The 55098-nt window shown below is 56.8% G+C and carries 60 protein-coding genes, 4 tRNA genes and 1 pseudogene (2 of these 65 cut by a window edge); 29 read left to right on the top strand and 36 right to left on the bottom strand.

The genetic code is table 11. The features are described from left to right. Window positions 1–401 carry the 5' portion of a lipoprotein YedD gene (gene yedD, locus AAE045_RS11335; protein WP_455547808.1) on the bottom strand. The gene continues 13 nt to the left of window position 1, outside the view, so only the first 401 of its 414 coding nucleotides appear in the window; it begins with the start codon at window positions 399–401; its stop codon lies off the left edge, out of view. A gap of 79 nt (window positions 402–480) precedes the next feature. After that, window positions 481–792, bottom strand: coding sequence for a flagellar hook-basal body complex protein FliE (gene fliE, locus AAE045_RS11340; protein WP_455424964.1), 312 nt, complete (start codon window positions 790–792; stop codon window positions 481–483). A 229-nt stretch (window positions 793–1021) separates the two neighbouring features. Here fliE and fliF point away from each other — a divergent pair, with 229 nt between their 5' ends. The 14 genes from fliF to rcsA all read left to right on the top strand — a co-directional run bounded on the left by fliF (window position 1022) and on the right by rcsA (window position 12574). Continuing rightward, entirely contained in the window at window positions 1022–2716 is a 1695-nt protein-coding gene (gene fliF / locus AAE045_RS11345) for a flagellar basal-body MS-ring/collar protein FliF (protein ID WP_455547809.1), read from the top strand. Then, complete coding sequence (gene fliG / locus AAE045_RS11350) at window positions 2713–3705, top strand: flagellar motor switch protein FliG (protein WP_455424966.1); 993 nt, start codon at window positions 2713–2715, stop codon at window positions 3703–3705. The genes fliF and fliG overlap by 4 nt, the downstream gene beginning before the upstream one ends. After that, complete coding sequence (gene fliH / locus AAE045_RS11355) at window positions 3698–4399, top strand: flagellar assembly protein FliH (RefSeq protein WP_455547810.1); 702 nt, start codon at window positions 3698–3700, stop codon at window positions 4397–4399. The genes fliG and fliH overlap by 8 nt, the downstream gene beginning before the upstream one ends. Beyond that, the gene (gene fliI, locus AAE045_RS11360; protein WP_455547811.1) at window positions 4399–5757 is read left to right on the top strand and encodes a flagellar protein export ATPase FliI; all 1359 of its coding nucleotides are present in this window, start codon (window positions 4399–4401) and stop codon (window positions 5755–5757) included. Before fliH ends, fliI begins: the two co-directional genes overlap by 1 nt. 12 nt (window positions 5758–5769) lie before the next feature. Beyond that, a complete protein-coding gene (gene fliJ / locus AAE045_RS11365; RefSeq protein ID WP_455547812.1) occupies window positions 5770–6213 on the top strand; it encodes a flagellar export protein FliJ in 444 nt (147 codons plus the stop codon). Continuing rightward, a complete protein-coding gene (locus AAE045_RS11370) occupies window positions 6210–7454 on the top strand; it encodes a flagellar hook-length control protein FliK (RefSeq protein ID WP_455547813.1) in 1245 nt (414 codons plus the stop codon). Before fliJ ends, AAE045_RS11370 begins: the two co-directional genes overlap by 4 nt. Before the next feature lie 125 nt (window positions 7455–7579). Beyond that, on the top strand, window positions 7580–8047 hold the full coding sequence (gene fliL / locus AAE045_RS11375) for a flagellar basal body-associated protein FliL (RefSeq protein ID WP_455547814.1): 468 nt from the start codon (window positions 7580–7582) through the stop codon (window positions 8045–8047). 4 nt (window positions 8048–8051) lie between these two features. Beyond that, window positions 8052–9056: a flagellar motor switch protein FliM gene (gene fliM, locus AAE045_RS11380; protein WP_455424972.1), complete on the top strand. Its 1005-nt coding sequence runs from the start codon at window positions 8052–8054 to the stop codon at window positions 9054–9056. Then, window positions 9053–9463 (top strand): flagellar motor switch protein FliN, encoded by a 411-nt coding sequence (gene fliN / locus AAE045_RS11385; protein ID WP_455547815.1) that lies wholly within the window; start codon window positions 9053–9055, stop codon window positions 9461–9463. The genes fliM and fliN overlap by 4 nt, the downstream gene beginning before the upstream one ends. Before the next feature lie 4 nt (window positions 9464–9467). Next, the gene (fliO, locus tag AAE045_RS11390; RefSeq protein ID WP_455547816.1) at window positions 9468–9842 is read left to right on the top strand and encodes a flagellar biosynthetic protein FliO; all 375 of its coding nucleotides are present in this window, start codon (window positions 9468–9470) and stop codon (window positions 9840–9842) included. Beyond that, on the top strand, window positions 9842–10591 hold the full coding sequence (gene fliP / locus AAE045_RS11395) for a flagellar type III secretion system pore protein FliP (protein ID WP_455547817.1): 750 nt from the start codon (window positions 9842–9844) through the stop codon (window positions 10589–10591). Before fliO ends, fliP begins: the two co-directional genes overlap by 1 nt. Window positions 10592–10599: 8 nt before the next feature. Beyond that, window positions 10600–10869 (top strand): flagellar biosynthetic protein FliQ, encoded by a 270-nt coding sequence (gene fliQ, locus AAE045_RS11400; protein ID WP_455424976.1) that lies wholly within the window; start codon window positions 10600–10602, stop codon window positions 10867–10869. Further along, on the top strand, window positions 10866–11651 hold the full coding sequence (gene fliR / locus AAE045_RS11405; protein ID WP_455547818.1) for a flagellar biosynthetic protein FliR: 786 nt from the start codon (window positions 10866–10868) through the stop codon (window positions 11649–11651). Before fliQ ends, fliR begins: the two co-directional genes overlap by 4 nt. A 299-nt stretch (window positions 11652–11950) precedes the next feature. After that, window positions 11951–12574 carry a transcriptional regulator RcsA gene (gene rcsA / locus AAE045_RS11410; RefSeq protein ID WP_455547819.1) on the top strand — a complete coding sequence of 208 codons (624 nt, stop codon included), beginning with the start codon at window positions 11951–11953 and terminating at the stop codon, window positions 12572–12574. A gap of 132 nt (window positions 12575–12706) precedes the next feature. On the opposite strand, the gene dsrB is transcribed toward rcsA, so the two are convergent. Beyond that, complete coding sequence (dsrB, locus tag AAE045_RS11415) at window positions 12707–12895, bottom strand: protein DsrB (protein WP_455547820.1); 189 nt, start codon at window positions 12893–12895, stop codon at window positions 12707–12709. Between the two features lie 131 nt (window positions 12896–13026). Here dsrB and yodD point away from each other — a divergent pair, with 131 nt between their 5' ends. Continuing rightward, complete coding sequence (yodD, locus tag AAE045_RS11420) at window positions 13027–13260, top strand: YodD family protein (protein ID WP_455424979.1); 234 nt, start codon at window positions 13027–13029, stop codon at window positions 13258–13260. 191 nt (window positions 13261–13451) lie between these two features. Then, the gene (locus AAE045_RS11425) at window positions 13452–14270 is read left to right on the top strand and encodes a mannosyl-3-phosphoglycerate phosphatase-related protein (protein ID WP_455547821.1); all 819 of its coding nucleotides are present in this window, start codon (window positions 13452–13454) and stop codon (window positions 14268–14270) included. Between the two features lies 1 nt (window position 14271). Here the strand turns inward: AAE045_RS11425 and dgcQ are convergent, their stop codons facing one another. Then, window positions 14272–15957: a cellulose biosynthesis regulator diguanylate cyclase DgcQ gene (dgcQ, locus tag AAE045_RS11430; protein ID WP_455547822.1), complete on the bottom strand. Its 1686-nt coding sequence runs from the start codon at window positions 15955–15957 to the stop codon at window positions 14272–14274. 154 nt (window positions 15958–16111) lie between these two features. On the opposite strand from dgcQ, the gene AAE045_RS11435 reads away from it, so the two are divergent. Then, a complete protein-coding gene (locus AAE045_RS11435) occupies window positions 16112–16501 on the top strand; it encodes a helix-turn-helix domain-containing protein (protein WP_455547823.1) in 390 nt (129 codons plus the stop codon). Window positions 16502–16683: 182 nt separating this feature from the next. On the opposite strand, the gene AAE045_RS11440 is transcribed toward AAE045_RS11435, so the two are convergent. Continuing rightward, complete coding sequence (locus AAE045_RS11440) at window positions 16684–16863, bottom strand: YodC family protein (RefSeq protein WP_455424983.1); 180 nt, start codon at window positions 16861–16863, stop codon at window positions 16684–16686. 92 nt (window positions 16864–16955) lie between these two features. Next, entirely contained in the window at window positions 16956–17876 is a 921-nt protein-coding gene (locus AAE045_RS11445; RefSeq protein ID WP_455547824.1) for a DUF808 domain-containing protein, read from the bottom strand. 168 nt (window positions 17877–18044) lie between these two features. On the opposite strand from AAE045_RS11445, the gene yedA reads away from it, so the two are divergent. Then, complete coding sequence (gene yedA / locus AAE045_RS11450) at window positions 18045–18962, top strand: drug/metabolite exporter YedA (RefSeq protein ID WP_455547825.1); 918 nt, start codon at window positions 18045–18047, stop codon at window positions 18960–18962. A 28-nt stretch (window positions 18963–18990) separates the two neighbouring features. Here yedA and AAE045_RS11455 read toward each other — a convergent pair whose 3' ends face one another. The 4 genes from AAE045_RS11455 to drpB all read right to left on the bottom strand — a co-directional run bounded on the left by AAE045_RS11455 (window position 18991) and on the right by drpB (window position 22034). Then, window positions 18991–19464, bottom strand: coding sequence for a very short patch repair endonuclease (locus AAE045_RS11455; RefSeq protein ID WP_455547826.1), 474 nt, complete (start codon window positions 19462–19464; stop codon window positions 18991–18993). A gap of 13 nt (window positions 19465–19477) precedes the next feature. Further along, the gene (locus tag AAE045_RS11460) at window positions 19478–20887 is read right to left on the bottom strand and encodes a DNA cytosine methyltransferase (protein ID WP_455547827.1); all 1410 of its coding nucleotides are present in this window, start codon (window positions 20885–20887) and stop codon (window positions 19478–19480) included. Window positions 20888–20973: 86 nt separating this feature from the next. After that, the gene (locus AAE045_RS11465) at window positions 20974–21669 is read right to left on the bottom strand and encodes a phosphohydrolase (RefSeq protein WP_455547828.1); all 696 of its coding nucleotides are present in this window, start codon (window positions 21667–21669) and stop codon (window positions 20974–20976) included. Window positions 21670–21761: 92 nt separating this feature from the next. Then, window positions 21762–22034, bottom strand: a complete 273-nt coding sequence (gene drpB / locus AAE045_RS11470) for a cell division protein DrpB (protein ID WP_455548057.1) — start codon at window positions 22032–22034, stop codon at window positions 21762–21764. Between the two features lie 490 nt (window positions 22035–22524). On the opposite strand from drpB, the gene ompC reads away from it, so the two are divergent. The 3 genes from ompC to AAE045_RS11485 all read left to right on the top strand — a co-directional run bounded on the left by ompC (window position 22525) and on the right by AAE045_RS11485 (window position 24868). Further along, window positions 22525–23652, top strand: a complete 1128-nt coding sequence (gene ompC / locus AAE045_RS11475) for a porin OmpC (RefSeq protein WP_455547829.1) — start codon at window positions 22525–22527, stop codon at window positions 23650–23652. 242 nt (window positions 23653–23894) lie between these two features. Further along, a complete protein-coding gene (gene mtfA / locus AAE045_RS11480) occupies window positions 23895–24692 on the top strand; it encodes a DgsA anti-repressor MtfA (protein WP_455547830.1) in 798 nt (265 codons plus the stop codon). Window positions 24693–24792: 100 nt separating this feature from the next. Next, window positions 24793–24868: transfer RNA gene (locus tag AAE045_RS11485), tRNA-Asn, on the top strand. 114 nt (window positions 24869–24982) lie between these two features. On the opposite strand, the gene cbl is transcribed toward AAE045_RS11485, so the two are convergent. The 6 genes from cbl to AAE045_RS11515 all read right to left on the bottom strand — a co-directional run bounded on the left by cbl (window position 24983) and on the right by AAE045_RS11515 (window position 30594). Then, window positions 24983–25927 carry an HTH-type transcriptional regulator Cbl gene (gene cbl / locus AAE045_RS11490; RefSeq protein WP_455547831.1) on the bottom strand — a complete coding sequence of 315 codons (945 nt, stop codon included), beginning with the start codon at window positions 25925–25927 and terminating at the stop codon, window positions 24983–24985. Window positions 25928–26032: 105 nt separating this feature from the next. Beyond that, window positions 26033–26950: a nitrogen assimilation transcriptional regulator gene (gene nac, locus AAE045_RS11495; protein WP_455424990.1), complete on the bottom strand. Its 918-nt coding sequence runs from the start codon at window positions 26948–26950 to the stop codon at window positions 26033–26035. Window positions 26951–27173: 223 nt separating this feature from the next. Then, window positions 27174–27680 carry a protein disulfide oxidoreductase gene (locus AAE045_RS11500; protein WP_455547832.1) on the bottom strand — a complete coding sequence of 169 codons (507 nt, stop codon included), beginning with the start codon at window positions 27678–27680 and terminating at the stop codon, window positions 27174–27176. After that, a complete protein-coding gene (locus AAE045_RS11505) occupies window positions 27670–28296 on the bottom strand; it encodes a DsbA family protein (RefSeq protein ID WP_455547833.1) in 627 nt (208 codons plus the stop codon). The genes AAE045_RS11500 and AAE045_RS11505 overlap by 11 nt, the downstream gene beginning before the upstream one ends. Next, entirely contained in the window at window positions 28293–30179 is a 1887-nt protein-coding gene (locus AAE045_RS11510; RefSeq protein ID WP_455547834.1) for a protein-disulfide reductase DsbD family protein, read from the bottom strand. Before AAE045_RS11510 ends, AAE045_RS11505 begins: the two co-directional genes overlap by 4 nt. A gap of 49 nt (window positions 30180–30228) precedes the next feature. Further along, complete coding sequence (locus AAE045_RS11515) at window positions 30229–30594, bottom strand: copper resistance protein (RefSeq protein WP_455547835.1); 366 nt, start codon at window positions 30592–30594, stop codon at window positions 30229–30231. A gap of 183 nt (window positions 30595–30777) precedes the next feature. Between AAE045_RS11515 and AAE045_RS11520 the strand changes: the two genes are divergently transcribed. Further along, window positions 30778–30853: transfer RNA gene (locus AAE045_RS11520), tRNA-Asn, on the top strand. Window positions 30854–31007: 154 nt separating this feature from the next. On the opposite strand, the gene AAE045_RS11525 is transcribed toward AAE045_RS11520, so the two are convergent. The 3 genes and pseudogenes from AAE045_RS11525 to ldtA all read right to left on the bottom strand — a co-directional run bounded on the left by AAE045_RS11525 (window position 31008) and on the right by ldtA (window position 32636). Beyond that, the gene (locus AAE045_RS11525; RefSeq protein WP_455547836.1) at window positions 31008–31340 is read right to left on the bottom strand and encodes a type II toxin-antitoxin system PemK/MazF family toxin; all 333 of its coding nucleotides are present in this window, start codon (window positions 31338–31340) and stop codon (window positions 31008–31010) included. Continuing rightward, window positions 31341–31508 (bottom strand): annotated as a pseudogene (locus AAE045_RS11530) (AbrB/MazE/SpoVT family DNA-binding domain-containing protein); the annotation flags it as partial. It abuts the gene before it with no gap. Between the two features lie 192 nt (window positions 31509–31700). Continuing rightward, entirely contained in the window at window positions 31701–32636 is a 936-nt protein-coding gene (gene ldtA, locus AAE045_RS11535) for a L,D-transpeptidase (RefSeq protein WP_455547837.1), read from the bottom strand. A 201-nt stretch (window positions 32637–32837) separates the two neighbouring features. Between ldtA and AAE045_RS11540 the strand changes: the two genes are divergently transcribed. Further along, on the top strand, window positions 32838–34292 hold the full coding sequence (locus tag AAE045_RS11540; protein ID WP_455547838.1) for an AMP nucleosidase: 1455 nt from the start codon (window positions 32838–32840) through the stop codon (window positions 34290–34292). A gap of 170 nt (window positions 34293–34462) precedes the next feature. Continuing rightward, window positions 34463–34538: transfer RNA gene (locus AAE045_RS11545), tRNA-Asn, on the top strand. A 111-nt stretch (window positions 34539–34649) separates the two neighbouring features. Here the strand turns inward: AAE045_RS11545 and nfsB are convergent. Beyond that, window positions 34650–35303, bottom strand: coding sequence for an oxygen-insensitive NAD(P)H nitroreductase (gene nfsB / locus AAE045_RS11550; RefSeq protein ID WP_455547839.1), 654 nt, complete (start codon window positions 35301–35303; stop codon window positions 34650–34652). 130 nt (window positions 35304–35433) lie between these two features. On the opposite strand from nfsB, the gene AAE045_RS11555 reads away from it, so the two are divergent. Next, window positions 35434–36345, top strand: coding sequence for a LysR family transcriptional regulator (locus tag AAE045_RS11555; protein WP_455547840.1), 912 nt, complete (start codon window positions 35434–35436; stop codon window positions 36343–36345). 4 nt (window positions 36346–36349) lie between these two features. Here the strand turns inward: AAE045_RS11555 and AAE045_RS11560 are convergent, their stop codons facing one another. Continuing rightward, on the bottom strand, window positions 36350–37807 hold the full coding sequence (locus AAE045_RS11560; protein WP_455547841.1) for an EmmdR/YeeO family multidrug/toxin efflux MATE transporter: 1458 nt from the start codon (window positions 37805–37807) through the stop codon (window positions 36350–36352). 192 nt (window positions 37808–37999) lie between these two features. On the opposite strand from AAE045_RS11560, the gene AAE045_RS11565 reads away from it, so the two are divergent. Then, a tRNA-Asn gene (locus AAE045_RS11565) sits at window positions 38000–38075 on the top strand. A gap of 47 nt (window positions 38076–38122) precedes the next feature. Here AAE045_RS11565 and AAE045_RS11570 read toward each other — a convergent pair. The 3 genes from AAE045_RS11570 to fusA all read right to left on the bottom strand — a co-directional run bounded on the left by AAE045_RS11570 (window position 38123) and on the right by fusA (window position 41104). Beyond that, window positions 38123–38425: a transcriptional regulator gene (locus tag AAE045_RS11570; RefSeq protein ID WP_455547842.1), complete on the bottom strand. Its 303-nt coding sequence runs from the start codon at window positions 38423–38425 to the stop codon at window positions 38123–38125. A 1-nt stretch (window position 38426) separates the two neighbouring features. Then, window positions 38427–38783, bottom strand: a complete 357-nt coding sequence (locus AAE045_RS11575; RefSeq protein WP_455547843.1) for a type II toxin-antitoxin system RelE/ParE family toxin — start codon at window positions 38781–38783, stop codon at window positions 38427–38429. A 221-nt stretch (window positions 38784–39004) separates the two neighbouring features. After that, on the bottom strand, window positions 39005–41104 hold the full coding sequence (gene fusA / locus AAE045_RS11580) for an elongation factor G (RefSeq protein ID WP_455547844.1): 2100 nt from the start codon (window positions 41102–41104) through the stop codon (window positions 39005–39007). Between the two features lie 190 nt (window positions 41105–41294). Here fusA and AAE045_RS11585 point away from each other — a divergent pair, with 190 nt between their 5' ends. Continuing rightward, entirely contained in the window at window positions 41295–41600 is a 306-nt protein-coding gene (locus AAE045_RS11585) for an ArsR/SmtB family transcription factor (protein ID WP_455425009.1), read from the top strand. Between the two features lie 5 nt (window positions 41601–41605). Here the strand turns inward: AAE045_RS11585 and AAE045_RS11590 are convergent, their stop codons facing one another. From AAE045_RS11590 to dacD, 10 genes are all read right to left on the bottom strand, one after another. Further along, window positions 41606–41905, bottom strand: a complete 300-nt coding sequence (locus AAE045_RS11590) for a type II toxin-antitoxin system RelE/ParE family toxin (protein WP_455547845.1) — start codon at window positions 41903–41905, stop codon at window positions 41606–41608. After that, window positions 41902–42186: a damage-inducible protein J gene (locus AAE045_RS11595; protein WP_455547846.1), complete on the bottom strand. Its 285-nt coding sequence runs from the start codon at window positions 42184–42186 to the stop codon at window positions 41902–41904. Before AAE045_RS11595 ends, AAE045_RS11590 begins: the two co-directional genes overlap by 4 nt. Before the next feature lie 70 nt (window positions 42187–42256). After that, entirely contained in the window at window positions 42257–43312 is a 1056-nt protein-coding gene (cobT, locus tag AAE045_RS11600; RefSeq protein ID WP_455547847.1) for a nicotinate-nucleotide--dimethylbenzimidazole phosphoribosyltransferase, read from the bottom strand. A gap of 30 nt (window positions 43313–43342) precedes the next feature. After that, a complete protein-coding gene (gene cobS / locus AAE045_RS11605) occupies window positions 43343–44083 on the bottom strand; it encodes an adenosylcobinamide-GDP ribazoletransferase (RefSeq protein WP_455548058.1) in 741 nt (246 codons plus the stop codon). Beyond that, complete coding sequence (gene cobU, locus AAE045_RS11610) at window positions 44083–44625, bottom strand: bifunctional adenosylcobinamide kinase/adenosylcobinamide-phosphate guanylyltransferase (RefSeq protein ID WP_455547848.1); 543 nt, start codon at window positions 44623–44625, stop codon at window positions 44083–44085. The genes cobS and cobU overlap by 1 nt, the downstream gene beginning before the upstream one ends. Next, window positions 44616–46145 carry a cobyric acid synthase gene (locus tag AAE045_RS11615; RefSeq protein ID WP_455547849.1) on the bottom strand — a complete coding sequence of 510 codons (1530 nt, stop codon included), beginning with the start codon at window positions 46143–46145 and terminating at the stop codon, window positions 44616–44618. The genes cobU and AAE045_RS11615 overlap by 10 nt, the downstream gene beginning before the upstream one ends. Window positions 46146–46229: 84 nt before the next feature. Beyond that, on the bottom strand, window positions 46230–46550 hold the full coding sequence (locus AAE045_RS11620; protein ID WP_455425016.1) for a pole-localizer TmaR family protein: 321 nt from the start codon (window positions 46548–46550) through the stop codon (window positions 46230–46232). Between the two features lie 168 nt (window positions 46551–46718). Continuing rightward, window positions 46719–47777, bottom strand: coding sequence for an FUSC family protein (locus AAE045_RS11625; RefSeq protein ID WP_455547850.1), 1059 nt, complete (start codon window positions 47775–47777; stop codon window positions 46719–46721). Between the two features lie 129 nt (window positions 47778–47906). Then, a complete protein-coding gene (gene sbmC, locus AAE045_RS11630) occupies window positions 47907–48377 on the bottom strand; it encodes a DNA gyrase inhibitor SbmC (protein ID WP_455547851.1) in 471 nt (156 codons plus the stop codon). 166 nt (window positions 48378–48543) lie between these two features. Beyond that, on the bottom strand, window positions 48544–49710 hold the full coding sequence (gene dacD / locus AAE045_RS11635; RefSeq protein WP_455547852.1) for a serine-type D-Ala-D-Ala carboxypeptidase DacD: 1167 nt from the start codon (window positions 49708–49710) through the stop codon (window positions 48544–48546). A gap of 239 nt (window positions 49711–49949) precedes the next feature. Between dacD and AAE045_RS11640 the strand changes: the two genes are divergently transcribed. Both AAE045_RS11640 and sbcB read left to right on the top strand, forming a co-directional pair. Further along, window positions 49950–51101: an acyltransferase family protein gene (locus tag AAE045_RS11640; protein ID WP_455547853.1), complete on the top strand. Its 1152-nt coding sequence runs from the start codon at window positions 49950–49952 to the stop codon at window positions 51099–51101. A gap of 64 nt (window positions 51102–51165) precedes the next feature. Next, window positions 51166–52605, top strand: coding sequence for an exodeoxyribonuclease I (gene sbcB / locus AAE045_RS11645; protein WP_455548059.1), 1440 nt, complete (start codon window positions 51166–51168; stop codon window positions 52603–52605). A 45-nt stretch (window positions 52606–52650) separates the two neighbouring features. Here sbcB and AAE045_RS11650 read toward each other — a convergent pair whose 3' ends face one another. Together AAE045_RS11650 and gabT are read right to left on the bottom strand one after the other, a co-directional pair. After that, window positions 52651–54015 carry an APC family permease gene (locus AAE045_RS11650; RefSeq protein ID WP_455547854.1) on the bottom strand — a complete coding sequence of 455 codons (1365 nt, stop codon included), beginning with the start codon at window positions 54013–54015 and terminating at the stop codon, window positions 52651–52653. A gap of 206 nt (window positions 54016–54221) precedes the next feature. After that, window positions 54222–55098 carry the 3' portion of a 4-aminobutyrate--2-oxoglutarate transaminase gene (gene gabT / locus AAE045_RS11655; protein WP_455547855.1) on the bottom strand. It continues 422 nt past the right edge of the window, so only the last 877 of its 1299 coding nucleotides appear in the window; its start codon lies off the right edge, out of view — the gene reads right to left on this strand; its stop codon occupies window positions 54222–54224.

Consider the following 55098-nt stretch of genomic DNA (forward strand, 5'->3'; position numbering starts at 1 on the left):
GGTGCCAGCGGATGCTTTTCCAGGTAATCCGCGCACTCCTGCGTCAGGCGGTCAACGCGTTTTAGCGTCATGCCCGCATACTCCAGGCGATCGCCTTCACGTTCGATATTATAGATTTCACGTTTGGCGGTGACGTTATACAGCGTGTCGGAACGCAGCGTCAGCTTGCCCGGCACGGCAATCACCCGTTGCCACTGGCGGCAGTCCAGCGTGTCGCCTTCCGGGGTGACGATCAGCGAGGCGATTGCCTCCGGGCTGACCATCTCACTCTGCGGCCCTTCCGACTGCCAGTAGCCCGCATACCCTGCCGGGGCCGGCGTTTTCACAACTTCACGATAATCATCAACCTGCACGCAACCACTGAGGGCGAGCAGCGCTACAAAAATGGCAACCTTCTTCATCGTCTGTCCTGACTGCGGAGAAAAAAGAATTTTGGCATTAAAGCCCTTTGCCTGCCAGCGTTTCTCCCCCGCCAGGCGGTTATACCTGCATATTCATCACTTCTGAATAAGCGGAAACCAGCTTGTTGCGCACCTGAATGCCCATCTGCATGGAAACGGAGGATTTTTGCAGATCGACCATCACATCGTTTAGCGCCACGCCCGGCGTGCCCAGCGCAAATTTTTCCGCCTGGGTTCTTGCCGCCGCCTGCGTATCGCTGATGCGCCCTAGCGCGGCCTGTAATTCCCCGGCGAAGCTCACCTTCGGCTCATAGCTCTGCACCTGATTGCCCGCGGAAAGCGCGGTTGCCTGCAGCTGCTGAATAACGCCTTCGATCCCCTGAATTGCCATTTTTCTGCCCCAGTTTTGTTGAACGCGGCAAGATTACCACCTTGTCAATAGGACAAAGGCGTTAAATAGACGTAAAAAACCGACCTAATTCAGCCATCGAAATTTCCCGAAAAGAAAATAATGACCTCGCCATCTATCTGGAACTTTTGTCGTGTTTGTCGACCCGGGAGCTCGTTTTGTCCACTCTTTATACGAATTTTTCTCTCTTCGCTAAGCCGCGAGGTACGCAATGACCGCTGCGGCACAGACACAAACACCTCCCGGTAAAGCTCAGGAGTGGATCGCGCGGCTGCGTGAAAACCCAAAGATCCCATTAATCGTCGCGGGTGCGGCCGCCATCGCGATTATCGTGGCCCTGGCGCTGTGGGCAAAACAGCCTGACTATAAAGTGTTGTACAGCAACCTGGCCGACCAGGACGGCGGCGCGATTGTCACCCAGCTGACCCAGATGAATATCCCCTATCGCTTCTCCGACAACGGCAGCGCGATAGAAGTCCCGGCGGACAAAGTATACGACCTGCGCCTGCGCCTGGCCCAGCAGGGGCTGCCAAAAGGCGGCGCGGTGGGCTTTGAGCTGCTGGATCAGGAAAAATTCGGCATCAGCCAGTTCAGCGAGCAGGTTAACTACCAGCGCGCGCTGGAGGGGGAGCTTGCCCGCACCATCGAGACGCTCGGCCCGGTGAAGAACGCCCGCGTTCACCTCGCCATGCCGAAGCCTTCTTTATTCGTCCGTGAGCAGAAAGCCCCCTCCGCCTCCGTTACCCTGAGCCTGCAGCCCGGCCGCGCCCTTGATGAAGGGCAAATCAGCGCCGTGGTCCATATGGTCTCCAGCGCCGTGGCGGGCCTGCCGCCGGGTAACGTGACGCTTGTGGATCAGGGCGGTCATCTGCTGACCCAGTCCAACACCGCCGGGCGCGACCTCAACGACGCGCAGCTGAAATACGCCGCCGACGTTGAAAACCGCTACCAGCGCCGTATTGAATCCATCCTCGGGCCGATTGTCGGCAACGGCAACGTTCACGCCCAGGTCACCGCGCAGATCGACTTCTCTAATAAAGAGCAGACCGAAGAGCAGTACCGCCCGAACAGCGACCCGAGCCAGACGGCGGTGCGCTCGCGCCAGCTGAACCAGAGCGAGCAGGTCAACGGCCGCGCGCCTGGCGGCGTGCCCGGCGCCCTGTCCAACCAGCCTGCGCCACCGAACAACGCCCCGATCACCACGCCTGCGCAGCAGAATCAGGCTAACGGGCAGCAGGCGGCAAACGGCGGGCAGACGCAGACAACTTCTACCTCCGGGCAGAGCGGCTCCAGCAACACCCAGCGCGATGAAACCACCAACTACGAAGTTGATCGCACCATCCGCCATACCAAACTGAACACCGGCGATATCGAACGCCTGTCGGTTGCGGTGGTGGTGAACTATCGCCAGCTAAAAGACGGCAAGCCGCTGCCGCTGACCAACGACCAGATCAAACAGATTGAGGACCTGACGCGCGAAGCGATGGGCTATTCGCAGAAGCGTGGCGATACGCTGAACGTGGTGAATTCACCGTTTACCGCAAGCGATGAGACAGGTGGCGAACTGCCGTTCTGGCAGCAGCAGGCCTTCTTCGACATGCTGATGTCCGCAGGCCGCTGGTTAATCGTGCTGATTGTCGCCTGGCTGCTGTGGCGCAAAGGCATCCGACCGCAGCTGCAGCGTAAGGCGGAGCTGCAGAAGGCGCAGACTGAAGCCCTGAAGCAGCGTGAGGAAGAAGAAGATGCCGTCTCCGTTCGCCTGAGCAAAGACGAACAGCAGATGCAGCGTAAAGCCAACCAGCGCCTGAGCGCCGAAGTGATGAGCCAGCGTATCCGCGACATGTCCGATAACGATCCGCGCGTCGTTGCGCTGGTTATCCGCCAATGGATGAGTACCGAACTATGAGTATTACCGGCACCGAAAAGAGCGCCATTCTGCTGATGACGATTGGCGAAGACCGCGCCGCCGAGGTGTTCAAGCACCTCAGCCCGCGTGAAGTGCAGCACGTCAGCGCGGCGATGGCCAACATCCGCCAGATTTCCAACAAGCAGTTAACCGACGTGCTGGCAGAGTTTGAGCAGGAGGCGGAACAGTTCGCCGCCCTCTCCGTCAACGCCAACGACTACCTGCGTTCGGTGCTGGTCAAAGCGCTGGGCGAAGAGCGCGCCTCCAGCCTGCTGGAAGATATTCTCGAAACCCGCGAAACCACCTCGGGCATGGAGACGCTCAACTTTATGGAGCCGCAGAGCGCGGCGGATCTGATTCGCGACGAGCATCCGCAGATCATCGCCACGATTCTGGTGCACCTCAAGCGCGGCCAGGCGGCGGATATCCTGGCGCTGTTCGACGAGCGCCTGCGCAACGACGTCATGCTGCGTATCGCCACCTTCGGCGGCGTGCAGCCTGCGGCGCTGGCGGAGCTGACCGAAGTGCTCAACAACCTGCTCGACGGCCAGAACCTCAAGCGCAGCAAAATGGGCGGCGTGAGAACGGCGGCGGAAATCATCAACCTGATGAAAACCCAGCAGGAAGAAGCGGTTATTACCGCGGTGCGCGACTTCGACGGCGAGCTGGCGCAGAAAATCATCGACGAGATGTTCCTGTTCGAAAACCTGGTGGAGGTGGACGACCGCAGCATCCAGCGCCTGCTGCAGGAAGTGGAGTCCGAATCCCTGCTGGTCGCCCTGAAGGGTGCCGAACAGCCGCTGCGCGAGAAGTTCCTGCGCAACATGTCCCAGCGTGCGGCGGACATTCTGCGCGACGACCTCTCCAACCGTGGCCCGGTACGCCTGTCGCAGGTGGAGAACGAACAGAAGGCGATCCTGCTTATCGTGCGCCGCCTGGCGGAAACCGGCGAGATGGTGATTGGCACCAGCGAGGATACCTATGTCTGATTCGCTGCCGTGGAAAACCTGGCTGCCGGACGATCTGGCCCCCCCTGCCGCCCCGGAGTTTGAACGCATAACGCTGCCGGATGGCGAACAGGCGGACGAGGCGCAGCAGGAGAGCGAGCCGGATTTGCAGCATGCGCTGGCCATGATGCAGGCGCAGGCTCGCGAACAGGGCCACCAGGCCGGTTTCAGCGACGGTCGCCAGGCCGGGATTGAAGAAGGCCGCAAAGCTGGTTTTCAGCAGGGGCTGGAGCAGGGCCTGGCGGAGGCCAGACAGCAGCAGGCTCCGGTTCACGCCCGCATGCAGCAGCTGGTCAGCGAGTTCCAGTACACGCTGGATGCGCTGGACAGCGTTATCGCCTCACGCCTGATGCAGATGGCGCTGGAGGCGGCTCGCCAGGTGATTGGCCACACGCAGGGCGTTGATAACTCAGCGCTGATTAAACAGATTCAGGGCCTGCTGCAGCAGGAGCCTATTTTCAGCGGCAAGCCGCAGCTGCGCGTTCACCCGGACGATTTACAGCGCGTCGAAGAGATGCTTGGCGCAACGTTAAGCCTGCACGGCTGGCGGCTGCGCGGGGATCCGAGCCTGCATCAGGGCGGCTGTAAAGTCTCCGCTGACGAAGGCGATCTCGACGCCAGCGTGGCAACGCGCTGGCAGGAACTTTGCCGCCTCGCCGCGCCGGGTGTGCTGTGATGACCGCCCGGCTTACCCGCTGGCTCAACGCGCTGGATAGCTTTGAGGAGCGCATGTCCCAGCTCCCCTCCGTGCGCCGCTATGGGCGTCTGACCCGAGCTACCGGCCTGGTGCTCGAAGCCACCGGGCTACAGCTGCCCCTCGGGGCGACCTGCATCATCGAGCAGCACAGCCGCGAGGTCGAGGCCGAAGTCGTCGGATTCAACGGCGACAAACTTTTCCTGATGCCGCTGGAAGATGTGGAAGGCATTTTGCCCGGCGCGCGCGTTTACGCCCGATCCACCAGCGAAAGCGGCCTGCACAGCGGCAAACAGCTGCCTCTTGGCCCGGCGCTGCTGGGACGAGTGCTCGACGGCAGCGGACGCCCGCTGGACAGCCTGCCCGCACCGGAAACGACCACCCTGGGCGCGCTCGGCGCCGCGCCCTTTAACCCGCTCCAGCGCACTCCAATCGAAGACGTGCTGGACGTCGGCGTTCGCCCGATCAACGCCCTGCTCACCGTCGGACGCGGACAGCGCATGGGCCTGTTTGCGGGCTCCGGCGTCGGTAAGAGCGTGCTGCTGGGGATGATGGCGCGCTACACCAAAGCCGACGTTATCGTCGTCGGGCTGATTGGCGAGCGCGGGCGCGAGGTAAAAGACTTTATCGAAAACATTCTTGGCCCGGAGGGCCGCGCCCGCTCGGTAGTGATTGCCGCCCCTGCGGACGTTTCCCCGCTATTGCGTATGCAGGGCGCGGCGTATGCCACCCGCATCGCCGAAGACTTCCGCGACCGGGGCCAGCACGTGCTGCTGATTATGGACTCCCTCACCCGCTACGCCATGGCGCAGCGTGAGATTGCGCTGGCCATCGGCGAACCGCCGGCCACCAAAGGGTATCCACCTTCGGTATTTGCGAAACTGCCTGCGCTGGTCGAGCGCGCCGGGAACGGCATCCACGGCGGCGGCTCAATTACCGCGTTCTATACGGTACTGACCGAAGGGGATGACCAGCAGGATCCCATCGCCGACTCCGCGCGCGCGATCCTCGACGGCCACATCGTGCTTTCGCGCCGCCTTGCCGAGGCCGGGCACTATCCGGCTATTGATATCGAAGCTTCGATAAGCCGCGCCATGACCGCGCTTATCAGCGATGAGCACTACGCACGAGTCAGGCAGTTCAAGCAGTTGTTATCCAGCTTCCAGCGCAACCGCGATCTCGTGAGCGTTGGGGCATACGCCAAAGGCAGCGACCCGATGCTCGATAAAGCTATCGTGCTGTGGCCACAGCTGGAAGCCTTTTTACAACAGGGAATTTTTGAGCGCAGCGGGTGGGACGACGCCTGCACGGCGCTCGATCTTATCTTCCCGACGGTGTGATGAGAGGTAACCATGAACCAGAATACGGCGCTGGACACCCTGCGCGAGCTTGCGGAAAAAGACGTTGAAAACGCGGCGGTACGGTTAGGCGAAATGCGCAGGGGATTTCAGCAGGCGGAAGAGCAGCTCAACATGCTGATCGGCTACCAGTTTGAGTACCGCAACAGCCTGAACGACAGCATGAGCCAGGGCATTGCCAGCACGCGCTGGCAGAACTACCAGCAGTTTATCCAGACGCTGGAGAAGGCCATCGACCAGCATCGCCAGCAGCTGACGCAGTGGACCAGCAGGGTCGAGCAGGCGCTGAACTTCTGGCAGGAAAAGCAGCAGCGCCTGCAGGCCTGGCAGGCGCTGCGGGATCGCAGGACGGCGGAGAGGCTGCTGGCGGAAAACAAGCTCGATCAGAAACTGATGGATGAATACGCCCAGCGGGCAACGATGAGGAAAAGCCAATGATCAAACTGCCCCTGGTGACCACCGCCGCCGATACCGACGCGGGCCTGACGAGCACGACCTTCGGTAAAAGCAGCAAAGAGACGAAAGGCCTGAGCGACGATTTCCTGAGCCTGTTCGGCAAAGCCCTGCCGGGCCAGCTGACGCTGGAGGACGGCAAAACCCTTTCTTTAAGCGCCGCGCTGAAGAAAGTAACCGGCAAAGACGCAGCAGCAGATGATGCCGGGGCGGATAAAACAACGCTTGCCGATCTGCTGGACAAGCTGGATGCGGACCGGCCCGAAGCGCTGACTGCCCTGCTGGCGAACTCCGGCAAGGAACTCGCGCAGGACAAAACAACCGAGACGGATACCGCCGCTGACGGCAGTCATAAATTAAGTCCGGCGGATATGCAGGCCCTGAGCGCGCTGTTCGCCATGCTGCCGCAGCAGGATCCGGCTGCGCCCGCGACGGCATTAGTAGCGGCCAGTGCCGGAAAGAATAGCGATGAAACCTCAGCGCTGAGCGCCCTGCTGGGCGGCAGCTCCGCGCAGGCCAAAACCACGCCTGGTAAAGCGGAAGACAGCCTGACCGCGCCGGACGGTACAGAAGACAACAAGTTTGCGGTTAAAACGCCAGCGCCAGCGGCCCAACAGGCTGTTGATGACGCTGCGCTGCCTGCTGCCACCGTCGATAAAGAGAGCCGGGACAGCGCCATCAGCAATAACACCGCCCCAACCGTAACCGCCACGCCTGCGCTAAGCAGCGCCACCGTCAGCACGCCGGTAAGCACGCAAATCGCCACGCCGGTTGCGCCGCAGATCAGCGCCCAGCTTGGCAGCCAGGAGTGGCAGCAGGCGGTAAGCCAGCAGGTGACCCTGTTTACCCGCCAGGGCCAGCAGAGCGCCGAACTGCGCCTGCACCCTGAGGACCTGGGGCAGATCCAGATCACCCTGAAGCTCGATGACAACCAGGCGCAGCTGCAAATGACATCACCGCACGGCCACGTGCGCGCGGCGCTGGAAGCCACGCTGCCGACGTTACGCACGGCGCTGGCGGAAAGCGGCATCCAGCTCGGCCAGAGCAGCATCAGCAGCGGCGGCGAGAACTTCGCCCAGCAACAGCAGCAGTCGGGCCAGCAGCAGGCTTCGCAGCGTTCAGCGGGCAGCTTCCCGGGCCCAGTCGGCGAGGCGGAATCCGCTGCGGTTCCGGCCAGCATCCAGCGCCTTGCCAGCGGCAATAACGCCGTTGATATTTTTGCCTGAGCGACGTGACTTAACTCAAACGTCCGAGGTAGCAGCAATTATCCCGTGTTTTCCAGGCTTTGATGCCGTGGACGGCGCGGGATAATCAGTCCATAAGCAGTACCGATACAGGAATAACGTGGGATATGACCGACACCGCTCAGACCAAAGGCCGCAGGCGCTCCATCTGGATGCCGTTACTGGTCCTGATAACTCTTGCCGCCTGTGCCACCGCAGGCTACAGCTACTGGCGGATGCAGCAGCACCCGACCACGGCGCAGGCCGACAAGCCCGAGCCGCCGCCTGCGCCGGTCTTTTTCGCCCTTGATACCTTCACCGTTAACCTGGGCGATGCGGACCGCGTGCTGTATATCGGCATTACGCTACGCCTGAAAGATGATGCCACCCGCCAGCGCCTGAGCGAATTCCTGCCGGAAGTGCGCAGCCGCCTGCTGCTGCTGTTTTCCCGTCAGGACGCCTCTGCCCTTGCGACCGATGAAGGCAAGCAGAAGCTGGTAGAAGCCATTAAGAATACGCTGGCGCCGCCTCTGGTTGCTGGTCAGCCTCAACAGGTGGTCAGCGACGTGCTGTATACCGCCTTTATTTTGCGGTAGGACCATGGGCGACAGCATTCTTTCACAGGCCGAAATCGACGCGCTGCTCAACGGCGATGCCGACAGCAGCGATGAACCAAAGGCCGGGGCGGCCAGCGAAACTAACATCCGCCCCTACGACCCGAATACCCAGCGTCGCGTGGTGCGTGAACGCCTGCAGGCGCTGGAGATCATCAACGAACGCTTTGCTCGTCAGTTCCGCATGGGGCTGTTTAACCTGTTGCGCCGCAGCCCGGACATCACCGTCGGGGCGATTCGCATCCAGCCCTACCATGAGTTTGCCCGTAACCTGCCGGTACCGACCAACCTCAACCTGATGCACTTAAAACCGCTGCGCGGCACCGGCCTGTTCGTGTTTTCCCCAAGCCTGGTGTTTATCGCCGTGGACAACCTGTTCGGCGGCGACGGGCGCTTCCCGACGAAAGTCGAAGGCCGCGAATTCACCCATACCGAACAGCGCGTGATTAACCGCATGCTGAAGCTGGCGCTGGAAGCCTACAGCGACGCCTGGAAAGCCATCTACCCGCTGGAAGTGGAGTACGTGCGCTCCGAAATGCAGGTGAAGTTCACCAATATCACCACCTCGCCGAACGACATCGTGGTCAATACGCCGTTCCACGTCGAGATCGGCAACCTGACCGGCGAGTTCAACATCTGCCTGCCGTTCAGCATGATCGAACCGCTGCGCGAGCTGCTGGTGAATCCGCCGCTGGAAAACTCCCGCCAGGAAGACCAGAGCTGGCGCGACACGCTGGTGCGCCAGGTGCAGCATTCCGAGCTGGAGCTGGTGGCGAACTTTGCCGATATTCCGCTGCGTCTCTCGCAGATCTTAAAACTAAAACCTGGCGACGTGCTGCCCGTCGACAAGCCGGATCGCATTCTGGCCCACGTCGACGGCGTACCGGTGCTGACCAGTCAATACGGCACGCTCAACGGCCAGTACGCCCTGCGCGTCGAACACTTGATCAACCCGATACTGAATTCGCTGAATGAGGAACAGCCCAAATGAGTGATATTAACGACCCGTCCAAAGACGATGCAGGCTCCGTGGACGATCTGTGGGCTGACGCGCTGAACGAACAGAAAGTCTCCAGCAAAAGTACCGCCGACAACGTCTTCCGCGCGCTGGAGGGCAACGACATTGCCGGGGCCATGCAGGATATCGATCTGATCATGGATATCCCGGTCAAGCTGACCGTCGAGCTTGGCCGCACCCGCATGACCATCAAAGAGCTGCTGCGCCTCTCCCAGGGCTCCGTCGTCGCCCTTGACGGCCTGGCCGGTGAGCCGCTGGATATCCTGATCAACGGCTATCTGATTGCCCAGGGTGAAGTGGTGGTGGTGGCCGATAAATACGGCGTTCGCATCACCGATATCATCACGCCGTCGGAACGCATGCGTCGTCTGAGCCGTTAAATCAATGAAGACCCAGACCGCTGTTCAGCAGCCCGCCGTGGGCGCCGGCTCGCCGCTCGTCCAGGTGAGCGGCGCATTAACGGCCATCATCCTGTTTATTCTGCTGGCGGCGTGGCTGGTCAAACGCTTTGGCTTTGGCGGCAAGCCAGGCTCCCGGAAGGGGCTGAACATCAGCGCGAGCGCAAGCGTTGGCCCGCGCGAGCGCGTGGTGATTATCGACGTGGAGGACGCTCGCCTGGTGCTGGGCGTCACAGCTTCCCAGATAACCCATCTGCACACGTTGCCGCCTGCGGTAGTCAGTAACGACCCTGCCCCTGCCGGACAGGCTGAATTCCAGAATCTGATGAAAAATTTGCTAAAGCGTAACGGGAAAGCCTGATGAAACGATTTTTGTCCTTCTCGTTAATGGGATTTCTGATAAGCCTGCTTTTTGTCACCCCCCAGGCGCTGGCGCAGCTGCCGGGACTGGTCAGCCAGCCGATGGCCAACGGCGGCCAGAGCTGGTCGCTGCCGGTGCAGACGCTGGTTTTTATTACCTCGCTGACCTTCCTGCCCGCCATTCTGCTGATGATGACCAGCTTCACGCGCATCATCATCGTCTTTGGCCTGCTGCGCAACGCGCTCGGGACGCCCTCCGCGCCGCCGAACCAGGTGCTGCTTGGCCTGGCGCTGTTCCTGACCTTCTTTATTATGTCGCCGGTGTTCGACAAGATTTACACCGACGCGTATCAGCCGTTCAGCGAAAACAAGATCGAGATGCCGGAAGCCATCGAAAAAGGCGCCCAGCCGCTGCGCGAGTTTATGCTGCGCCAGACGCGTGAGGCGGACCTTGCGCTGTTTGCTCGTCTGGCCAATACCCCGCCGCTGGAGGGCCCGGAAGTGGTGCCGATGCGTATCCTGCTGCCCGCCTACGTGACCAGCGAGCTGAAAACGGCTTTCCAGATTGGCTTTACGGTGTTTATCCCGTTCCTGATTATCGATCTGGTGGTCGCCAGCGTGCTGATGGCGCTGGGGATGATGATGGTGCCACCCGCCACGATTGCCCTGCCCTTCAAGCTGATGCTGTTCGTGCTGGTGGACGGCTGGCAGCTGCTGGTCGGCTCCCTTGCGCAAAGCTTTTACAGTTGAGGTAAGCGATGACGCCTGAATCGGTCATGATGATGGGCACCGAGGCGATGAAAGTTGCCCTGGCGCTCGCCGCGCCGCTGCTGCTGGTGGCCCTGGTCACGGGGCTGATTATTTCCATGCTGCAGGCCGCTACGCAAATTAACGAAATGACGCTGTCGTTTATTCCGAAGATCCTCGCGGTATTCGTGACGATGGTGGTCGCCGGGCCCTGGATGCTCAACCTGCTGCTCGACTATATGCGCACCCTGCTGACTAATCTGCCGACGATGATTGGATGATCCACGTTGACAGCACGCAGTGGCTGAATTTGCTGAGCATGGGCTTCTGGCCCTTTCTGCGGATTATGGCGCTGATCAGTACCGCGCCTATCCTCAGCGAGCGGGCAATTTCCAAAAAGGTCAAAATTGGCCTCGGGCTGATGATCACCTGGATTGTCGCCCCGACGCTTCCCTCCTCCGGCGTGACCATTTTCTCCGTCGCCGGCTTCTGGCTGGCGGCACAGCAGATCCTGATTGGCATCCTGATCGGCTTTACGATGCAGTTTGCCTTTGCGGCCATTCGCATGGCGGGCGAGATTATTGGCCTGCAGATGGGCCTGTCGTTTGCCACCTTCTTCGACCCGGCCAGCCACCTGAATATGCCCGTGCTGGCGCGGCTGATGGATATGCTGGTGATGCTGCTGTTCCTGACGTTCAACGGCCACCTGTGGCTGATCTCTATTCTGGTGGACACCTTCCACACCCTGCCGATTGGCGGCGATCCGATCAACAGCAACGTGTTTATGGCGCTGAGCCGCGCGGGCGGCCTGATCTTCCTGAACGGCCTGATGCTGGCGCTGCCGCTGATTACCCTCCTGCTGACCCTGAACCTGGCGCTCGGGCTGCTAAACCGCATGGCCCCCCAGCTTTCGGTCTTTGTTATTGGCTTCCCGGTCACGCTGTCGATTGGCATGCTGGTGATGGCGGCATTAATGCCGCTGATTGCCCCCTTCGCCGAACATTTATTTAGCGAGATATTTGACCTGCTTGCCGATATCGTCAGCGAAATACCCGCCGGATAATCCACACTCTTTTTAATGCCTCTCTGAGGATAATCCTAAAAATAAAATCGAATAACATCCACCAGGATATCCCTGACGCGGGATATATGTTTTTATCGCTCTCACATATCGTAACATTCACATTAATTTGGGAATAGTCTTAGCAAATTATACATAACTTTACGGGATAGTAATCCCGCCAAAATTACTTTCGAATCATCACCTCCGGGAGAAAATTCTTAAGCATTCAGGCAGGGTGATTTAGCAGCGGACGATCCGACCGATCGCGATAAAGAAAATACACTTAGTGAGGGTTTGCTATGTCAACGATAATTATGGACTTATGCAGTTATACCCGGCTGGGGCTCACCGGTTATCTTGCCAGCCGGGGCATCAGAAAGCGGCAGATAACCGACGTGCAGAGCGTCGATGATCTCGATGAAGCCTGCCGGACCCTGACGCCCAACGTGGTGTTTATTAATGAGGACTGCTTTATACACGACCCGCAAAGCAGCCTGCGCATCAAGCAGATCATCAATCAGCATCCCGGCACGCTGTTCCTCGTGTTTATGGCTATCGCCAATATCCATTTTGATGAATATCTGCTGGTAAGAAACAACCTGTTAATCAGTTCCAAATCTATTAAGCCGGAATCGCTGGACGAAATACTCGAAGAATACTTAGCCAAGAATACGCAGTGCACCGGACATATTAATATACCGACCCTCTCTTTAAGCCGCACCGAATCGAGCATGTTAAAAATGTGGATGTCCGGACAGGGAACGATACAAATATCAGATCAAATGAACATTAAGGCGAAAACGGTTTCATCCCATAAAGGCAATATCAAGCGCAAAATTAAAACGCATAATAAGCAGGTGATATATCATGTTGTCCGCCTGACGGATAACGTGACCAACGGAATTTTTGTGAATCTTCGTTAATTATTAGACCGGCCTCTGCCCTACGCCTTAAAAATATCAGCACCCGGCACAATAGCTAAACGACGTGCCATTTAGCGGGTTAAACCGAAAAGGCGGATGGCACAGGCTTATCCGCCCCACGAGCAACCGTCTTTACTCCAGCTGCTCGACAAAAATCCCGTCGGGATGCCCCGTCTCATTAAAGAACCAGATCCCCAGCGGATAATCCTCAAGCGAGACCAGATACATGGTGCCCTCGCTGAACTCTTCTACCGCTAACACAACGCCCGGACGGCGCGGCCCCCCATCGGTCTTCACTGTCACTCGGTCATTGATATGCATAACAAAAAGCCTCCTGATTCTTTGTGCCCAGTGTAGATCAAAAACGACTCATTCGCATGGCAGAACGCCCGCGACGAAGCATTTTCTTAAGCGTCTATACTTAAGTTTGTTGAGTTGCAGGAGAAAAACGCATGAAGACCGCAAAAGAGTACAGCGAAACGGTACACCGTGAGATTGGTATCGATGTCGACGCCCTTCTGGCGGCCATCAATGAAATCAGCGAAAGCGAAGTGAAACGGGCAGGTGACGAGGAAGATCCTCACCGGGTCAGCGTCGACGGCCGCACATGGCATACCTATACCGAGCTTGCGGAAGCCTTTGAATTAGACATCCATGATTTTACCGTCAGTGAGATCAACAGATAGCGAAAAAGCATCCCGGCCGGGGAGCCGGGATGTAAAAAGCATGAAACATGCAAGAAGCATTTGAAATTCGCTACATCAGGAAATCTGATGGCGACACTCACCTTACTGCAAATTTTTTGTAAGACAAGCATATATTTTCAATGAATATGAATTAACGAATACAAATTCACCGAACATATGAAGGATACGCAATGCCACATCTGTCTGACTCGTTACTGATCGCCTCTGACCTTGATGGCACCCTGCTGGACCATCACACCTACCGCTGGGAAGCGGCAAGCGGCTGGCTGGGCCTGTTTAAGCAGCGTGGCGTCCCGGTAGTATTGTGCAGCAGTAAAAGTTCCGCCGAAATGGTGGAGTGGCAAAAGGAGCTTGGGCTGAGCGGACAGCCGTTCATCGCCGAAAATGGCGGCGTCATTCAGCTGCCGGAAAGGTGGGAGGAAGATGAGAGTACCCCACGAATTTTAGTAGGTGTCCGGCACGATGAAATAATCGCTTTGCTTAACAAATTACGCGATCGGTTCGCTTTTAAATTTACCTGTTTCGCCGACGTAGACGACAGCACCGTTAGCGAGCTGACCGGCCAGACCCGTAAACAGGCCTCCCTTGCGCGTCTGAGGGAAGCCTCAGAGGCATTTATCTGGCGCGACAGCGAAGAGATGTTTTCCGCGTTCGCGGCGGAGATAGCCAGACACGGGCTAAAACTGGTCCAGGGCGGGCGTTTCTGGCAGGTGCTGGACAAACAGTGTGATATCGGACGGGCGCTGCGCTGGCTGCACGGTGAATACGAGCAGCGAGAAGGTACCCGCTACGTCACTATCGGCCTGGGCGACGGTCCGAACGACGCGACGCTGCTGGACAGCGTGGATTATGCCGTGGTGGTAAAAGGCTACAGTCGTCAGCCTGTCGTATTACGCAACGACAATCCGCTGCGGGTTTACCACAGCGTTCACTACGGACCCGAGGGCTGGAAAGAGGGGCTGGACCACTTCATCCCCTCAGAGAAATAATCTACTCGTCCTCGTCGCTCACGCAGACCTGATTACGACCGTTCTGCTTTGCTTTGTAGAGGCGCTGGTCTGCTACGGACTGTAACCGCTCAAAGTCATAGTCCTGATGCTCCAGCGCGCTACTCACCCCAAACGAAGCGGTGATTTTCGCCGTTTGTCCTGGCTTAAGCAGCAGTTCTTTAATGGAAATGCGCGCCCGGATCCTCTCGGCCACCCTCGCCGCATCGTCAATCGTCGCCCCTGGCAGAACAATGCAGAATTCCTCGCCCCCTACTCGCCCAGCTACGTCCCCGGCTCGTAGCGCCCCGCTGAGGATCGCAGACGCGCGGGTCAGCACCATGTCCCCGGCGTGATGCCCGAAGCGATCGTTGATGCTTTTAAAGAAGTCGAGATCCATCTGGATCACGCAGAACGGCAGCGATTGCCGTTTGCACTGCTCCGCGGTCGAGCGGGCGATATCAAAAAAGGCGCCGCGGTTGTACAGGTTGGTCAGCGTGTCGTAGTTCGCCCGCCATGTTAGCTTCGTTTGCAGCGCGAGCATGTTATGCACCAGCCTGCGGATCACCAGCCAGGAAGCTAGCAGCATCAGGGTAAACAGCACCCACAGGATGCCTATCACAATGCTGATCCGGCCGAACTCCCCCTGCACGCCCTCTTCCAGGGTATGCACCTTCACCAGCACGCCGTCAAAATTATTCAGCTTCGACCAGGTGACAAAGCGGCTATCCATGCGCAGCTCCCCTTCATCCCCGCGGCTTGCCGCACCCACTTTTCTGGCAATATCCGCCTGCTGCGTTGCCGTGAACTGGGCGACGGACGGCCGTTCGTTTGCCGAGCTGGCGATCAGATTAAATTTCTTGTCGTAGAGCAGGATGGTCCCTTCGTCCGCATCGCGACGCGCATCGCTCAAAAACTGATGCATGGACTCAATGGAGAAATCCATCGCCACTACGCCATACCAGCGGGCCTGGCTGTCCAGCGGCACCGCCGCGGTAATGACCTGACCATTAGCGCTGGCGGGATTAAAAGTGTGCGTCCATTCCAGACTACGGTCCGGGTTGTTTTCCGGCGACTGAGCGGTGAAATAAGGCTGCGCGACGAGACGATAATAGCGAGAGATGATTTGCGGGTCGTCTTTGGGCGGGGTGCTGGACAGGTAAAAGCCTGAGCGGGACGCATAGAAGACGCGGCGCTGTAAATCGTTTTTGCTGTCCGTCAGGCGCATGATGTAACTGAATTCCAGCGCGGCTTCCAGCTCCTGATGGATGGTGCCCGCATCGCGGTCGAGCAGCCTGCTGCTGCTGACAAACTCATCGGACACGCCGCTCAGCGGCAGGCTACGGTTGATATCCAGACGTATCTGCCAGAAAGGCAGGGTCCGCAGCTCTTCGAAGGAGGCCAGCGCTTTGCGCGATTTGTCGGTAGAGATCGGCGACTGCAGCGCGTAATACATCGTATTGCGATAAAACAGCAGGTTATCAATATTGTATTGCAGCTGCCTGTCGAGCGTAGTGGCAATATTGTCCAGACTGTTGCGCTGGCTTGAGACGTAGGCGTTTTCCAGCACCACCGCCTCGCGCCAGGTCAGCAGGGTCGAGAAAATCAGTACAAAAATAAAGCAGATGTTGACTACTTTTAATGGCCGTTTGAAACGCCCGATGACACGCTGTAGGGATGATACCGACACTCAACGCTCCCTGATAGAAACCCGATTAACTACCTGATTTTTCCGCAAGTGCCCTTTGATTTCGTCCCCGGCGCCAGGGCGGGTATTATGCCTGCAAATGCGGGCTTTCTCCCAGGGATCATTCTTAGGGTAATTTCAAATTGAGGATTTCGCCATGGCGACACTGAATTCCCATCAGGCGCTGGTTATCTCGCTGTGCGAATGGATAGAAAAGCATCTCGACTGCGGCATCGCGCTGCCGGAGCTGGCGGCCATTTCCGGCTTTTCAGTCTGGTATATGCAAAGCGTTTTTCGCGCCACGACCGGCATAGCCATCGGGCGTTACATTCGGGAGCGCAAGCTTACCGAGGCGGTTTACAAGCTGCGCGAAACCAACCTGCGGATTCTGGATATCGCCATGGAGTTTGGCTTCAGCTCCCAGTCGCAGTTCACAACGCTATTTAAGAAATACTACGGCATTACGCCGCAGGCCTGCCGCCAGGATCCGCATCTGACACTGCGCCTCACCCCACCGCTCGCGCATTTCACTGCCGACGTGGCATAAAAAAATACCCGGTGATTAAACCGGGTTAGACTGATGACAAACCTTTTTCGTAGGTCGGATAAGCGATAGCGTCATCCGACACAACAGCCGTCAATGGTGGATGACGCTTACGCTTATCCACCCTACAAAACTGCCGACTTGGCATAAAAAATACCCGGTGATTAAACCGGGTATTTTTTTATTTAGCTTTGCTGCTGTGCTCTGGTGGCCGTAGGGGCAAGATCGTCCTCGCGGAAGGCCTCACGTTTGACGCCAAAACCATCATACCAGCGGCACTCAACCATGCCGCTGGAATAGCCCGTAACGATCATCCTTGGGCCACCATTTTTAGGCTGAACTTCATCGCTGACCAAATAGACCATATCTGCCTCCGGTATCAGGGGTGAAAACTTTTACAGGTATAGTCAAAAAGCAGCATTTATGCCCGGCACAAAACGCAAATTTCAGTAAATTCTTAGTGAGCCGCTTTGCCCCGCAGGCGGTTTATTCCGTTTACAGCCAGCAGAACGATGCCGCCGACGATAAAACCGAGCACAAGATTGACCAGCGTCGGGCCAAGCAGATGCACCACGCCGCCGAACGGCTGCGTAAAGTTTTCAATCGCATGGTGTAATGCGGGAATGCCGTGTACCAGGATCCCGCCGCCGACGAGGAACATGGCCAGCGTACCGACAACCGACAGGAACTTCATCAGCCAGGGGGCCAGCACCAGCAGCGCTTTACCGATGCCTTTCGCCAGCGCCGAGCTCTTTTCCACCAGCCAGTAGCCCAGATCGTCAAGCTTGACGATCATGCCGACCAGGCCATAAACGCCCACGGTAACCAGAATCGCAATCCCGGAAAGTACCAGCACCTGATTTAGCAGCGGCGCATCAGCGACAATGCCGAGCGTGATGGCGACGATTTCGGCCGAAAGTATAAAATCGGTGCGAATAGCCCCTTTCACCTTATCGCGCTCGTAAACCATCGGATCCTGCTTAGCTACGGCATCCAGACGGGCCTTTTTTTCTTCGGGGGTTTCTTTGTGTTTGCGCGCCTGCAAACTGTGCACCACCTTCTCCACCCCTTCAAAACACAAAAACGCCCCGCCCACCATCAGCAGCGGTGTGATAGCCCAGGGCGCGAAGGCGCTGATAACTAAAGCCAGCGGCACCAGGATCAGCTTATTCAGAAACGAACCTTTCGCCACGCTCCACACCACCGGCAGCTCGCGGTTTGCCCGCACGCCGGAAACCTGCTGGGCGTTAAGCGATAAGTCATCCCCCAGTACGCCAGCCGTTTTCTTTGCCGCCAGCTTGCCCATTAAAGAGATATCGTCCAGCAGCGTGGCGATATCATCGAGAAGCGTTAGTAAGCTACTTCCAGCCAAAATCATCTTCCTTTTTTGTAAGTGTCTTCAACAGTATGGAGCAAAACCCGGAGGACGAAAAATCGAAGCGCGCTGTCAATGAAAATTAACAGTTCAATAACAAGTAAAATTCTCGCCAGACGGATAGTTTTGGCGTTAACTATTAGCCTTCTGTCTTTCGTATCGTGAGGAAGTATGCGTGTTCGTTCCGGACAGCTGTTACCGCTGGTAGCCGCGCTGTTTGCGCTGTATATCATCTGGGGTTCAACCTATTTTGCCATCGCCATCGGCGTGAAAAGCTGGCCGCCGTTTATGATGGCTGGCGTGCGCTTTATGAGCGCCGGGGTTCTGCTGCTGGCGGTACTGCTGCTGCGCGGCCATAAACTCCCGCCCCTCAGGCCCATGCTAAACGCCGCGTTAATTGGCGTTCTGCTGCTGGCCGTGGGCAACGGCTTTGTGACCGTTGCCGAACATCAGCACGTGCCTTCCGGCATCGCAGCCGTAATGGTGGCAACGGTGCCGCTGTTTACCCTGTGTTTCAGCCGTCTGTTTGGCATTCCCACGCGCAAGCTGGAGTGGCTCGGCATCGCCATAGGCCTTGCGGGCATTGTCCTGCTGAACAGCGGCGGCAACCTGAGCGGCAACCCTGGCGGGGCGCTGTTGATTCTGGTTGGCTCTGTGAGCTGGGCATTCGGCTCGGTTTACGGCTCGCGTATTGAGCTACCTAAGGGGCTGATGGCGGGCGCCATTGAGATGCTGGCAGCGGGCATTGTCCTGCTGGGCGCGGCGGCCCTGACGGGGGAAAGGTTGACGGTAATGCCAACGGCAGCGGGCTTTATGGCCGTTGGCTATCTGGCCCTGTTCGGCTCGATTATCGCCATCAGCGCTTATATGTACCTGATTCGAAACGTGGTGCCAGCGGTCGCCACCAGCTACGCCTACGTTAACCCTGTGGTGGCTGTTTTACTGGGCACCGGGTTCGCAGGGGAAAGTTTGTCGCCGGTCGAATGGCTGGCTTTAGGCGTGATTATCTTTGCGGTAGTGCTGGTCACCCTCGGGAAATATCTGCTGCCCCCAAAGCCGGTAATGACCGCGTGTGAGGTAGATAAGTAGTGCGTTTACGGGCGGCGCTGGCTGCCCGTTACTCCTCGCGCTCGTGAATACCTGCGGTATTAATCTCCGCATAGCGCCCGCCGCCGCAAATCCACTCTTCAAGCCTTTCCCTCAGCGACTCGTCGCTGAGCTTTTCCCGGCCCCGCAGCGCGCATTCCCAGACTATCAGCACGCGCCACTCTTCGCTGAGCAGGCGGTGAATATCACGCTTGTCTCGCGCAACGTTCTTGCCGATCTTCTCAAGCCAGAAGTCGGTGCGCGTCGCGGGAACCCTGAAGAGATAACAGTCGTGATGATGCCAGAAGCAGCCGTGGGTAAAGATAATGCAGCGGTACTCTTCGACAACAAAATCAGGCCGCCCGGCAAGCGCCGCATCCTGCACCCGGAAAGCAAACCCGCAGTCGTTCAGAAGTCCCGCCAGGCGCTTTTCAATGGCCGTATCCCGCGTTGCAATAGCGCGCATATTTTTGCTGCGCACTTCTTTGCTGTGAACATCAGCCATTGTTTACCTCCCGTTAGCGCTTTTTCACCGCCAGCCTGATTTTCTCTTCCAGAAGTTTAGCGACTGCCGCAAACGCTGGCACCACGACAGAGTTGCCGAACTGCCGGTAAGCCTGAGTATCAGACACCGGAATACGGAAAGATTTGCCCTGCACCGCCTCAAAGCCCATCAGCCTCGCGCATTCACGCGGCGTTAAGCGGCGTGGCCGACGCTTCTGGTTTTCAGGATCGTTAAAATCCTTCTCGCCCAGCGCCTTGTCCCAGCCTCGGTCGACCAGGATTTCCGCCCCATCTTTAAAATAACGCGCCGACAGGGTTCTTGCCACGCTGGCCGGATTGGTCGGGTCCACCAGGCCGTAGCCAAAGCCGTTGCCCTTCGCCTGATGCTTTTTCGCGTAGTTATAGAGGTACTTCCACAGCGTCGGCGTCAGGATGTATTTTTCGTCCACGACCGGATCCAGCAGCTCACCAAAGGTGATGCGGCGCTTTGGATAAAGCGCGTCCAGAGTGCGCAGCGTGAAGTCATGGTGCAGATTCAGGTCGCGACGGAACCCGACCAGCACGATACGCTCGCGGTGCTGGGGCAGGAAGTTTTTCCCGTCGATAATCTTCGGATCGCCCGCTCCCGCCACGGCCGCATCTGCTACTTCATACCCCAGGCCATCAAGCGTTTCCATAATGATACGGAAGGTGTTGCCCTTGTCGTGGCTCTTAAGATTTTTAACGTTTTCCAGCACGAAGATTGCCGGACGCTTGGCATCAATAATGCGGGCCACGTCGAAGAACAGCGTGCCCTGGGTTTCGCAGGCGAAGCCATGCGCCCGGCCCAGCGCGTTCTTTTTCGAGACGCCAGCCAGCGAGAAGGGCTGGCAGGGGAAGCCCGCAAGCAGGACGTCGTGATCCGGCAGGGTGGCCTTAATGTGCGCGGCAGCCTCCTCATCGCTGAGGTCCGTGCGGTGGCTCTGGGTCACATCGCGGATATCTTCGTTGAACTGATGCTGCTGCGGGTCGCAGTACCAGTTGGCCTTATAGGTACGTACCGCATATTTATTCCACTCGCTGGTAAATACGCACTGTCCGCCAATGGCCTCAAAGCCGCTGCGAATGCCGCCGATGCCCGCAAAGAGATCGATAAAACGAAACGCGTATTTGCCGTGGTGGGCAGGCGGCGAGGGAAGCATGCTTTGCAGCATCGTCACTTCTACAGGCGTCAGGCTTCGCGGGGCTGATTTGCGGTTGAACCAGCGGTTTAACGATTCACGCGTCCAGTCGCCGCTGACCTGCCGCAGATGATGCGCCACGGTTTTTTGATCGTAGATTTTAAGGATCCGGCTGACCAGCTCGTGGTCAGCTTCCATCTGCTGCCGCTGCTGGTGTAAGGCCTGTTCTGAGAGGTGCTCTGCAATCGCGTCGAGGTCGTTCATCCTAAACCCTGGAAGGGAAAATAATGTGCGACTTTATCACTGATTTGACCCAGAGAGAAAGCGTGCCCGCATCCGGCGGGCAGCCGTTAGCGTGAGGAGATAAACTGTTGCAGGACGTCGCTGTCTATTTCGTGGTAATCGCCTTTTAGTTCGGCACACAGCTTGGCCATGTAGTGCACCAGAAAATCGGCGTTGAGGCGTGCAAGCTCCCTTCCCGCTTCGGTTTGCATGGTTTCAGGAAGTTTAAAGAGTTTTTTCTGGAAATGGTCGAGCGCGTAGGTCGTGTCATCCAGCTCCCGGGACTGCGCCAGCGGATCCGTGCTGTCGAACAACGGACGGCCTAACGCCCCCGATGTGTAAAACACCCGGGCAAGGCCAATAGCGCCCAAAGATTCAAGCCGGTCCGCATCCTGAACGATTTTTGCTTCCAGGGTTTGCGGCGCAATGCCTGCGCTAAAACTATGGGCGCGAACGGCATGCGCCACCGCATCGTAAAGCTCGCGGGGGAAATCCGGGAAATCGGCATCCAGAATACGCAACGTCTCCTGTGCCGCCTGCGTCGAGGCGAGGTGCCGCTGCGGATGATTCTTCGGCAGGTTAACAATATCGTGAAAATAACAGGCGGTGAGGACAACTAAACGGTCGGCTTCGCTGCCTGTCATTATTCGCTGCGCGGTCTTCCACACGCGGTGAAAGTGCGCCACATCGTGGGCCTTATCGTCCTGCGCCCAGTTGTCGCGCAGCCAGGTTTCAAAGCGTTCCTGCCAGAGGGCTATCGGCATACGTACTCCTCGATTCGTTGCTAAACCCGGTACTTAATATGAGTACAGGATCACAAATTTAGCAAATTAACGGGCAAAAACGCTAAAGCAGATTAACCGCGATGGGACGAACGCGCTCGCGGGCCGTACTGCCGAGGCCGCGTATACCAGACAATCCAGCCCAGAACGGCGGCGACGGACCCCAATACCAGCAGGCCCATCAGCGCGCCCAACAGCTTACCGGCAAAGGAACCCATATCGCCCCCCGTCACGCTGCTGACCACCCAAAAGTACTTCACCATCGCCCAGACGATGTAGAGACAAAAAGCATAGAACAACCACAGCGCTAGTTTTCCACCCGGGCTACGGGTTGGCTTCGCATCCATAACGTTTAACATCTCCTCTCAAGCAAAAAACAGGACAAACGATGGCCTCGCCACCTTCACAATGTGACTTTTATCACATTATAGAGCGCATTTGATCGCTTTTAACGATGTTTTTTGTCCCTTATCAACCCCTGCCGAAAACTGGCCATATTGCGTACGAATACTGACGATCTATTACTCATTGAAAACGTAACGCGAAGGGGTAAATATTCATCGATCCTTTAATCGCGGAAATAAAATAAAACATAAATACGATATATTTTTATGATCATTAATATTTTTAATTAAAACACAAAAGCAAGCAGATATATTAAATAACCATGTTAATCATAAGCTTGCATGGAAATAGTATAATTACAATTTGCAACACTTCCATTATACAACTTACACCTCACCCGGTAGAAAGTATGAACTATTTGGTTACGATGTTGCTGGTTGTTCAGGACTGAAACAATCATTCATTCTAATTATATTTAAAAGGATTATCTATATGAAAAGAACAGCACTGGCATTACTTATTCCAGCAATACTGACCCTGGGCGCGGCTAACGCGGCGGAAATGTATAATAAAGACGGTAATAAAGTTGACCTGTATGGCAAAGTCGATGCGCGCCATACCTTCTCTGATAATAAAGGTGATGACGGCGATGCCACTTATACCCAAATAGGGTTCAGAGGCGAAACGCAGATTAACAGCGCGCTCATGGGCTTCGGCCAGTGGGAATACAAAATGATGGCAAACGACACCGAGGACAGCGGCAGGAAGGCATGGACTCGTCTGGCCTTCGCTGGTCTGAAGTTTGGCGACTACGGCTCGCTGGACTACGGCCGTAACTACGGTGTTGTTTACGATATCGACGCATGGACGGATATGCTGCCAGTCTTCGGTGGTGACACCGCGGCGCAAACCGATAACTACATGATGGGCCGTGCGAGCGGCGTGGCAACCTACCGTAATGCCGACTTCTTCGGTCTGGTAGATGGCCTGAACTTTGCCATCCAGTACCAGGGCGCTAACGAAGGTGCTAATGATAACGAAGATCAGGAAGGCACCAACAATGGCCGCAGCTACAAGTATTCCAACGGTGATGGCTGGGGCATGTCCTCCTCCTACGATTTCAACTTTGGTTTGAGCTTCGGTGCAGCCTTCTCCTCCTCTGACCGTACTAATGAGCAGGAAGCATTAGGCCGTGGTGATACCGTTATGGCCGGTGGCGAAAAGGCTGAAGCCTGGACCGTCGGTACTAAATATGACGCCAACAATATCTATCTGGCAGCAATGTATGCCGAAACCAATAATATGACGCCGTTTGGTGCCGGTTATATTGCCAACAAAACCCAGAACTTTGAAGTTGTGGCTCAGTACCAGTTCGACTTCGGCCTGCGCCCGTCCGTAGCCTACCTGCAGTCTAAAGGTAAAGAGCTGAACTCTGGCTACGGTAACGACAAAGACCTGGTGAAATACGTTGATGTCGCCGCTACCTACTACTTCAACAAAAACTTCTCCGCCTACGCAGATTACAAAATCAACCTGCTGGACGGCAATGACGACTTCTACAACGATGCCGGCATCTCTACCGACGACGTTGTTGGCGTTGGCATGATTTACCAGTTCTAAAAAAAAGACCTACCCCCCTTTGTATTGTTTAGCCCGCTTATCGCGGGCTTTTTTTCGTTCCGCATTTTATCCAGGCCAAAGCAATGTTTAAGTTATTCAGATAATTCCGTAGCTGAAGGCACACTTGTGACCCGCATCGTTGAAGTAAAAATCATTAAGTGCTTGAATAATGGCCCGCTGAGGGGCATTAATGATGCCGATATCTTCTCTCCTGCAACCATGATGACTTTGTGAGCAAGTACATGATTAAGTGGCCCTGGAAAGTAAGTGATTCATCCGCTGTCTCCGCCCTGCCCTGGGAGCAGGCTTTTGCCATCCCCGTGCTGGCCGACCTCACCGCGGTTGAGCAGCAGAAACTCATCCGTCTGGCCGATCGCTTTTTGCAGCAGAAGCGGCTGGTCCCGCTTCAGGGCTTTGAACTTGACGAACTGAAAAGCGCGCGCATTGCCCTGCTGTTCTGCCTGCCGGTGATGGAGCTGGGGCTGGAATGGCTGGATGGCTTTCACGAGGTGCTGATCTACCCTGCTCCTTTCGTGGTTGACGATGAATGGCAGGATGATTTCGGCCTGGTTCACAATCAGCGCGTCGTGCAATCCGGGCAGAGCTGGCAGCAGGGCCCAATCGTACTTAACTGGCTGGACGTGCAGGACTCCTTCGACGCCTCAGGCTTTAACCTTATCGTCCACGAGGTGGCCCACAAGCTGGATATGCGCAACGGCGACAGGGCAAGCGGTATCCCGCTTATCGCGCTGCGGGACGTCGCCGCCTGGGAACACGACCTGTACGCGGCCATGAATAATATCCAGGATGAAATCGATCTGGTCGGCGAGAATGCGGCTAGTATAGATGCCTACGCGGCAAGCGAGCCGGCAGAGTGCTTCGCGGTGCTTTCCGAGTACTTCTTCAGCGCGCCGGAGCTGCTGGCCCCGCGCTTTCCGTCGCTCTATCAGCGTTTTCGCCTGTTTTACGGCCAGGATCCTCTGCAACGCCTGCGTCGTAACGAAAACCCCCACGATGCGGACGGCAAAACGGTGCATTAATTCCGCAAGTTGATTCTAATTTGCTCATTCGAATCAAGACGTTATTTTTGTCGTTGACTCTTTTTAAACGTGAGGCTACTATTCGCCTCGTTCAAACGATTCCTCTGTAGTTCAGTCGGTAGAACGGCGGACTGTTAATCCGTATGTCACTGGTTCGAGTCCAGTCAGAGGAGCCAAATTCGAGAGCCTGCTTAAGGAAACTTAAGCGGGCTTTTTTGCGTTTAGGCTTCGTGAAAAATAAACGCCCAAACTAAGAATAACGGGCGAGGCTATCGCCCTTTCCCGGCGAATTAAATCTGGAAGTCGATAACCACCTCGTCTGACTCCAGCGCCTGGCGCTTAATTTCCTCTACCGAAAGTTCAGGATTGCAAAGCTCGATAAACCGCCAGACATAGTTCCGCTGCAGCTGGCCGCGCTTGATCCCCAGCCACACGGTATTGGCGTCAAAAAGATGCCGTGTATCCAGGCGTACCAGACTTCCCTCCTCGCCGCTGGCCTGATCGGCCACCAGCCCGATGCCCAGGCCAAGATCGACGTAGGTTTTCACCACGTCCGAATCCTGCGCGCTGAGCACGATATCCGGCGTCAGCCCCCGGCGTGAAAACGCTTCGTCAATACGTGAACGGCCGGTAATACCCTGCCGATAGGTAATAAGCGGCCAGCGGCTGATATCGTCGAGGGTCAGAGGGCTGGCGTGGATCAGTGGGTGGCCTTTCGGCACCAGCAGGCTGTGATACCAGCGGAACCAGGGATAGGCGACCAGAGTCGGGTCGGTGCTCAGGCGTTCGCTGGCGATGCCGATATCCGCCGTGCCGCTGTGGATCAGCGCTTCAATCTCCTGCGGCGTGCCCTGGATAAGCTCCAGGCGTACCTCAGGGAACAGCGCCCGGAAGGCCTTAATAATCACGGGAAGGCTGTAGCGCGCCTGGGTGTGGGTAGTGGCGATGGTCAGCACGCCGCTGGCATCGTTGGTGAAGAGATCCGCCAGCCGCCTGACGTTGCTGGCTTCGTTCAGAATGCGTTCGGCAATCACCAGCAGCGCCTTTCCCGGTTCGGTCATACCTAATAACCGTTTGCCCCGGCGAATGAAAATCTCAATGCCTAACTCTTCTTCCAGCTCGCGAATGTGGCGGCTGACGCCGGACTGCGAGGTGAAAAGGATATTGGCGACCTCGGTGAGATTGTAATCCCGCCGGGCCGCCTCGCGGATAATCTTGAGTTGCTGGAAATTCACGTTGCCCCCAGGAGCATGGCTGTTCTTTACGCCATTGTTAAAGTCACAGCCCCCGGCGAACAAATAATAAAAACCAGCAAGTTATTCCTTTTAGCGATAAGACCCTCAGCCCACCAGCAGCAGCTCACGATTTTCCAGCGCCGGACGTGCCGCCAGCGACATAAGAATATCTTTTACTGCCTGGGCCTGAGGCGTTAACGGCAGGCGCGCCGAGAGGTTAACCGACAGAGGCAGGTTAAGGGACGGGCTGGCGATGCGCGCCATCCAGCCATTGGCGGAGGCGGTCAGCGAGCGCGCGGCAGATTCCGGCAGCACAGTCACGCCCATCCCGCTGGCAATCGCGGCGGTAAGCGTTGAGAGAGACTCAATTTCGCCGATGATCTTCGCCGTCAGGCGGCGGAGCGAAAAGGCTTCATCTACGCGCTTGCGCACGGCGCTGTAGTCACGCGGCAGGAACAGGTTCATTTCGGCCACCGCAGCGAGATCGACCGTCTGGCCTGGACAGTCGCGGGTGCCGACGAGAAACAGCTCCTCTTTCAGTAGCGGCTGGCTGGTGATGCCCGCCGTCGGGGAACGGTCGTACAGGACCGCCATGTCAAGCTGGCCGCTTAACAGCTTGTCATTCAGGGATGAACCACTGTTTTCGTGCAGGTAGACCAGCACGTCCGGGAGTTCGTTGCGCACTGCCTGAAGCAGAGGCATGGTAATCGAAGAGGCGGCGGTTCCCGGCGCAAGGCCAATGGAGACCGTGCCGCTTAGCGTCTGGCCCACGTTCCCGACCGCAAGCTGGGCCTGTTCGCACTGGCGTAAAATAGTGCGCGCGTGGGTATAAAGGATCTTTCCTGCCTCCGTCGGCGTTACGCCGCGCTTGGTGCGGATTAACAGCTGCTGATCCATTTCCCCCTCAAGGGTTGCGACCTGCTGGCTCAGGGCCGGCTGCGCGATATGCAGCACTTCAGCGGCCTGCGTCAGGCTACCAATATCGACGATTTTTACGAAGTACTTCAGCCGTCTTAAGTTCATTTTGCCTCCTTCGGGAAATGCCAGCGCCAGTTTCAGCAGTGATGTCGCAGAAAGAATTGCAAGATGCTTGCCACTTTTCGGGAAAGCCGGACCAGATGGTCTAAGCGGCTGGATAATAAGCGAAACTGATAAAACGCCCCCGTTTCATTAATGAAACATGGGTTTGCTTATGCCCCATAAGAGGTACTCGCGCACCGTGATGGTGCGCGAGAAAAACAGAAATTTATGACAGACGTGCCCACCACAGGCGCAGCTTCATGCCCCAGTAGCTCGTCCAGCCGGTGGTTGAGGAGACGATCGCGCCCTTGTGAAGCACAACAAAAGTCGGCGTAACGCCAATTTCCCAGTTCTGCGACAGCCTGCCGTCCGCATCGTTGATAACCGGCAGCGTCATCTTCTTGTGGGCAAGCCAGCCGGTAACCTTTTGGTCGTCCCCTGAGCGCAGCGCCACGGTCATAACATTTTCGCCCTCTTCCGTCAGGCGCGACACGTCCGGAGTGGTGAAACGGCAGACTCCGCACCAGCTCGCCCAGAAGTAGATCAGCAGCGGACGGTCTTCGCTTAGCGCGGCCAGCGAAACATTTCTGCCGTCGAGCGTGTGCAGCGGCGTGCTGTTAAAGGTGGCGGGCAGCTGCGGCGCTCGCCACCAGTCTATGACAAGCAGCACGGCTCCGAGGAGGGCCAGCAGCACCAGCCCTTCCCGCCCCCAGCGCAGGAGTTTATTGACCATTGGCCTGCACCAGCTTTTCCTGGACCAGCGCTTCCAGCGTCTCCCACGGCACCGCACCGGCCAGCATGGTATCGCCGACGATAGTGGCTGGCGTTCCCTGCACGCCGACGACTCTGGCGAGCTGAAGGTTCAGGCTCAACGTTTCCATACTTTTCTGGTCCGGCGTCACGGGCGTGGCGCCGCTCTTATCAACGGCGGTTTTAATGCTCGCCGGGGTGTGATAGCCCTTTTTCGACATCAGCATCTGGTGCAGCTTCAGAAACTGATCCGGATGCTCCCGCCAGGTAGTCAGCACGATGCGCGCCGACTCGGTAGAGGTCTCGCCTTTAAAAGGCAGCGGCCTGATGACTACCGCCACGTCCGGATATTTTTGGGTGATTTTCTCCAGCATCGGGTCGAGCTGCTTGCAGTAAGGGCAGTTGTAGTCGGTAAAAGAGACCAGCGTCAGCTTAGGGTTGGCGGCCCCGATGCGCGGGCTTAGCGGGTCGTGGAACAGCGCCTCGTAAATGAGCTGCTGCATTTCCTCTTCCCGATCCTGTGGCTGCTGCGGCTGTTCCGCGGCCTGCGCGCTGAAGGTCACCATCAGCACCAGTAAAAAAGTCATCACCAGCTTCATTTTGTCTCTCCTTTAGCTTCCGTAAGCGTATTCAGGACGGCATCACGCGACAGCAGCGTGGGCAGCGCTTTCCCTTCCGGTAATCCAGGGCCGTAGATTTGGTTGTAGGGCACTGCCACCTGGCCGCGCCGCTTCAGGAAATCGGTGATTTCTTTCGAGGGCAGCGTCCAGTCGCCGCGCAGCGCCACGACGTCAGGGGCCTGAAGGGCCGCCTGCACATCGTCCCGGGAAAGGACGTTAAGCTTGTTGATTTTGCAGGTGATGCACCAGTCGGCCGTCACATCCACAAAGACCCGTTTATGCTGCGCAAGGGCATTTTGCACGGCCTCTTCACTCAGCGGCTGCCAGGCAATCTGCTCTTCGCTGGCTTTGCCCGTGGCGCTGCCGAAGTGGGCGGGCAGCAGGCTTGCCAGCCAGAGTGCGGAGCCCAGCATCATGACGGCGAGGATCTTACGCAGCCAGTTCATCCACGGGCCGGGACGAGGCAAGCGCAGCGCCAGCCCCGGACGCAGGGCAATCAGCAGCCACGGCAGGCTCATACCTACGCCCAGCGCCAGGAACAGCCCCCACAGCACCGGCAGCGGAGCGGCCAGCGCTACCGCAACCGCAGTGCCCAGGAAAGGTGCGCTACAGGGCGTTGCGAGCAAGGTAGCCAGCGCTCCCTGCCAGAAATGCCCGGCCATGCCGGTGCCGCCGTGGGTGGCAAGGCGGGTGGTAAGATTCGAAGAGAGGCGGAACTCAAACAGGCCAAACAGGCTGGCGCTGAACGCCACCATCACCAGCGCCATAAAGCCGATAAACCACGGGTTCTGAAACTGGATCCCCCAGCCCAGCGCCTGATTGGTCAGCCGCAGGACGGTCATCAGCAGCGCCAGCGCCATGAAGGAGGCGATGATGCCGGCAACGGAGGCCAGAAACTGGCGGCGGATAATTTTCCGGTCCTGCTGCCCGACCAGCAGTATCGACCCCAGCTTCATGCCGAGAACCGGCAGCACGCAGGGCATCAGGTTAAGAATGAACCCGCCGAGCAGCGCGAACAGCACCACCTGCCAGAGGACAAACGGATCCTGCGGAGCAGGTACCGCAGCCGCCTCCGTCACCTTCACCGTCGACTGCTGGGCTATGCCGTCATCAGACACCACCAGCGTCAGCGAACGCCCGCGTAAATCCGGCCCCGTACCGTCCCAGCCGTCGCTGGTCGGCACGGTAGCCCACAGGGTTTCGCCTTCCGTCTGAATTTTGGGTCTGGCAAAGCTCGCATCGTCCGGCACAACCAGAAACAGATCGGGTTTCTTCCAGCCTGCGGCGCGGGTTGCTTTTACCACCAGCTCACCGGTTCGGTAGCCCGCGCTCAGGCTGTCCGTGAGCCCATTCTTAAGCGGAACGCTGCCCATCGCCTGAGCATAGTCATGGGCGAATGCCGCATCGCCGGCAGCTGGCGTTAGCTCAAAGGGATAATCTGTGAGCAGGCAAACGTCTTTGCAGGTTGAAAGCGTCAGCACGCCAGCGATACGGCCAGGCGGCTTACCCGGCATGGTCATCGGAATGCTGACCCGATCGTGGTAGCCCTGAGTGGTAATGCCGCCGACGTCAAAGCGCTGCGGAGTGGGCCAGAACCACTCAACCGCAGGCATAGCGTTTTTCCAGGCAATAGCAGGCGCAACGCCCCCCTCACCCGGCGAACGCCAGTAGGTTTTCCAGCCCTTTTCCAGCCTTACGTCCAGCAGCAGGCGCGTTTCGCCGCCGTCGCCGGTATCAGCGCGCAGGCGCACGCTGGCATGATCGTTATCGGCGGACGTCAGCCAGCCGGGTTCTGCGGCCCATGAAAACGGCAGCCACAGCAGCAGTAGGCAGAGCAAAGCCTGCCTGAAAAGACTCAACATATTTTTTCTCCGTAAATGAATTAACTAACCGTGTTGCACAGCCGGTTTGTCATTCACGGAAGACGCAAAATCGCAGATGGACTCTTAACGTGGGCGAAGAAAATGCCCTGACAGGCGCAACGGGCGAACGTGTCGTCCGTGCGGGAATAAGCAGTGCGAGGAGCAGGCTGACGGCAAAAAGTGCGCCTTCGAATAGCACAGGGGGAGCAGAAAGCAGCGACTTGGCGCTTAGTTCACAGGGGGTCACAGGAGCGGCAGCATCAACATCGGAGCTGATGGACTGGCTTAAGGTCATCTCTGAGGCCGCTTTCATTTGCAGGGCGTGCAGGCCCGCCATGCGCTGCGCGGTGCAAACTACCACCACCAGACATGACAGAACCAGAAACCACTTTGCCAAATGCTTGCGTTTAAACATGCTTTCCTCATTTGTGAACCGCCTATCTTAGCCAGTCCGCGCCGTTTGGCAACCGATGCGCTGTAAAGTTATGTCTGCCCCTGGGGCGCGTTTGCTTGTTTTATCAGCAAACGAACGCCTTGCGCTGTTTCAGGCTTTGACAAGGGGGAACGGGGTCGTTAATATGCGCCCCGTTCACACGATTCCTCTGTAGTTCAGTCGGTAGAACGGCGGACTGTTAATCCGTATGTCACTGGTTCGAGTCCAGTCAGAGGAGCCAAATTAGAGAAGCCCGCTTAAGGAAACTTAAGCGGGTTTTTTGCTGTTTTCAGGCATGCCTGAAAAGCCTTATCAGATATTGATTCACGAACTCTGGCGAAAAACCTATCCGACGCGTTTTCAGTTTCCATGCTCACCCAGTGGGCTGGCAAAAATCAGTTGAGGATAGCTTCCAGCCTTCCCAGCACTTCGTTCAGGATAGTTTCAGGTATACGTTCCAGCCGTTTGCCGCTACGGGCCTCCATATCAATGGTTCTGGGCTGGTCGCAACGTATAACACCTGTTGTTTTCGTCCCTGCGCCATCCAGCGATACGGTAAAACCCGCCGTGCGGGCAACGTTTCCGCCGCTGGTCACAGGAACAATGACAGGTAACCGGGTGAGCTTATTGAACGCTGCCTTCGATACGATGAGCACCGGACGTTTTCCGCTTTGCTCATGACCAGCAGTAGGATCAAGTGAAACGAGCCAAATTTCGCCTCTGTCCATTTACAGGATCTCCTTACCCACGGCAGGTGCATCAATCCATTCCCGATCTTCCTCACTGATTTCAGCGTGCGGATCGCACTGTGCCAGCAGCTCTTCAAGCGAATAGCGGGGCCGTTTCTGGGGTTCAATAATCAGGCGGCCATTATCAATGGTCATGCCCACTTTTGCGGTTCAAAGGTTTATGACGGATCGGATAAACGAAATGCGGCGCAGGTTCCATATCAGATCTGCGCCGGGAATATATTAGCGGCAGCACGAAGGCAATTAATCTCTGATCTAAATATTCAGGCTCAGGCTGGTAATCAGCCAGTCAGGGGTTCAGCCGATTCAGCCAGAGGAGCCCTAACTAAAGAAGCCCGCTTAAAGCTGACCCGTGCTGCCGGGCATGGTGCTGATAAGCATCGGCATTCCTGAGCGGCGGAGCAACGCGGCGCTCACAACGTCTGCATCGACGCCGTCCCCCTCGGTGACATTGCGCAGCGCCGGGGTCATGGGCAGCGGGACTTTCCTGTCGGATTCAAACTCGGTGCGGTTACGGGACAGCGGCTCGTGCACTTCCAGCCAGCGCCGCCCGTCCGGCTCGACGGTGACTTTCACCGGCTGGTCAATCAGCTGTACGCGCGTCCCCACCGGCACGTTATCGAACAGATATTTAATATCGTCTTTGCGCAGGCGAATGCAGCCCTGGCTGACGCGCAGGCCGATACCAAAGTTGGCGTTTGTCCCGTGGATGGCGTAGAGCCTGCCGATGTAAATCGCGTAAAGCCCCATCGGATTATCCTCGCCCGGCGGGACGAAGGCCGGCAGGGTTTTGCCCTCCTTCGCGTATTCGCGGCGGGTATTCGCCGTCGGCGTCCAGGCGGGAGCCTCCTGCTTACGCTCAACCTTCGTCACCCAGTTGCGCGGCGTTTCACGCCCGGCCTGGCCAATGCCAATCGGCAGAATTTCTACCGTGCCGCTGTCCTGCGGATAGTAGTAAAGCCGCATTTCGGCGACGTTTACCACTATCCCCTCGCGGACGGTATCCGGCAGAATCACCTGCTGCGGAATAGTCAGCTGGCTACCGGCTTTTGGCAGGAACGGATCGACGCCCGGATTGGCCTCCAGCATATTGCTGAACCCCTGCCCGTAGAGGGCGGCAAAGTACTCCAGCGGCTGGGTGTTCCCGTCCGGGACGGTAGCAATTAACGCCGTGCCGACAAGGCGGCTGCCCTCCGGCGGAAGCGGATAGGTGACCGCAATGGCGCTATGGGTAACGGCGGCAAGCACCAGGGCAAGCGAGGATAAACGAATCATGGTTTCCCCGTTATAAACAGGATGGATTAAGTTTAAATATAACCCTCCGCTGCGGATCTGGTGAGATTTCGGCCGCAGACCTGAGTCTTAAAGTTTTTCACATTCCCGCTACATCCCCCTTCCGTTCTTTCCCGTCCGTGACATACTGACGGAACCCGCGTCCACCCGGCATGCCCGGCATGCCCGGCATAAGGAGAAATAATGAACAATGACGCAGCCAACCAGGGGCTGACGCCCGAGCAGGCGCTCGATAAGCTTGAATCCCTTTTTGATGATGCAGTGAACGCCCTGCGTGATGCCATAGACACCTATACGCATAAAGGAACGCTGCCAGATCCGATAGCCCGCACGGCGGGCCTGTTCGTCTACCCGGAACTGCGGGTCAGCTGGGACGGCACGACCAACAAGCCAAATAAAACCAGAGCCTACGCGCGTTTTACCCATTCCGGCAGCTACACCACTACCATTACCCGCCCTTCGCTGTTCCGCACTTATCTCATCGAACAGCTCTCGCTGCTGCACGAAGATTACGGCGCGCACATTGAGGTAGGCCCGTCACAGCACGAAATTCCCTACCCTTACGTGATAGACGGCCTGTCGCTGGACCGTTCAATGAGCGCCGATTTAACCCGCCACTTCCCGACGACCGAACTGGCGCAGATTGGCGATGAAACGGCGGATGGCCTGTTCCACCCGACGGAGTTTTACCCGCTGTCGCATTTTGACGCCCGCCGCGTGGATTTCTCCCTCGCGCGCCTGCGGCATTACACCGGTACGCCCGTGGAACATTTCCAGTCTTTCGTTCTGTTCACCAACTACACCCGCTACGTGGATGAGTTCGTGCGCTGGGGCTGTCAGCAAATACTCGATCCTGAAAGTCCTTACGTGGCGCTCTCCTGCGCCGGTGGCGTCTGGCTGACGGCGGATTCAGAAGCGCCGGAGGCGGCGATTTCCGACCTGGCCTGGAAGAAGCACCAGATGCCCGCCTGGCATCTGATTAACGCCGACGGAACGGGCATTACGCTGATTAACATTGGCGTTGGCCCGTCGAACGCGAAAACCATCTGCGACCACCTCGCCGTGCTGCGCCCGGACGCGTGGCTGATGATTGGCCACTGCGGCGGCCTGCGCGAAAGCCAGGCCATTGGCGACTATGTGCTGGCGCATGCGTATTTACGGGACGATCACGTGCTTGACGCCGTGCTGCCGCCGGACATCCCTATTCCGAGCATCGCCGAAGTACAGCGCGCGCTCTACGACGCCACCAAGGTTGTCAGCGGCATGCCGGGCGAGGAGGTTAAACAGCGTCTGCGCACCGGAACGGTGGTCACCACCGACGATCGTAACTGGGAGCTGCGCTATTCGGCCTCCGCGCTGCGCTTTAACCTCAGCCGCGCCGTCGCCATCGATATGGAGAGCGCGACCATTGCCGCGCAGGGGTATCGGTTCCGCGTGCCGTACGGGACTTTGCTGTGCGTGTCGGACAAGCCGCTGCACGGCGAGATCAAACTCCCGGGCCAGGCAAACCGCTTTTATGAAGGGGCGATTTCCGAACATTTACAGATCGGCATCTGCGCCATTGACCTGCTGCGTGCCGAAGGCGAGCGCCTGCATTCCCGCAAGCTGCGCACTTTTAACGAGCCACCTTTCCGCTAGGAAGGGCTGGTTTTGCTTCGTGTGCATCCAGATGAAGGGTAAGGAACAGGCCGCTGAAAAGCGGTCTTTTTTGTCACTTTGGCGTAATTATCAGCAGTTAAACGCAGATCGCTGAAACAGGCTTTGACAACCTCTGTCCGCGCCGTTAACATGCGCCCCGTTCACACGATTCCTCTGTAGTTCAGTCGGTAGAACGGCGGACTGTTAATCCGTATGTCACTGGTTCGAGTCCAGTCAGAGGAGCCAAATTAGAGAAGCCCGCTTAAGCAAACTTAAGCGGGCTTTTTGCTTTTGTGATTCAGCCTGACGTTGCAGGATGGCGCGTCGCTTTTAAGACCGTCGCCATCCTGCTTATGCTTAAATCTCGGTCAGAATTTCGCTGAAATCGAGACGGGACTTAGGCAGCGCGGCGTTGAAATCCTCCACGCTGCGGTAGCCGACCGGCACGATAACCAGGCTGGTATAGCCCTTCTCGCGCAGGCCAAACTCTTCGTCCAGAATTCGGGCGTCAAAGCCTTCAATTGGCACGGCGTCGATATTCAGCGCTGAAACGCCCAGCAGGAAATTGCCGACGTTAAGATAAACCTGTTTCTCCATCCAGTGCTGCGCATCTTTCAAATCAAACCGGTGCATGTTCACGAAGTAAGAACGGCCTTTATGCTGCCCTTCCATAGCCTGCTGGCTGGCAAAACGTCCGTCCGCATTCTCTTTCTCCAGCAGCGTTTGCAGATGCGTTTCATCAATTGCCGTCTTCGCGCAGAACACCACTACGTGAGAGGCGTCCAGAACTTTACGCTCGTTAAATACGTAGAAGCCGGAGGTTGCCTTCGCAATGCGCGCTTTCGCTTCGTCGCTGCTGGCCAGAATAAAGTGCCACGGCTGGGAGTTGGTGCTGGACGGGCTAAGACGCAGCAGATCTTTTACTTTGGCAATGTCCTCGGCGCTGATTTTTTTGGTCGCGTCGAACGCTTTGGTTGAGTAGCGTGAGGACGCCGCATCAATAATATTCATGATTATTCCCTGAGTTAGTTAACATGGGCCACATAACGGTTTGCGACCGGAGCCATGTAGGTATGTTACCAGGCGCCGCGCTTTCGAGAAACAGACCAATAAAAACAACACTTATCCTCGGGGAGTGAAAATGCTCAGGCTGGAAGACCTTACTTTATTCGTCAGGGCGAGCGCCTTAAACAGTTTCAGCGACACGGCGCGCGAGGCGGGCCTGCAACCCGCGCAGGTCAGCACCGCCATCAAGCGGCTGGAGAAAATCCTCAACGTCCGGCTTTTTGCCCGATCCACCCGCAGCCTGCGGCTGACGCCGGAAGGCGAGAGCTGGCTGCCGTACGCAATCCAGGCGCTGCAGGCGCTCGAGGCGGGCATGGAACAAATTCAGCCGTCGAACGATGAAGTGCGGGGCGTGCTGCAAATCGCCGTGCCTTCCGACCTGGGGCGCAACATTATGCTGACGGTGTTCCAGGAGTTTCGCCGTCGGCATCCCGCGCTGCAGCTGAAGATTCTGTTTTCCGATCAAATCGCCGACGTGTTCAAAGATCCGGTGGATATTGCCTTTCGCTACGGCATCAACGATGACGCTTCGTTCATCGCCCTGCCCCTCGCCCCCAACAATCGCCGCGTGATCGTGGCGTCACCCGACTACATCGAACGCTTTGGGGAGCCAAAAACCATTGCCGAATTAGCCCATCACAACGCGCTGACTTATCTGCTGAAGGGCCGGGTATTCGACAAGTGGACCTTTACGCAAGATGGCAACGTGCACCATGTCGCCGTGAAGGGTTCGATGATGAGCGATGACGCCGAAGTTATCCGCCGCCTGGCCATTCGCGGCGAGGGCATTGCGTTTAAATCGTGGCTGGACGTAAGCGAGGATGTTGCCGCAGGAAGGCTGAAAGTGCTGCTTGGGCAGTATCACGGCGACGCGGTGCCGCTGAGCCTGATTTGCCCGCACCGCAAACAGCTTTCTGCTACGGTGCGGCTGCTGCATGAAGCGGTGAAGCAGCGCTGTGACGCGCTGCTTGAAGGTCTGCCGCACTAACGAATCAGGCTGGCGGCAGCTCTGTAATCTCTTCGGTTTGCTGCTGCCTGATGCGGGGATATTTTTTCAGCCAGCGTCCGCTGATCATACGCCAGTAGAAGAACGCCCCGCGTACGGCCCAGTCGAAGAACATGCCCAGCCAGACGCCCACCACGCCCATGCCCAGCACAATCCCCAGCGTATAACCGGCCACTACGCGGCAGCCCCACATGCCGAGCATTGATACCCACATGGCAAAACGGGCGTCACGCGCGCCTTTAAGACCGGCGGGCAGCACCCAGGAAGCGGCCCAAATCGGCATAAACGCGGCGTTCATCCAGATCAGGACCTTCACGACTTCTTTAACATCATCTTCATGCGTGTAGAACGAGGCGAACAGCCCGGCAAACGGCGCGGTGCCCCAGGCGATAATCGTCAGGCCTATGGTAGAGAGCCAGAACACGTGCCGCAGCTGCCGCTCTGCCTGGCCAATCTGACCTTTACCCAGCCGCCTGCCGACAATAATCGTCGAGGCTGAGCCGAGGGCGTTGCCCGGCAGGTTAATCAGAGAGGCAATCGAGAAGGCGATAAAATTACCCGCGATAACGTTAGTGCCCATCCCGGCCACGAACATCTGCGTCAGCAGCTTCCCGCCGTTGAATAGCACGGATTCAATGCTGGCCGGAATACCAATGCCGAGCACTTCCCAGAGAATATTAAGCTTGAGCGGCGTGAAGTAGCTTTTCAGCGAGATGCGCAGCGCCGGGTTAAAGCCAATCATCAGCACGTAGATAATCCCTATCGCGCCAATGTAGCGGGAGATGGTCAGCCCCAGCCCCGCGCCGACAAACCCCATCCCCTGCCAGCCGAACAGGCCGTAGATCAACACGCTGCTGATCATAATGTTGAGGATGTTCATGCCGCCGTTAATCAGCAGGGGGATTTTGGTGTTGCCCGCCCCGCGCAGCGCGCCGCTGCCAATAAGCGCAATAGCCGCCGCCGGATAGCTCCACACCGTGGTTTGCAGATAGGAGAGCGCCAGCGCTTTAACCTCCGGCGTTGCATCCCCGGCAATAACGTTAATGATGGCGTTGCCGGCAAGGTGAATGCCGATGGCCAGCAGAACGGCAATAATCGTCATCAGCACAAGCGATTGCCGTGCAGCCGCCCGCGCACGTTTGGGATCGAGCTTGCCGAGGCTGAATGCCACCACGACCGTTGTGCCCAGGTCTACCGCGGCAAAAAAGGCCATGATCACCATGTTGAAGCTGTCGGCAAGGCCCACGCCCGCCATCGCCTCTTTACCCAGCCAGCTCACGAGGAAGGTGCTCAGCACCCCCATCATCAGCACACAGGTATTTTCCAGAAAAATAGGCACGGCAAGGGGCGTTATTTCCCGCCAGAAGAGAACCCGATAGCTTTTTCTTTTGGCGTACCAGCGAGTCTTAGCCACGCGCTGGCGGAGTACGGCATGTAAGTTCAAGAGAGACCTGTGAGAGAGAAGTGAAACCACATTTCAAATAATGATTTACAAATGCTTATCCTGCAAAGAATTTTTTGCGTTAAGTCGTCTAAAAAGGCGACAAAATGTTGACGGAACCCGCAATCAAACGGCGCGGGCCGATTTAGCCTTTGACAATCCGGGCGCACTCGCTAAGATACACCGCACTACAATTCCTCTGTAGTTCAGTCGGTAGAACGGCGGACTGTTAATCCGTATGTCACTGGTTCGAGTCCAGTCAGAGGAGCCATATTTGAGAGCCTGCTTAAGGAAACTTAAGCGGGCTTTTTTATGTCTTTATAGCGAAAACTCATAGTGCGTACCGTCGGGCAGTTCGACATCCATACGCAGCTTTCCGCCAGCGGCCTCCACATAGCGTTTTAGCGATGAAAGTTTTATGTCGCGTCCCGGTTTCTCCATGACGGCCACCGTGGGCTGCTTTATTCCGAGCGCTATGGCCATCTCCGCCTGCGTTTTCTGGACCCGCTCGCGCAGCTCCGCAAGATGAATATCGAGTAACATTTCATCCGCCATAGCCCTGGCGGCGGCAACAACTTCGGGTTTCTCTTCTGCAAGCAGCTGCTCTAGCGAAGTGACCATGTCATAGCTCCTTTTTCTCCTGAACTTTCAGGTAGTGGGTATATTCTTTCTCGGCCAGCGGGATCATCGTTTCGTAAAATCGCTTCTCGTTACCGACCTTATTTCCTGCACAGAGCAGAACCCCTTTACGCCAGGGATCAAAAGCAAACAGTGCCCTCAACGGCATCCCACGGCTCTGTATCCTCAGCTCTTTCAGATTGCCATAGCGCGAACCTTTTAGCGTATCAACGTAGGGTCTGGACAACATTGGCCCGGCTTCCCTTAACAGCAGTATTGCGGCGTAGACACTGGCACGATCGGTTTCATCCAGTGAACGCAGCCAGGCTTTAAAAGTTTCGGTAACGTTAATCGACCACACGCGAGCTCCTTGCAATATAGATCAAAGACTATATAGGTGCAAACCTATAATCAGACCTTAAGGAGGCGGCGGCGATTTTGCATTGAGGGATTTTTAAGAGCCGGAGGGCGCTCTGGAAGTTTCTCGGACTGTTGCATAAGCAGCATGCGCGCTGCGGCTTGCCCCGCAAATATAAAAAGCCTGCTCAGGTTATCCTGAGCAGGCTTTTAGGTGACGTTTTACTATTTCTTGCGGCTGGCAATAATGTCATCCGCCACGTTGCGCGGGGCTTCCGCGTAGTGGTGGAATTCCATATTGTAAGTCGCGCGTCCCTGAGACATGGATCGCAGCGTGGTGGAGTAGCCAAACATTTCCGACAGCGGTACATCGGCACGAATAATGTGGCTGCCGAGCCTCTCATCCATACCCTGCACCATGCCGCGCCGCGAGGAGAGATCGCCCATCACGCTACCGGCGTAGTCTTCCGGCGTTTCCACCTCAACGTGCATTATCGGCTCCAGGATCGCCGGGTCCGCCCGCTTCGCCCCCTCTTTGAAGCCCAGAATGGCTGCCATCTTGAAAGCCATTTCCGAGGAGTCCACGTCATGGTACGAACCAAAGGTTAACGTTGCTTTGACATCCACCACCGGATAGCCAGCAAGCACGCCGCTGTTAAGCGCTTCGCGTATGCCCTTTTCCACTGAAGGTATGAACTCACGTGGCACCACGCCACCTTTCGTTGCGTCTTCAAAAGCAAATCCCTTTCCGGCGTCCTGCGGTTCCAGCGTTAATACCACATGGCCGTACTGGCCTTTACCGCCGGACTGCCGGACAAACTTACCCTCAACCTCTTTCACCGTTTTGCGAATGGTTTCGCGATAGGTGACCTGCGGACGCCCAATGTTCGCCTCCACGCCAAACTCGCGCTTCATGCGGTCAACGATAATCTCGAGGTGCAGCTCGCCCATGCCGGAAATGATGGTCTGCCCGGATTCCTCATCCGTATGCAGCCGGAAAGAAGGATCTTCCGCAGCCAGACGCTGGAGCGCAATGCCCATGCGCTCCTGGTCCGCCTTGGTTTTCGGCTCGATAGCCAGTGAGATCACCGGCTCCGGGAACTCCATGCGTTCCAGGGCAACCACGGCATTCGGGTCGCACAGGGTATCGCCGGTTGTCACATCTTTCAGCCCGACGCAGGCGGCAATGTCACCCGCACGCAGCTCCTCGACCTCATGACGATCGTTGGCATGCATCGCAACGATGCGCCCGATGCGCTCCTTCTTGCCCTTAACCGGGTTATAAACCGAGTCGCCCTTTTTCAGCACGCCGGAATAGACGCGGATAAACGTCAGCTGGCCGACGTAGGGATCGGTCATCAGCTTGAATGCCAGCGCTGAAAACGGCTCGTTGTCATCCGCATGGCGCTCGACCTCCTGCCCTTTTTCATCCACGCCCCTGATGGACGGAATATCCAGCGGCGAAGGCATCAGCTCCACCACCGCGTCGAGCATGCGCTGCACGCCTTTATTCTTGAACGCGCTGCCGCACAGCATCGGCTGGATTTCCCCCGCGACGGTGCGGGCACGCAGGCCAGCGACGATCTCTTCTTCGCTCAGATCGCCCGTTTCAAGATACTTGTCCATCAGGGCTTCAGTGGCTTCCGCCGCTGCGGATACCATCTTCTCGCGCCATTTCTGCGCGGTGGCGAGCAGCTCATCAGGTACAGGTTCATAGCTAAAAGCCACGCCCTGCGTCGCGTCGTCCCACACTATTTCACGCATTTTGATCAGGTCAATCACGCCGGTGAAATGATCTTCACTGCCTATCGGAATAACAATCGGCACCGGGTTAGCCTTCAGGCGGTCGATCATCATCTGCACGACCCGGAAGAAATCGGCGCCCTGGCGATCCATTTTATTCACGAAGGCCAGCCGCGGCACGTGGTATTTATTGGCCTGTCGCCACACCGTTTCCGACTGTGGCTGCACGCCACCTACCGCGTCATAAACCATGACCGCGCCGTCCAGCACACGCATCGAGCGTTCCACCTCAATGGTGAAATCGACGTGTCCTGGTGTATCAATAATGTTGATACGGTGCGGTTCAAAGCTTTTGTCCATGCCGGGCCAGAAACAGCTAACCGCCGCGGAGGTAATGGTTATCCCGCGCTCCTGCTCCTGCGCCATCCAGTCTGTCGTTGCTGCGCCATCGTGAACTTCACCCAGTTTATGGCTCATGCCGGTATAAAACAGGATGCGTTCGGTAGTGGTCGTTTTACCGGCATCGATGTGGGCGGAAATACCAATGTTGCGATAGCGTTCGAGGGGGATGGGTCGGGGCATGATGCGTCCTTAGTCTGTTGACCGTTGGCGGCGGAAGTGCCGCGTTTTTTTGTTCGCCATCATCATAGTACAACTGTACGAGTATATTCGAACTATTGCAGCTATAGTTTATCTCAATGAAGCTACATGGCGCTGGCCGCGCGGTTTGGGTATATTGTCGGCCGCTAACCGCCAACGAGACAGGTAGAGTATGATCGCCAATCACCCCGAACGTGAACAAATCCGCCTGGAAAATGTCCTTTTTGCGCTGGGCAATCCGCTGCGGCTGGATATCGTTCGCACCTTAGCGGAGCAAGGGGAGCTGGCTTGCGGCAACCTGCGTAAGGACATCGCGAAGTCGACCATGACGCATCACTGGCGCGTGCTGCGCGACAGCGGAGTGATCTGGCAGCGGCCGCAGGGGCGGGAGAATCTGATTTCGTTAAGAAGAGAGGATCTGGATGCGAGATTTCCAGGCCTGCTGGAAACGCTGCTGCGGGTGATGCAGGATAATTAACGCAGCTAAGGCTTGTACGACCCGGCAATCTTTCTTGCCGTATGCAGTACTCTGAGAATGTAAATATCGCTGGCCGAAATGGCGTATACTAGGATGAAAGGGAAATGCGGTACAACAAGCTTTCTTTGCATATCGCTTTTCCCCGCCTTTAAACCCGCGTAAGGATTATCGCAAAGAAGGGTAGCCAGCGCGGTAAATTTCTCATCAGCTGCAATAGCAACTGCCGTACCGGCTTCCTGAAGGAGATAATTAAATATTTCTTCGCGGTCTTTCTGCGCCGCCTGCTCCCAGAATATTTTCGTCATTCGCGCCCTCGCATTGCCTTATCCTTAAGATTCGCCATACGATTTTCCATGTCATCGTTGCTAATAAATGTCGACTTTCCGGCATCATAGCGGCTAAACGCGTTTTCGATTTCTTGTTCGAGCCAGAGTTCCTCCCTGCAATTTTGCAGAGCGAGCTCTTCGTCCGCCAGTTCTTCAATTCGTTCCCGGACCAGCTTAGTCAGATCGGTATCCCGCCGCTTTGCTGCCTGCATCGCAAGCCGCTTGGTTACCTCATCGATGCGCAGATTAATGTTGGGCATAATGCACCTTTGTATTGTCATTTGTGTTGTCATTATGGCTGATTTTTCACCACAATGACAACCCGACCTATTACGCCTCAGGCAACACGATATTGCTGTCCGCCAGCGTCCCCATTTGGTTATACATCGCGCATGCCGCATCAACGATGTGCATCGCCAGCGCCGCTCCGCTGCCTTCGCCAAGGCGCATGCCCATCTGCAAATACGGTTCAAGCCCAAGCGCCTGGAGCGCAATCTGCGCGCCCTTTTCTGCCGACTGGTGTGAGGGGATGAGATAGTCGCGTACGCCCGGTGCAATGGCACAGGCGGCCAGCGCCGAGGCATATGAAAGATAGCCGTCAAGCACCACCGGCAGCCCCGCCGCCGCCGCGCCCAGCATCACGCCGGTCATTCCTGCCAGGTCGAATCCGCCGACCTTTGCCAGCACGTCGATACCGTCATGCGCATCAGGCTGGTTAATCTCCAGCGCACGGCGAACCACGGCGACCTTATTGGCCATTTTGTCACCCGGCAGGTTTGCGCCCATGCCCACGGTTTGCAGCGGATCGCTGTCGGTAAAGACGCTCACCATGGCTGCCGCAGGCGTGGTGTTTGCCATGCCCAGTTCACCAACGCCGAACAAGCGTACGCCTTCCGCCGCTTTCGCCAGCGTCAGTTTCGCCGTTGCCAGCAGCAACTCTTCCGCCTGCTGGCGCGACATGGCTGGCCCCTGCGCGATGTTCCCGCAACCACGAGCGACTTTCATGTTCAGCACGCCCGGCAGCGGCTCGCTGTCCACCCCGACATCGACCACGGTAACATCCGCGCCCGCCAGCGCGCCCAGCACGCATACGCCCGTATTATGACGAGTCATATTCATGGTCTGAATCGCGGTGACAATCTGCGGTGCAACCGCAACGCCTTCGGCATACACGCCGTGATCCGCGCACATCACCAGAATCGCCTTGCGCCGCGTGTCGAGGCCATCTTTCATTCCCGGCATTCCCGCAAGCTGCACGGCGAGGGACTCGAGGCGTCCAAGGCTGCCCTGAGGTTTTAAGAGACCGTCAATATGCTGCTGTGCAACTGCCATTTTGTCGCGGTTGAGCGGAGCAATTGCCGCCAGAAGTGAAGCCAGTGTCTGCATTTAATTCTTCTCTGTACGATTGAGCGGACGCTAGAGCAGCGCCAGCAGGAAAACAACTTCGCCAAGTTCAATGGCCGCGCCGAGCGTATCGCCAGTGTGGCCGCCGAGGGTGCGCCGCAGCGCCCAGGCAAATGCCATAATGACAATGAACGTTACGGCGAATGCCAGGAGCCCGGCAGAAGGGGCAAGCATCAGGCAGAGCACGGCTCCGCAGGCCAGCGTGATCGCGGTTTGTGTACCGCTGACCTTGCCGATAAACAGGTTGCCCATGCCGGATTCCCTGGCGTATTGCTGACGGTACATCAGCATCACGCAGGCGGTTCGCCCGGCCACCGACGCCGCCGCCAGCACGCCGGGCATGCTGTAGCCGCGCAGCGACAATTCGCTCACCACCAGCACTTTAGCAACCAGCACGAAAATCAGCGCCAGCCCGCCGTGCGTGCCAAGCCTGCTGTCGCGCATGATCTCCAGCATTCTTTCCCTGGTACGCGCCGAGAAAATCCCGTCGAAGGTGTCCGCCAGGCCGTCGAGATGAAATCCCCCGGTAAGCAGGGCAAGTGCTAACACGTAGCCCAGGGCAGCCAGCGGCAGGCCGCACCAGGGCTGCAGGATGATAAAGACCAGCCCCGCCAGCGCACCCAGCAGCAGCCCGACGAACGGAAAGGTAACGATACCGCGCACGTACTGGTTCACCTCCAGCCCCTGCGACCAGCGGCCAGGCACCGGCAAACGGCTCATAAACTGCAGCATGGCGAAGAACAAACGGAAGATCACTTTATTTTCACTCCTATCCCTGAGACCACCAGCCAGACCGCTTCGGCCTGTGCTGCCAGACGCTGATTAACCCTGCCCGCAATATCCCGGAAATGCCGTGCCAGTCGGTTCTCCGGCACGATACCCATCCCTACTTCATTGGTCACCAGAAAGACCGGGGCCGGACAAGCCGCACAGGCAGCAATCAGCTCGTCAATTTGCTGGTTGACCTCATGTTCCATAATCGCGAAATCCCATTCCTCCTCCGGCGTATTGCCTGCCGCATCGTACATGATGTTAGTCACGAGCGTAGTGATGCACTCGAGCAGAACGGCCTCCTGCGGATCGTTATGGGGACCAATCAACGACGACCAGCCACGATATTGTTCAACGGTGCGCCAGTGCGCGGGGCGTGAAGCGCGGTGGTGGGCAATTCGCTCCGCCATCTCCGGGTCGAGGATTTTTGAGGTGGCGATATAAAGCACGCGCTCACTGGCTGAAACCAGCCGCTCGGCATGGCTACTTTTGCCGCTGCGCGCGCCGCCGGTGATCAGGTACATGGTTGCTCCTGGTGCTCGTGCATAATCTGATAAATGCGGGCGATATCGATATTCTCACGCATTGCGTCGGCAAGAATATCGAACTGCTGCTGCTTGTAGTGCTGATAATCAAAATGCTCACCGCGCCACGCCGCCAGGCCCTTTCGCAGGCGCAGGCCATCAAGGAGCGCACGGGTAAACCCGCCGTTATCAAAAATGCCGTGCAGATAGGTACCCACAACATTACCCGATTCGCTGACCGCGCCGTCCAGACCATCATAAGGCCGAGCATTGCATTGCGTCAGCCGTGCAAAAGGCCGGACGTGCGGTCCTCGCTGCGTTTCCCCCATATGGATTTCGTAGCCTTCAATTTCGTAAGCCAGTTCTGCGCGAATACCGCCTGGCAGGGTCTGGCCCGCCACACGGGTGGTAATTTTCCCGCTGGCAAAGCGGGTCTCCACGTCCAGCAGACCTACGCCCGGCATGTCATCCAGCCCGGACTCCACGCCATCGTAGATATGCCTGCCAAGCATCTGGTAGCCCCCGCAAATTCCCACAACCATGCCGCCGGAACGTTGATGAGCATGTAATGCTGGCTCCAGCCCCCGCTCACGGAGCCACTGTAAATCGCTCAGGGTATTTTTGCTGCCGGGAAGGATGACGAGGCCGCAGTTCTGTAGCTCATGGGGATGGGTCACATAGCGCAGGCGCACGTCCGGCTGGGCCGCCAGCGCGTTAAAATCGGTGAAATTGGACATGTACGGCAGCTGTATGACCGCCACGTCGATATCTTTTGGCATCACCGGGTCGTACTTGCCGCGCTCAAGCACCACGCTGTCTTCATCTTCCAGATCGACCTTCAGCCAAGGCATGACGCCCAGCACCGGCACGCCGGTCAGCGCTTCGATTTGCTCAATGCCGGAGTAAAGCAGCGCTTTGTCACCGCGAAATTTATTAATGATGACGCCTTTCACACGCCATTTTTCATGTTCGAGCAGCAGCGCGATCGTCCCGTAGATCGCCGCAAACACGCCGCCGCGGTCGATATCCGCCACCAGAATAACCGGGCATTCGGCCAGTTCGGCCATCCCCATGTTGACGATATCCCGATCGCGCAGGTTAATTTCCGCCGGGCTGCCCGCCCCTTCCAGCACCATAACCTCATGTTCGGCCGCCAGAGAACGATAGACATCCTGAATCTGTGCGCGCAGCTGCGGCTTGTAGTTGTGATAGGTGACCGCGTCCATATTGGTAGCCACTTTACCCATCAGCACCACCTGCGCCTGACAATCGCTGGTTGGCTTCAGCAGCACGGGATTCATGCGCACGTCCGGGGCAATGCCTGCCGCTTCCGCCTGAAAGATTTGCGCGCGCCCCATCTCTTTGCCGTCCGGCGTAATGCCTGAGTTAAGGGCCATGTTTTGCGATTTAAACGGCGCGGTACGCAGACCATCCTGGGCAAAAATACGGCACAGGCCGGCCACCAGCACGCTTTTCCCCACGTCCGATGCGGTTCCCTGAATCATGACAGCAAGAGACATCCCGGCTCCTTAATGGACAGTTTGAAAGGCAGACGTAAAAAAACCGCCTGACAGGCGGTTTTAAAGACTTCAGGACAGCAGCACTTAGTCTGCTTTCAGCTCGCCCATGGTTTTGAGCTTTTTGGAAATTTCACGACGCTCTTTAGACAGCTCGGCGTTCTTGATGATGTAGTCATCCACGCGGTCTTCGTAGTCGGTTTTCATGCTGGCGATGATGCCCTGAATCGCTTCGATGCTCATGCCCGGCTTAATGTAATCGCTCAGGTTGTCCAGCAGCAGAACGCGTTTTGAGTTATCGCGGATCTTTTTCTCAACGTCCTGAATTTCACGTTGCAGCTTGTTCTTACGACGGAACAGACGCACAAATTCCAGAACGTCCTGGAATGAAGGCTTAGTATTTTCCATTTTTACACCCCTGCTAAATACAGACTCGGATTCGTTAAGACAACCGCCATAAGGCTAACCATAATGGTAGCGGCCGTCGTTGACAATAATTTATAGGTCGCTTGACCTATCTTAACCTCAAATAGTGCTGAATCGAAACCAGCATTGTGAAAGCTGGGCGCTGACGCACTACTTTCTGAGCGCCCGGCAGATTAGCTGCGACAATAATTCCAGCTGACGGGCCAGCTCCAGGCTCAGCCACACGTAGCCGTGTATCGCTGTTTCCTGAAGCGAATTGCCCTGCTGCTCCTGCATCAGCAGCCTCAGCTCGTTGGCAATGTCGGTCAGCTCTTCTGTGTTCGCTGATATGGGGGACGGATTCCCCTCCTGCAAGGCTAAAGCAATGGCCTGCAGCGTTTTTTGCGTCATCTGCTGCGTGTCGCGCAGCGTGCGGGCGTTGATCATCAGAAAGTGGCTGGCGCGGGAGGCCCAGTAAGCGTTGATTTGCAGCTCCAGGGTGCAGACCATATTGCGGCTGACTTTCTGAATCGCCTCGAAAATTGACTTCTGGATGCGCGTCTCTTTGCTGCTCGGGCCAATCAGCGAGCGCATTTTCACCACGTCATTGAGGATGCTGTGCAGCGGCTTTTCAAGGCGTGGCCTTTCGAGCAGGTTCGGCGAGAACCCGGCATTGTAGATGCGGCCAAAGGCGGTGACGAAGTTTGCCATCTGGATTCGCCAGTGGATAAACGCCCGTTGAGGATAGATGCTGGTGAAGAGCATCGCCAGCAGCGAACCGAAAATAACGTCGCCGCTTCGCCATAGCGCCAGCTCCATATTCCCTGCCGGGGCGCCGACCACCACAGAGAGGGTGATGCCAATAAGCAACGCCTGATAGGGCCGTTTGCCGAGCGCCAGAAATCCACATAAGAACATGGCAACGGCGCACCAGATGAGCATCAACGGCAGTGAATACAGTTCAAGGCGTAGCGCAACCAGCCCGAGCGCGGCACCAAATATCGTGCCGCCGATGCGCTCAAACGCGCGGGGAACCACGTTGCCCCAGAAGGAGATGGGGCCCATGACGACCACCAGCGTAATCAGCGGCCAGGTGCCTTCCGGCACGTTCAGCAGGCGGACAATCAGGAATGTCAGAATAAACGCTAAAGCAATGCGGATGCCATGCACCGTACGGTAGTGACCGTAAACCCGTAATTCCAGGGGGCTGAGTGATTTATCGGGGCGCACACCCGTCTCCAGAGAATAAAAACGTGATTGTAACAGAGTAAAGCCAGACACCCGAAACGGGCGGCTTTCGGGTGTTTGGGTTAGATCAAACTACCGCGTAATAATACGCTTGCTTTTACCAGCAATGATTCAAAGCTTACTGGAAACTGAGATATACATGTCGATATCCCAGACGCCGCTCTGCGTGCCGTCGTTCAGGTAATGCTCAAAGCACGGCTTGCCGTCCGGCTGGTATTCAGCATCACCCAGAAGCTTTTCAAAGAACTGGTTCCAGGGACTGGCAAAATCGTTGTCGTCAACTCTTGCTCGCGCTACGGCATACTGGCCGCCTTCGATATGGGTCACGATGACGCCTTCGCTGTTTTCCGGCACCGCAAAGTCTTCCGCAACGGTAACAACCGTGTCGCAGCGTAACTTCTCTGCCGGCACGACCTCGGGGTTATCGTAATAGACCGCAAGCCACTCGCTTTCGGGAACCTGATGGGCTTTTACCCACATCGCCAGCTGCTCGAACCCCTGATGTACGGTTTTCTCCCACGGACCAACCATATGAAAACCGGCGACTTTCTTTTGCGGAACCTGCTTTATTGTGAATTCCATAGATCCTCCTTATAGGATAGTGATCTGTATAGATATACACCATTATTCAGTGAAAACGTACCGGACCCCAGCTATTTTTGATTAATTTGCGAGCAGGCTCGCGTCTGGAAAAGATAAAAAAACGGGTGGAGATCGCTCCCCACCCGCCATTCCTTCTCAGGGGAAATCAAAACTTGCGGTGCAGATAGTCGCTAAAGCGCGAGAACATGCCGCCCTTCTGCACTTCATTCAGGGTTACCAGCGGCCAGTGGGCAATCAGCTTGTCGCGGTCGAAAAGTTCAATCTCGCCCACACGCTTGTTTGCCGCCAGCGGCGCTTCCATATTCTGATGATCAAGGACATATTTGGCCTTGATGTTTGGCACTTCCGATTTCGGCAGCGCCATATAAACGTCCTGCCCCGGCCCGACGTCTACGCTGTCTTTGTCGCCGTACCAGATATGCTCGGTGCCAATTTTTTTGCCTTTATGCAGGATCTGCACCGTATCGAAGTTGTCCTGGCCCCAGTGCAGCAGCTTACGCGCCTGTTCTTCGCGCCCTTTTGAGCTTTCGGCGCCCATAACTACCGCTATGAGACGGCGCTGGCCCTGCACGCTTGAAGCAATCAGGTTAAACCCGGCGCTCGCCGTGTGGCCGGTCTTCAGCCCGTCGACGTTGAGATTTTTATCCCACAGCAGCCCGTTACGGTTGTGCTGGGTGATCCCGTTCCAGGTGAGGCTCTTTTCACTGTACATATGATAGAAGTCTGGCTCACCATGGATGATTGCGCGCGACAGAACGGCTAAGTCGTAGGCAGAGCTGTGCTGGCCCGGCGCGTCCAGGCCGTGTACCGTTTCGAAATGCGTATCCCGCAGGCCAAGCTTAGCCACGTATTTGTTCATCATCGCCACGAACTGCGGCTGGCCGCCCGCGACGTAATCCGCAAGCGCCACGCAGGCATCGTTACCGGAATCGATAATCAGACCCCGGCTCAGATCGTGAACGCTAAGCTTATCGCCGGGCTTTAAAAACATCAGCGATGAACCGTCAAACACCGGGTTGCCCTTCGCCCAGGCATCTTTACCCACCGTCACGATGTCCTCGCCGCTGATGCGCCCGCTGTCAATAGCCCGGTCAACCACATACCCGGTCATAAGCTTAGTCAGGCTCGCCGGATTGCGCTTCACATGTTCGTTCTGCGCGGTCAGAATTTGTCCGGTGGTGTAATCCATTAAGACCCACGATCCTGCCTGAATTTGCGGTGGCTGCGGTGAAGAAGCGAAAGTATCGTCAGCAAAAACAGAATGTACGGGCACCGACAGAAGGCTCAGTGCGAACAGCAGGCGGGTTTTCAACGGAATGTCCTCAGAAACTTATTTAAGCGGCTCGTTTTACGGGAATTCAGATTATTTTGCGCGGGAAAATTGCAAGAAAATATGACATATTTTATATCGGGTTAATTTTAAAGCTGACAAATTCCCCTCTCCCTCCGTATTTTCCGATAATACAGATTCCTCTCATTCGTCTTATTGCCAGACGCCCCGTTCATTTATATCGTGCGCTTTTGCATAATTTTTATTCTAAGGGTACCAGCATGGTGCAAAGTAAGAACTGGACGCCGGAACTAGAGGGGCTGCGGGGTTTCGCCTCGCTGTGGGTACTTCTTGGGCATATTTGTCTGCTAACGCAGTGCCGTATCCCTCTGCTTTACGATCCGGGAATGGGGGTCGATCTTTTTATCTTATTGTCCGGCTATCTGATGGCAAAAAATTATCAGGACAGGGCTGAAAGGGAGCCGTGGAATAGCGTAAACACGTGGCGAATGTTTTGGTTAAGACGCTTTTTCAGAATCGCCCCGCTCTATTATTTACTGCTGTTTGTAGCGCTATTATTTGGCGCCTGGTTTGGGGAAATGCGCGACATGATAGCCAGCGCCTGGCCCACCACGGCGACGCTAAGCAGCCGCTATGCCGACCACAGCCTGATGAATATTTTGAGCCATCTGACGTTCGTGTTTGGCTTTATCCCGGAGTATTCGTACCGCACGGTATTACCGGACTGGAGCATCGGCCTGGAGATGCAGTACTACCTTATATTCCCGTTCATCATGCTGATTATTATGCGTTTTGGCTTTGCCATCAGCGCCGTGATGCTGATGCTGCTCTGCCTGGCGGCCCGCTGGCTGCTGCCTGACTATTTCAACGCCTTCCCGATGCCGTCGATGATCCTGATTAAACTCCCCATGTTTATCGCCGGGATGCTGATTTCACAGGCGATTCGCCACGGGCAAATCCGCTATATGGGCCTTGCGCTGCTGGCCCCGGTTGTTGCCTGGCAAATGCGCATCGCCGAAAATCACCTGCGCCTGATAATGGAATGCCTGCTTATTGCCGGTATGACCGGCCTGCTCTGGCGGCCAAAAAAGCGTACGCGCCTTACTGAACTCTTTACTTACCCACGCCATATTCTGACCCGGCCAGTTAGCCTGTTTTTAGGCGACGTCTCTTATTCCGTCTATCTGCTGCACCTGATGATCGTCATCCCGGTGATTGGCCTGCTGGTCCAGTACACAGCCTTCAGTCACCTGCCCTCTTTCGTGCGCTTTATGGCAGTGACCTGCATCTGCATGCCGGTGACGTACCTGATTGCCTGCGGCCTGTACCATAAAGTGGAGAAGCCGGGCATTGCGCTTGGCAAACGGGTGACTGGCGTCCCGGCGGCACAGCCCCAGCGCGAGATATCCTGAACACGGGCCTGCTTCTGATGCGTTAACAAATGAGTTACCATTGAGCCAGACTTTCATCAGCTTAATGGTAACTTCCGTGTCTGAAACCGTAGCGCTACCTACCTTCCTTTTTCATGACTATGAAACCTTCGGCAAAAGCCCCTCCCTTGACCGTCCTGCGCAGTTTGCGGCCATTCGCACTGACGACCAGTTCAACGTCATCGGCGAGCCGGAGGTTTTTTACTGCAGGCCTGCGGATGACTATCTGCCGCAGCCGGAAGCGGTAATGATCACCGGCATCACGCCTCAGGTCGCGCTGGCGAGAGGTGAAAACGAAGCCGCGTTCGCGAAACGCATTCACGACATTTTAACCGTGCCAAAAACCTGCGTAGTGGGCTATAACAACGTTCGTTTTGATGATGAAGTCACCCGCAATATCTTTTACCGTAACTTTTACGATCCCTACGCCTGGGCCTGGCAGAACGACAATTCCCGCTGGGACCTGCTGGACGTCATGCGGGCCTGCTACGCGCTGCGCCCGGAAGGTATCGTCTGGCCCGAAAACGAAGACGGGCTGCCGAGCTTCCGTCTGGAACATCTGACCAAAGCCAACGGCATTGAACACGCTAACGCCCACGATGCAATGTCAGACGTCTACGCGACCATCGCGATGGCGCAGCTGGTCAGAACGCGTCAGCCCCGCCTGTTTGAATACCTTTACAGCCATCGCTCTAAGCAGAAGCTGACCACGCTGATTGATATCCCACAGATGAAGCCGCTGGTGCACGTTTCCGGTATGTTTGGCGCGTGGCGCGGTAATACGAGCTGGATTGCCCCTCTGGCATGGCATCCTGAAAACCGCAACGCGGTGATTATGGTCGATCTTGCAGGGGACATCTCTCCGCTGCTGGAACTGGATGCTGATGCGCTGCGCGAGCGGCTGTATACGCCGAAGGCAGCGCTTGGCGATGCGTCAGCGGTGCCCATCAAGCTCGTTCATCTGAATAAATGCCCTGTGCTGGCGGTGGCCAACACGCTGCGCGCGGAAGATGCGGAACGCCTGGGGATTGACCGCCAGCAGTGCCTGAACAACCTTAAACTGCTGCGCGAACACCCCGGAGTGCGCGAGAAAGCCGTGGCGATTTTTGCCGAAGCCGAGCCGTTTGTGCCCTCCGATAACGTGGATGCGCAAATCTACAACGGTTTCTTCAGCGATGCCGATCGCGCCGCCATGCGCATCGTGCTGCAAACCGAGCCGCAGAACCTTGCCGCGCTGGACATTACCTTCGTCGATAAGCGCATTGATAAGCTGCTGTTCAACTACCGGGCCCGTAACTTCCCCGGCACGCTGGATGAAGCGGAGCAGCAGCGCTGGTTAGCCCATCGCCAGGACATTCTTTCTCAGGAAGCATTGCAGGCCTACGCTCTCGAGCTGGAAGCGCTCTATAACCTGCACGAAGGGGATAAAGAGAAGACGGCGTTGCTCAAAGCGCTGTTTGAGTACGCGCAGTTTTTAGTGAATTAAAGACAAAAAAATGGCTCCCGCAGGAGCCATTTTTATTCGCCGTCGCTATGCGACGTCTTCATTGTACTGAGGAACCGGGTTACGGAAGCTGCGGGTCACGCAGGCCACATACACCAGGCCAATACCCGCCCAGATCAGACCCAGAATCATCGAGCTCTCTTCCAGGTTAATCCACAGCGCGCCTACGGTCAGCGCACCGCAGATTGGCAGCACCAGATAGTTGATGTGCTCTTTAAGCGATTTGTTGCGCTTCTCGCGGATCCAGAACTGGGAGATGACCGACAGGTTAACGAAGGTGAACGCCACCAGCGCACCGAAGTTAATCAGCGCGGTCGCGGTCACCAGGTCGAAGTCGATGGCCATCAGCGCAATCGCACCAACCAGCAGAACGTTCAGCGCCGGGGTACGCCATTTCGGATGGATATAGCCGAAGAAGCGGTTCGGGAACACGCCGTCACGACCCATCACGTACATCAGGCGGGAAACGCCGGTGTGCGCCGCCATACCGGAAGCCAGCACGGTGATAGTAGAGAAGATCAGTGCGCCAACCTGGAAGGCTTTACCCGCTACGTACAGCATAATTTCCGGCTGGGACGCATCAGGATCTTTGAAGCGTGAGATGTCCGGGAAATAGAGCTGCAGGAAGTAGGTAGACAAGATAAAGATCAAGCCGCCAATCAGCGCGGTCAGGAAGATAGCGCGAGGAATAACACGCTCTGCGTCTTTAGTCTCTTCCGACAGGTTGCTGATGCCGTCAAAGCCGGTAAAGGAGAAGCACAGGATGGTCGCACCCGTGATCATCGGCACCACATGGGCGTTTTCAGACCAGAATGGCTTAGTGCTGCTGAGCGTTGCGGCACCTTCGCCCCCGGCAACGCCGGAGATAACCATGCCCATGATCACGGCGATCAGCACGATTTGCAGCACCACGATGACGCTGTTGAAGTTGGCCACGGTTTTCACGCTGCGCAGGTTGGAAACGGTCATAAAACCAACCAGCACGATGACGAATATCCACGAAGGAATTTCAGGCACCAGCGCTTCGAAATAGATTTTAGCCAGCAGGATGTTGATCATCGGCGCGAACAGGTAGTCGAGCAGGGATGACCAGCCCACCATAAAACCGATAAACGGGTTAAATGATTTCTGAGCGTAGGTATAGGCGGAGCCAGCTGACGGGAAGCGTTTTACCAGCTTTCCATAGCTTAACGCGGTGAACAGAATGGCCACCAGCGCAAAGGCGTATGCTGTCGGAACATGACCGTCGGTCAGGCCGGAAACAATGCCGAAAGTATCAAACAAGGTCATTGGCTGCATGTAGGCGAGGCCCATCATCACAACCGGAACCAGCGTCAGAGTTTTACGCAACCCTGGGCGTGAATTTGCACCTGCGGTGACGTTAAGCGACATGGTTGATTCCCCAAACGGCGAATGCCTGCGCAAAAGCAAAAAGCTGCCCCATCTTAATTTCCTCGGCGACACGACTGTCGTTTTTTAAAAGCTAGTATCTATCCGGTACGAAGCCCGGCCTCTTGGTTTTTTTGGCGGATGCCTGTTTGACTGCTTGAACTCAATGCAAAAAAATAACCGACGCGTTTAACGTCGGTTTTTTAATCTCATTTAGTGAGGCGCGTATTTTGCACCAATTCGAGGCAGGATGACAAGATGTTGAGGCCTTGATTCACAATTTCTTTTTCGGCGGTTAATGGCACTAAAAACCTGATGACATTTCCGCGTACGCCGCATGACAAAAGCACAAGGCCCTGGCGGCCCGCTTCCTGCACCAGCGCTGCGGTTAGCTCCTTGTCCGGACGGTGGCTGTCCCGCCCCTCTACCAGCTCCATGGCGATCATTGCGCCGTATCCACGGACGTCACCAATACAGTCAAATTTCTCTGCCATCTGGCGTAATCGCGAGGTGATTTGCTCGCCAATATCCTGGGCGCGCTCGTTTAGCTTCTCTTCCCTGATAATGTCCGTCACCGCCAGCGCCGCAGCAATGGCGACAGGTGAACCGGCATAGGTGCCGCCCAGCCCGCCGGGCAGCGCTTTATCGAACAGAGATTTCTTGCCAACCAGAGCGGAAAGCGGGAAGCCGCCCGCCAGGCTTTTCGCCATGGTAATCAGGTCAGGTTCCACTTCGCTGTGCTCGATGGCGAACGTTTTGCCGGTGCGGCAGAAGCCGCTCTGGATTTCATCGGCAATCAGCACAATCCCGTGCTTATCGCACAGGGCGCGGAGCTGCTTCATAAACTGGGGTGACGCCGCGTAAAAGCCCCCTTCTCCCTGCACCGGCTCAATAATAATCGCCGCCACTTCTTCCGGAGAAACATCCGCTGCAAAAATCCCCGCCAGCGAAGCCAGCGCCTGGGTATCCGTCACGCCGAGATAGGCCGCCGGATAAGGGGCATGATAGATGCCTGCCGGGAACGGACCGTATCCTTTCTTATAGGGCTGAACCTTGCCGGTCAGCGCCATGCCCAGCAGGGTTCGA

The organism is Dryocola clanedunensis, assembly GCF_038405435.1.
Lineage (GTDB): Bacteria > Pseudomonadota > Gammaproteobacteria > Enterobacterales > Enterobacteriaceae > Dryocola > Dryocola clanedunensis_A.

Coding starts and splice junctions, on each gene's coding strand:
- yedA (WP_455547825.1), top strand. CDS start 18,045: ATGCGTGTTCGTTCCGGACAGCTGTTACCGCTGGTAGCCGCGCTGTTT.
- cobU (WP_455547848.1), bottom strand. CDS start 44,625: ATGTACCTGATCACCGGCGGCGCGCGCAGCGGCAAAAGTAGCCATGCC.
- AAE045_RS11585 (WP_455425009.1), top strand. CDS start 41,295: ATGATCGCCAATCACCCCGAACGTGAACAAATCCGCCTGGAAAATGTC.
- AAE045_RS11425 (WP_455547821.1), top strand. CDS start 13,452: ATGCCACATCTGTCTGACTCGTTACTGATCGCCTCTGACCTTGATGGC.
- AAE045_RS11455 (WP_455547826.1), bottom strand. CDS start 19,464: ATGGCTGATGTTCACAGCAAAGAAGTGCGCAGCAAAAATATGCGCGCT.
- fliL (WP_455547814.1), top strand. CDS start 7,580: ATGACCGACACCGCTCAGACCAAAGGCCGCAGGCGCTCCATCTGGATG.
- fliN (WP_455547815.1), top strand. CDS start 9,053: ATGAGTGATATTAACGACCCGTCCAAAGACGATGCAGGCTCCGTGGAC.
- fliJ (WP_455547812.1), top strand. CDS start 5,770: ATGAACCAGAATACGGCGCTGGACACCCTGCGCGAGCTTGCGGAAAAA.
- fliM (WP_455424972.1), top strand. CDS start 8,052: ATGGGCGACAGCATTCTTTCACAGGCCGAAATCGACGCGCTGCTCAAC.
- sbcB (WP_455548059.1), top strand. CDS start 51,166: ATGGTAACTTCCGTGTCTGAAACCGTAGCGCTACCTACCTTCCTTTTT.
- fliO (WP_455547816.1), top strand. CDS start 9,468: ATGAAGACCCAGACCGCTGTTCAGCAGCCCGCCGTGGGCGCCGGCTCG.
- fliE (WP_455424964.1), bottom strand. CDS start 792: ATGGCAATTCAGGGGATCGAAGGCGTTATTCAGCAGCTGCAGGCAACC.
- AAE045_RS11505 (WP_455547833.1), bottom strand. CDS start 28,296: ATGAAGCTGGTGATGACTTTTTTACTGGTGCTGATGGTGACCTTCAGC.
- AAE045_RS11650 (WP_455547854.1), bottom strand. CDS start 54,015: ATGTCGCTTAACGTCACCGCAGGTGCAAATTCACGCCCAGGGTTGCGT.
- AAE045_RS11620 (WP_455425016.1), bottom strand. CDS start 46,550: ATGGAAAATACTAAGCCTTCATTCCAGGACGTTCTGGAATTTGTGCGT.
- AAE045_RS11435 (WP_455547823.1), top strand. CDS start 16,112: ATGGCGACACTGAATTCCCATCAGGCGCTGGTTATCTCGCTGTGCGAA.
- fliI (WP_455547811.1), top strand. CDS start 4,399: ATGACCGCCCGGCTTACCCGCTGGCTCAACGCGCTGGATAGCTTTGAG.
- sbmC (WP_455547851.1), bottom strand. CDS start 48,377: ATGGAATTCACAATAAAGCAGGTTCCGCAAAAGAAAGTCGCCGGTTTT.
- AAE045_RS11570 (WP_455547842.1), bottom strand. CDS start 38,425: ATGGTCACTTCGCTAGAGCAGCTGCTTGCAGAAGAGAAACCCGAAGTT.
- fliP (WP_455547817.1), top strand. CDS start 9,842: ATGAAACGATTTTTGTCCTTCTCGTTAATGGGATTTCTGATAAGCCTG.
- dsrB (WP_455547820.1), bottom strand. CDS start 12,895: ATGCATATCAATGACCGAGTGACAGTGAAGACCGATGGGGGGCCGCGC.
- AAE045_RS11615 (WP_455547849.1), bottom strand. CDS start 46,145: ATGTCTCTTGCTGTCATGATTCAGGGAACCGCATCGGACGTGGGGAAA.
- cobT (WP_455547847.1), bottom strand. CDS start 43,312: ATGCAGACACTGGCTTCACTTCTGGCGGCAATTGCTCCGCTCAACCGC.
- AAE045_RS11370 (WP_455547813.1), top strand. CDS start 6,210: ATGATCAAACTGCCCCTGGTGACCACCGCCGCCGATACCGACGCGGGC.
- AAE045_RS11500 (WP_455547832.1), bottom strand. CDS start 27,680: ATGGTCAATAAACTCCTGCGCTGGGGGCGGGAAGGGCTGGTGCTGCTG.
- fliF (WP_455547809.1), top strand. CDS start 1,022: ATGACCGCTGCGGCACAGACACAAACACCTCCCGGTAAAGCTCAGGAG.
- AAE045_RS11445 (WP_455547824.1), bottom strand. CDS start 17,876: ATGATTTTGGCTGGAAGTAGCTTACTAACGCTTCTCGATGATATCGCC.
- nac (WP_455424990.1), bottom strand. CDS start 26,950: ATGAACTTAAGACGGCTGAAGTACTTCGTAAAAATCGTCGATATTGGT.
- fusA (WP_455547844.1), bottom strand. CDS start 41,104: ATGCCCCGACCCATCCCCCTCGAACGCTATCGCAACATTGGTATTTCC.
- fliH (WP_455547810.1), top strand. CDS start 3,698: ATGTCTGATTCGCTGCCGTGGAAAACCTGGCTGCCGGACGATCTGGCC.
- AAE045_RS11525 (WP_455547836.1), bottom strand. CDS start 31,340: ATGGACAGAGGCGAAATTTGGCTCGTTTCACTTGATCCTACTGCTGGT.
- AAE045_RS11465 (WP_455547828.1), bottom strand. CDS start 21,669: ATGCCGATAGCCCTCTGGCAGGAACGCTTTGAAACCTGGCTGCGCGAC.
- AAE045_RS11640 (WP_455547853.1), top strand. CDS start 49,950: ATGGTGCAAAGTAAGAACTGGACGCCGGAACTAGAGGGGCTGCGGGGT.
- rcsA (WP_455547819.1), top strand. CDS start 11,951: ATGTCAACGATAATTATGGACTTATGCAGTTATACCCGGCTGGGGCTC.
- AAE045_RS11440 (WP_455424983.1), bottom strand. CDS start 16,863: ATGGTCTATTTGGTCAGCGATGAAGTTCAGCCTAAAAATGGTGGCCCA.
- nfsB (WP_455547839.1), bottom strand. CDS start 35,303: ATGAATATTATTGATGCGGCGTCCTCACGCTACTCAACCAAAGCGTTC.
- AAE045_RS11460 (WP_455547827.1), bottom strand. CDS start 20,887: ATGAACGACCTCGACGCGATTGCAGAGCACCTCTCAGAACAGGCCTTA.
- AAE045_RS11515 (WP_455547835.1), bottom strand. CDS start 30,594: ATGTTTAAACGCAAGCATTTGGCAAAGTGGTTTCTGGTTCTGTCATGT.
- fliQ (WP_455424976.1), top strand. CDS start 10,600: ATGACGCCTGAATCGGTCATGATGATGGGCACCGAGGCGATGAAAGTT.
- ompC (WP_455547829.1), top strand. CDS start 22,525: ATGAAAAGAACAGCACTGGCATTACTTATTCCAGCAATACTGACCCTG.
- AAE045_RS11510 (WP_455547834.1), bottom strand. CDS start 30,179: ATGTTGAGTCTTTTCAGGCAGGCTTTGCTCTGCCTACTGCTGCTGTGG.
- fliG (WP_455424966.1), top strand. CDS start 2,713: ATGAGTATTACCGGCACCGAAAAGAGCGCCATTCTGCTGATGACGATT.
- AAE045_RS11540 (WP_455547838.1), top strand. CDS start 32,838: ATGAACAATGACGCAGCCAACCAGGGGCTGACGCCCGAGCAGGCGCTC.
- fliR (WP_455547818.1), top strand. CDS start 10,866: ATGATCCACGTTGACAGCACGCAGTGGCTGAATTTGCTGAGCATGGGC.
- yodD (WP_455424979.1), top strand. CDS start 13,027: ATGAAGACCGCAAAAGAGTACAGCGAAACGGTACACCGTGAGATTGGT.
- ldtA (WP_455547837.1), bottom strand. CDS start 32,636: ATGATTCGTTTATCCTCGCTTGCCCTGGTGCTTGCCGCCGTTACCCAT.
- AAE045_RS11555 (WP_455547840.1), top strand. CDS start 35,434: ATGCTCAGGCTGGAAGACCTTACTTTATTCGTCAGGGCGAGCGCCTTA.
- mtfA (WP_455547830.1), top strand. CDS start 23,895: ATGATTAAGTGGCCCTGGAAAGTAAGTGATTCATCCGCTGTCTCCGCC.
- drpB (WP_455548057.1), bottom strand. CDS start 22,034: ATGGATGCGAAGCCAACCCGTAGCCCGGGTGGAAAACTAGCGCTGTGG.
- AAE045_RS11595 (WP_455547846.1), bottom strand. CDS start 42,186: ATGCCCAACATTAATCTGCGCATCGATGAGGTAACCAAGCGGCTTGCG.
- AAE045_RS11590 (WP_455547845.1), bottom strand. CDS start 41,905: ATGACGAAAATATTCTGGGAGCAGGCGGCGCAGAAAGACCGCGAAGAA.